Origin of the sequence: Bacillus sp. 3255, from assembly GCF_031456485.1 — a bacterium.
GTDB lineage: Bacteria > Bacillota > Bacilli > Paenibacillales > NBRC-103111 > Paenibacillus_E.
Map to the genome: position 1 here is coordinate 1 of NZ_JAVDUS010000034.1, position 55379 is coordinate 55379.

Annotated in this window: 71 protein-coding genes, 1 rRNA gene and 1 other annotated feature (1 of these 73 running past the window's edge); of the genes, 71 read left to right on the plus strand and 1 reads right to left on the minus strand. The window is 47.8% G+C overall.

Annotated elements, in window-relative coordinates; all coding sequences use genetic code 11:
• The 8 genes from rrf to pssA form a co-directional block, all read left to right on the plus strand.
• Window positions 1–85: ribosomal RNA gene (rrf, locus tag J2X61_RS36610) — 5S ribosomal RNA — on the plus strand; the annotation flags it as partial.
• Window positions 86–361: 276 nt separating this feature from the next.
• The gene (locus tag J2X61_RS34715) at window positions 362–823 is read left to right on the plus strand and encodes a CtsR family transcriptional regulator (RefSeq protein WP_274473317.1); all 462 of its coding nucleotides are present in this window, start codon (window positions 362–364) and stop codon (window positions 821–823) included.
• A gap of 13 nt (window positions 824–836) precedes the next feature.
• Window positions 837–1349 carry a protein-arginine kinase activator protein McsA gene (gene mcsA, locus J2X61_RS34720; protein ID WP_274473315.1) on the plus strand — a complete coding sequence of 171 codons (513 nt, stop codon included), beginning with the start codon at window positions 837–839 and terminating at the stop codon, window positions 1347–1349.
• A gap of 66 nt (window positions 1350–1415) precedes the next feature.
• Window positions 1416–2435: a protein-arginine kinase McsB gene (mcsB, locus tag J2X61_RS34725; protein WP_379241305.1), complete on the plus strand. Its 1020-nt coding sequence runs from the start codon at window positions 1416–1418 to the stop codon at window positions 2433–2435.
• 60 nt (window positions 2436–2495) lie between these two features.
• On the plus strand, window positions 2496–4937 hold the full coding sequence (gene clpC, locus J2X61_RS34730) for an ATP-dependent protease ATP-binding subunit ClpC (RefSeq protein ID WP_274473311.1): 2442 nt from the start codon (window positions 2496–2498) through the stop codon (window positions 4935–4937).
• Window positions 4938–5092: 155 nt separating this feature from the next.
• Window positions 5093–6460 carry a DNA repair protein RadA gene (gene radA / locus J2X61_RS34735; protein WP_274473309.1) on the plus strand — a complete coding sequence of 456 codons (1368 nt, stop codon included), beginning with the start codon at window positions 5093–5095 and terminating at the stop codon, window positions 6458–6460.
• Between the two features lie 40 nt (window positions 6461–6500).
• Window positions 6501–7580 (plus strand): DNA integrity scanning diadenylate cyclase DisA, encoded by a 1080-nt coding sequence (gene disA / locus J2X61_RS34740; RefSeq protein WP_274473308.1) that lies wholly within the window; start codon window positions 6501–6503, stop codon window positions 7578–7580.
• A gap of 85 nt (window positions 7581–7665) precedes the next feature.
• On the plus strand, window positions 7666–8415 hold the full coding sequence (gene pssA / locus J2X61_RS34745) for a CDP-diacylglycerol--serine O-phosphatidyltransferase (RefSeq protein ID WP_274473307.1): 750 nt from the start codon (window positions 7666–7668) through the stop codon (window positions 8413–8415).
• A 93-nt stretch (window positions 8416–8508) separates the two neighbouring features.
• Here the strand turns inward: pssA and J2X61_RS34750 are convergent, their stop codons facing one another.
• Complete coding sequence (locus J2X61_RS34750; RefSeq protein WP_274473319.1) at window positions 8509–8904, minus strand: DUF1573 domain-containing protein; 396 nt, start codon at window positions 8902–8904, stop codon at window positions 8509–8511.
• A gap of 157 nt (window positions 8905–9061) precedes the next feature.
• Between J2X61_RS34750 and J2X61_RS34755 the strand changes: the two genes are divergently transcribed.
• The 63 genes from J2X61_RS34755 to J2X61_RS35065 form a co-directional block, all read left to right on the plus strand.
• The gene (locus tag J2X61_RS34755) at window positions 9062–10129 is read left to right on the plus strand and encodes a PIN/TRAM domain-containing protein (protein ID WP_274473306.1); all 1068 of its coding nucleotides are present in this window, start codon (window positions 9062–9064) and stop codon (window positions 10127–10129) included.
• A 183-nt stretch (window positions 10130–10312) separates the two neighbouring features.
• Window positions 10313–11017, plus strand: coding sequence for a 2-C-methyl-D-erythritol 4-phosphate cytidylyltransferase (gene ispD, locus J2X61_RS34760; protein ID WP_274473305.1), 705 nt, complete (start codon window positions 10313–10315; stop codon window positions 11015–11017).
• Window positions 11014–11499 carry a 2-C-methyl-D-erythritol 2,4-cyclodiphosphate synthase gene (gene ispF / locus J2X61_RS34765; RefSeq protein ID WP_274473304.1) on the plus strand — a complete coding sequence of 162 codons (486 nt, stop codon included), beginning with the start codon at window positions 11014–11016 and terminating at the stop codon, window positions 11497–11499. Before ispD ends, ispF begins: the two co-directional genes overlap by 4 nt.
• Before the next feature lie 29 nt (window positions 11500–11528).
• Complete coding sequence (gltX, locus tag J2X61_RS34770; RefSeq protein ID WP_274473303.1) at window positions 11529–12983, plus strand: glutamate--tRNA ligase; 1455 nt, start codon at window positions 11529–11531, stop codon at window positions 12981–12983.
• Window positions 12984–13326: 343 nt separating this feature from the next.
• The gene (gene cysE / locus J2X61_RS34775; RefSeq protein ID WP_274473301.1) at window positions 13327–13998 is read left to right on the plus strand and encodes a serine O-acetyltransferase; all 672 of its coding nucleotides are present in this window, start codon (window positions 13327–13329) and stop codon (window positions 13996–13998) included.
• Window positions 13979–15379, plus strand: coding sequence for a cysteine--tRNA ligase (gene cysS, locus J2X61_RS34780; RefSeq protein ID WP_310194949.1), 1401 nt, complete (start codon window positions 13979–13981; stop codon window positions 15377–15379). Before cysE ends, cysS begins: the two co-directional genes overlap by 20 nt.
• On the plus strand, window positions 15376–15819 hold the full coding sequence (locus tag J2X61_RS34785) for a Mini-ribonuclease 3 (RefSeq protein ID WP_274473299.1): 444 nt from the start codon (window positions 15376–15378) through the stop codon (window positions 15817–15819). The genes cysS and J2X61_RS34785 overlap by 4 nt, the downstream gene beginning before the upstream one ends.
• A gap of 42 nt (window positions 15820–15861) precedes the next feature.
• Window positions 15862–16602: a 23S rRNA (guanosine(2251)-2'-O)-methyltransferase RlmB gene (gene rlmB, locus J2X61_RS34790; RefSeq protein ID WP_274473298.1), complete on the plus strand. Its 741-nt coding sequence runs from the start codon at window positions 15862–15864 to the stop codon at window positions 16600–16602.
• 5 nt (window positions 16603–16607) lie between these two features.
• The gene (locus tag J2X61_RS34795) at window positions 16608–17120 is read left to right on the plus strand and encodes an NYN domain-containing protein (protein WP_274473297.1); all 513 of its coding nucleotides are present in this window, start codon (window positions 16608–16610) and stop codon (window positions 17118–17120) included.
• A 147-nt stretch (window positions 17121–17267) separates the two neighbouring features.
• On the plus strand, window positions 17268–17885 hold the full coding sequence (gene sigH, locus J2X61_RS34800) for an RNA polymerase sporulation sigma factor SigH (RefSeq protein ID WP_157326769.1): 618 nt from the start codon (window positions 17268–17270) through the stop codon (window positions 17883–17885).
• A gap of 231 nt (window positions 17886–18116) precedes the next feature.
• On the plus strand, window positions 18117–18266 hold the full coding sequence (gene rpmG / locus J2X61_RS34805) for a 50S ribosomal protein L33 (protein ID WP_079418041.1): 150 nt from the start codon (window positions 18117–18119) through the stop codon (window positions 18264–18266).
• 19 nt (window positions 18267–18285) lie between these two features.
• Complete coding sequence (gene secE, locus J2X61_RS34810; protein WP_274473295.1) at window positions 18286–18498, plus strand: preprotein translocase subunit SecE; 213 nt, start codon at window positions 18286–18288, stop codon at window positions 18496–18498.
• Window positions 18499–18524: 26 nt separating this feature from the next.
• Window positions 18525–19058, plus strand: a complete 534-nt coding sequence (gene nusG / locus J2X61_RS34815; protein WP_126144113.1) for a transcription termination/antitermination protein NusG — start codon at window positions 18525–18527, stop codon at window positions 19056–19058.
• Between the two features lie 90 nt (window positions 19059–19148).
• On the plus strand, window positions 19149–19574 hold the full coding sequence (gene rplK, locus J2X61_RS34820; RefSeq protein ID WP_167067725.1) for a 50S ribosomal protein L11: 426 nt from the start codon (window positions 19149–19151) through the stop codon (window positions 19572–19574).
• Between the two features lie 117 nt (window positions 19575–19691).
• A complete protein-coding gene (gene rplA / locus J2X61_RS34825) occupies window positions 19692–20384 on the plus strand; it encodes a 50S ribosomal protein L1 (protein WP_274473294.1) in 693 nt (230 codons plus the stop codon).
• 54 nt (window positions 20385–20438) lie between these two features.
• Window positions 20439–20593 (plus strand) — a sequence feature (ribosomal protein L10 leader region).
• A gap of 66 nt (window positions 20594–20659) precedes the next feature.
• On the plus strand, window positions 20660–21169 hold the full coding sequence (gene rplJ / locus J2X61_RS34830) for a 50S ribosomal protein L10 (protein ID WP_274473293.1): 510 nt from the start codon (window positions 20660–20662) through the stop codon (window positions 21167–21169).
• Window positions 21170–21220: 51 nt separating this feature from the next.
• Window positions 21221–21586: a 50S ribosomal protein L7/L12 gene (gene rplL / locus J2X61_RS34835; RefSeq protein WP_274473292.1), complete on the plus strand. Its 366-nt coding sequence runs from the start codon at window positions 21221–21223 to the stop codon at window positions 21584–21586.
• A 137-nt stretch (window positions 21587–21723) separates the two neighbouring features.
• Window positions 21724–22320 (plus strand): class I SAM-dependent methyltransferase, encoded by a 597-nt coding sequence (locus J2X61_RS34840; RefSeq protein WP_274473291.1) that lies wholly within the window; start codon window positions 21724–21726, stop codon window positions 22318–22320.
• Window positions 22321–22696: 376 nt separating this feature from the next.
• Window positions 22697–26236: a DNA-directed RNA polymerase subunit beta gene (gene rpoB, locus J2X61_RS34845; RefSeq protein ID WP_274473289.1), complete on the plus strand. Its 3540-nt coding sequence runs from the start codon at window positions 22697–22699 to the stop codon at window positions 26234–26236.
• A 68-nt stretch (window positions 26237–26304) separates the two neighbouring features.
• A complete protein-coding gene (rpoC, locus tag J2X61_RS34850; protein ID WP_310195000.1) occupies window positions 26305–29925 on the plus strand; it encodes a DNA-directed RNA polymerase subunit beta' in 3621 nt (1206 codons plus the stop codon).
• Between the two features lie 177 nt (window positions 29926–30102).
• Window positions 30103–30354: a ribosomal L7Ae/L30e/S12e/Gadd45 family protein gene (locus J2X61_RS34855; protein WP_274473288.1), complete on the plus strand. Its 252-nt coding sequence runs from the start codon at window positions 30103–30105 to the stop codon at window positions 30352–30354.
• A gap of 161 nt (window positions 30355–30515) precedes the next feature.
• Entirely contained in the window at window positions 30516–30935 is a 420-nt protein-coding gene (gene rpsL, locus J2X61_RS34860; protein ID WP_126144104.1) for a 30S ribosomal protein S12, read from the plus strand.
• 44 nt (window positions 30936–30979) lie between these two features.
• The gene (rpsG, locus tag J2X61_RS34865; protein WP_274473286.1) at window positions 30980–31450 is read left to right on the plus strand and encodes a 30S ribosomal protein S7; all 471 of its coding nucleotides are present in this window, start codon (window positions 30980–30982) and stop codon (window positions 31448–31450) included.
• Window positions 31451–31488: 38 nt separating this feature from the next.
• On the plus strand, window positions 31489–33564 hold the full coding sequence (fusA, locus tag J2X61_RS34870; protein ID WP_274473285.1) for an elongation factor G: 2076 nt from the start codon (window positions 31489–31491) through the stop codon (window positions 33562–33564).
• Between the two features lie 39 nt (window positions 33565–33603).
• Window positions 33604–34794 carry an elongation factor Tu gene (gene tuf, locus J2X61_RS34875; protein ID WP_274473284.1) on the plus strand — a complete coding sequence of 397 codons (1191 nt, stop codon included), beginning with the start codon at window positions 33604–33606 and terminating at the stop codon, window positions 34792–34794.
• A 239-nt stretch (window positions 34795–35033) separates the two neighbouring features.
• Window positions 35034–35342, plus strand: coding sequence for a 30S ribosomal protein S10 (gene rpsJ / locus J2X61_RS34880; RefSeq protein WP_028557496.1), 309 nt, complete (start codon window positions 35034–35036; stop codon window positions 35340–35342).
• A 46-nt stretch (window positions 35343–35388) separates the two neighbouring features.
• Entirely contained in the window at window positions 35389–36012 is a 624-nt protein-coding gene (gene rplC, locus J2X61_RS34885) for a 50S ribosomal protein L3 (protein WP_274473283.1), read from the plus strand.
• 17 nt (window positions 36013–36029) lie between these two features.
• Window positions 36030–36656 carry a 50S ribosomal protein L4 gene (gene rplD, locus J2X61_RS34890; protein ID WP_274473282.1) on the plus strand — a complete coding sequence of 209 codons (627 nt, stop codon included), beginning with the start codon at window positions 36030–36032 and terminating at the stop codon, window positions 36654–36656.
• Window positions 36653–36943 carry a 50S ribosomal protein L23 gene (gene rplW / locus J2X61_RS34895; RefSeq protein ID WP_274473281.1) on the plus strand — a complete coding sequence of 97 codons (291 nt, stop codon included), beginning with the start codon at window positions 36653–36655 and terminating at the stop codon, window positions 36941–36943. Before rplD ends, rplW begins: the two co-directional genes overlap by 4 nt.
• A gap of 29 nt (window positions 36944–36972) precedes the next feature.
• Window positions 36973–37803 carry a 50S ribosomal protein L2 gene (gene rplB / locus J2X61_RS34900; protein ID WP_274473279.1) on the plus strand — a complete coding sequence of 277 codons (831 nt, stop codon included), beginning with the start codon at window positions 36973–36975 and terminating at the stop codon, window positions 37801–37803.
• A 48-nt stretch (window positions 37804–37851) separates the two neighbouring features.
• Window positions 37852–38130, plus strand: a complete 279-nt coding sequence (gene rpsS / locus J2X61_RS34905; protein ID WP_274473278.1) for a 30S ribosomal protein S19 — start codon at window positions 37852–37854, stop codon at window positions 38128–38130.
• Window positions 38131–38161: 31 nt separating this feature from the next.
• Entirely contained in the window at window positions 38162–38494 is a 333-nt protein-coding gene (gene rplV / locus J2X61_RS34910; RefSeq protein WP_028557490.1) for a 50S ribosomal protein L22, read from the plus strand.
• Window positions 38495–38507: 13 nt separating this feature from the next.
• Window positions 38508–39170 carry a 30S ribosomal protein S3 gene (rpsC, locus tag J2X61_RS34915; protein ID WP_274473277.1) on the plus strand — a complete coding sequence of 221 codons (663 nt, stop codon included), beginning with the start codon at window positions 38508–38510 and terminating at the stop codon, window positions 39168–39170.
• A gap of 3 nt (window positions 39171–39173) precedes the next feature.
• Window positions 39174–39608 (plus strand): 50S ribosomal protein L16, encoded by a 435-nt coding sequence (rplP, locus tag J2X61_RS34920; protein ID WP_127457537.1) that lies wholly within the window; start codon window positions 39174–39176, stop codon window positions 39606–39608.
• Window positions 39598–39795 carry a 50S ribosomal protein L29 gene (gene rpmC / locus J2X61_RS34925; protein WP_028557487.1) on the plus strand — a complete coding sequence of 66 codons (198 nt, stop codon included), beginning with the start codon at window positions 39598–39600 and terminating at the stop codon, window positions 39793–39795. The genes rplP and rpmC overlap by 11 nt, the downstream gene beginning before the upstream one ends.
• Window positions 39796–39822: 27 nt before the next feature.
• Complete coding sequence (rpsQ, locus tag J2X61_RS34930) at window positions 39823–40086, plus strand: 30S ribosomal protein S17 (RefSeq protein WP_274473275.1); 264 nt, start codon at window positions 39823–39825, stop codon at window positions 40084–40086.
• Window positions 40087–40121: 35 nt separating this feature from the next.
• The gene (gene rplN, locus J2X61_RS34935; RefSeq protein WP_028557485.1) at window positions 40122–40490 is read left to right on the plus strand and encodes a 50S ribosomal protein L14; all 369 of its coding nucleotides are present in this window, start codon (window positions 40122–40124) and stop codon (window positions 40488–40490) included.
• 51 nt (window positions 40491–40541) lie between these two features.
• Window positions 40542–40895: a 50S ribosomal protein L24 gene (gene rplX, locus J2X61_RS34940; protein ID WP_274473273.1), complete on the plus strand. Its 354-nt coding sequence runs from the start codon at window positions 40542–40544 to the stop codon at window positions 40893–40895.
• Window positions 40896–40927: 32 nt separating this feature from the next.
• A complete protein-coding gene (gene rplE / locus J2X61_RS34945; protein ID WP_274473272.1) occupies window positions 40928–41470 on the plus strand; it encodes a 50S ribosomal protein L5 in 543 nt (180 codons plus the stop codon).
• A gap of 36 nt (window positions 41471–41506) precedes the next feature.
• Window positions 41507–41692: a type Z 30S ribosomal protein S14 gene (locus J2X61_RS34950; protein WP_029196455.1), complete on the plus strand. Its 186-nt coding sequence runs from the start codon at window positions 41507–41509 to the stop codon at window positions 41690–41692.
• 33 nt (window positions 41693–41725) lie between these two features.
• Window positions 41726–42124, plus strand: coding sequence for a 30S ribosomal protein S8 (rpsH, locus tag J2X61_RS34955; protein WP_029196454.1), 399 nt, complete (start codon window positions 41726–41728; stop codon window positions 42122–42124).
• Window positions 42125–42153: 29 nt separating this feature from the next.
• Window positions 42154–42696 carry a 50S ribosomal protein L6 gene (rplF, locus tag J2X61_RS34960; RefSeq protein WP_274473269.1) on the plus strand — a complete coding sequence of 181 codons (543 nt, stop codon included), beginning with the start codon at window positions 42154–42156 and terminating at the stop codon, window positions 42694–42696.
• Between the two features lie 74 nt (window positions 42697–42770).
• Window positions 42771–43139: a 50S ribosomal protein L18 gene (gene rplR / locus J2X61_RS34965; protein WP_274473268.1), complete on the plus strand. Its 369-nt coding sequence runs from the start codon at window positions 42771–42773 to the stop codon at window positions 43137–43139.
• A 28-nt stretch (window positions 43140–43167) separates the two neighbouring features.
• Window positions 43168–43665 carry a 30S ribosomal protein S5 gene (gene rpsE, locus J2X61_RS34970; protein ID WP_029196451.1) on the plus strand — a complete coding sequence of 166 codons (498 nt, stop codon included), beginning with the start codon at window positions 43168–43170 and terminating at the stop codon, window positions 43663–43665.
• An 11-nt stretch (window positions 43666–43676) separates the two neighbouring features.
• A complete protein-coding gene (gene rpmD, locus J2X61_RS34975) occupies window positions 43677–43865 on the plus strand; it encodes a 50S ribosomal protein L30 (RefSeq protein WP_274473266.1) in 189 nt (62 codons plus the stop codon).
• Between the two features lie 36 nt (window positions 43866–43901).
• Complete coding sequence (gene rplO, locus J2X61_RS34980; protein WP_274473264.1) at window positions 43902–44342, plus strand: 50S ribosomal protein L15; 441 nt, start codon at window positions 43902–43904, stop codon at window positions 44340–44342.
• Window positions 44342–45646, plus strand: coding sequence for a preprotein translocase subunit SecY (secY, locus tag J2X61_RS34985; protein WP_310194968.1), 1305 nt, complete (start codon window positions 44342–44344; stop codon window positions 45644–45646). The genes rplO and secY overlap by 1 nt, the downstream gene beginning before the upstream one ends.
• Window positions 45647–45731: 85 nt before the next feature.
• Entirely contained in the window at window positions 45732–46382 is a 651-nt protein-coding gene (locus tag J2X61_RS34990) for an adenylate kinase (RefSeq protein ID WP_274473262.1), read from the plus strand.
• Entirely contained in the window at window positions 46382–47134 is a 753-nt protein-coding gene (gene map, locus J2X61_RS34995; RefSeq protein ID WP_274473260.1) for a type I methionyl aminopeptidase, read from the plus strand. The genes J2X61_RS34990 and map overlap by 1 nt, the downstream gene beginning before the upstream one ends.
• A gap of 10 nt (window positions 47135–47144) precedes the next feature.
• Window positions 47145–47450 carry a KOW domain-containing RNA-binding protein gene (locus J2X61_RS35000; protein WP_274473258.1) on the plus strand — a complete coding sequence of 102 codons (306 nt, stop codon included), beginning with the start codon at window positions 47145–47147 and terminating at the stop codon, window positions 47448–47450.
• A gap of 2 nt (window positions 47451–47452) precedes the next feature.
• Entirely contained in the window at window positions 47453–47671 is a 219-nt protein-coding gene (gene infA, locus J2X61_RS35005) for a translation initiation factor IF-1 (RefSeq protein ID WP_009676800.1), read from the plus strand.
• A 107-nt stretch (window positions 47672–47778) separates the two neighbouring features.
• Window positions 47779–47892 (plus strand): 50S ribosomal protein L36, encoded by a 114-nt coding sequence (gene rpmJ, locus J2X61_RS35010; RefSeq protein WP_029196444.1) that lies wholly within the window; start codon window positions 47779–47781, stop codon window positions 47890–47892.
• 18 nt (window positions 47893–47910) lie between these two features.
• Complete coding sequence (rpsM, locus tag J2X61_RS35015; RefSeq protein ID WP_274473257.1) at window positions 47911–48279, plus strand: 30S ribosomal protein S13; 369 nt, start codon at window positions 47911–47913, stop codon at window positions 48277–48279.
• Window positions 48280–48297: 18 nt separating this feature from the next.
• The gene (rpsK, locus tag J2X61_RS35020) at window positions 48298–48693 is read left to right on the plus strand and encodes a 30S ribosomal protein S11 (protein WP_028557470.1); all 396 of its coding nucleotides are present in this window, start codon (window positions 48298–48300) and stop codon (window positions 48691–48693) included.
• A gap of 126 nt (window positions 48694–48819) precedes the next feature.
• Window positions 48820–49764, plus strand: coding sequence for a DNA-directed RNA polymerase subunit alpha (locus tag J2X61_RS35025; RefSeq protein ID WP_310194976.1), 945 nt, complete (start codon window positions 48820–48822; stop codon window positions 49762–49764).
• Window positions 49765–49787: 23 nt separating this feature from the next.
• Window positions 49788–50153, plus strand: a complete 366-nt coding sequence (rplQ, locus tag J2X61_RS35030; RefSeq protein ID WP_163953683.1) for a 50S ribosomal protein L17 — start codon at window positions 49788–49790, stop codon at window positions 50151–50153.
• 89 nt (window positions 50154–50242) lie between these two features.
• Window positions 50243–51025, plus strand: a complete 783-nt coding sequence (gene truA, locus J2X61_RS35035) for a tRNA pseudouridine(38-40) synthase TruA (RefSeq protein ID WP_274473255.1) — start codon at window positions 50243–50245, stop codon at window positions 51023–51025.
• Between the two features lie 170 nt (window positions 51026–51195).
• Window positions 51196–51633, plus strand: coding sequence for a 50S ribosomal protein L13 (rplM, locus tag J2X61_RS35040; protein ID WP_274473253.1), 438 nt, complete (start codon window positions 51196–51198; stop codon window positions 51631–51633).
• 18 nt (window positions 51634–51651) lie between these two features.
• A complete protein-coding gene (gene rpsI / locus J2X61_RS35045) occupies window positions 51652–52044 on the plus strand; it encodes a 30S ribosomal protein S9 (RefSeq protein ID WP_090826682.1) in 393 nt (130 codons plus the stop codon).
• A gap of 273 nt (window positions 52045–52317) precedes the next feature.
• Window positions 52318–53010 (plus strand): phosphoadenylyl-sulfate reductase, encoded by a 693-nt coding sequence (locus J2X61_RS35050; RefSeq protein ID WP_310194983.1) that lies wholly within the window; start codon window positions 52318–52320, stop codon window positions 53008–53010.
• A 24-nt stretch (window positions 53011–53034) separates the two neighbouring features.
• Window positions 53035–54207, plus strand: coding sequence for a sulfate adenylyltransferase (sat, locus tag J2X61_RS35055; protein WP_274473250.1), 1173 nt, complete (start codon window positions 53035–53037; stop codon window positions 54205–54207).
• A gap of 81 nt (window positions 54208–54288) precedes the next feature.
• A complete protein-coding gene (gene cwlD / locus J2X61_RS35060) occupies window positions 54289–55050 on the plus strand; it encodes an N-acetylmuramoyl-L-alanine amidase CwlD (RefSeq protein ID WP_274473249.1) in 762 nt (253 codons plus the stop codon).
• A 57-nt stretch (window positions 55051–55107) separates the two neighbouring features.
• Window positions 55108–55379 carry the 5' portion of an Mrp/NBP35 family ATP-binding protein gene (locus J2X61_RS35065; RefSeq protein WP_310194987.1) on the plus strand. It continues 826 nt past the right edge of the window, so the window shows 272 of its 1098 coding nt (coding positions 1–272); it begins with the start codon at window positions 55108–55110; the stop codon falls past the right edge of the window.

Consider the following 55379-nt stretch of genomic DNA (forward strand, 5'->3'; position numbering starts at 1 on the left):
TCCCATCTCGAACACGACCGTTAAGCCCTCCAGCGTCGATGGTACTTGAACCGCAGGGTTCTGGGAGAGTAGAACGTTGCCAAGCACGAGAGAAAACCTTTCTGAGAGAAATCTCAGGGAGGTTTTTTTGTTTTTGCACGGGCGCCCCAAAAAAAGGAACACCCCCTGACGTTAAGCAGGGGTTTTTCTGTAAATACTGAAAGTAGACTGTGAAATGGTCAGATTTATTAGGGCTCGGCAATGTTTGGAGTCAGTACTTGTCAAAAAGAAAGGAAATGATTATAATCTAGTTAAGGTCAAAGAAAGTCAAAGTCAATCAAAGTCAATCAATTTACTTCTAGCAGTCTGGGAGGATGAATTGATGCGTAACGTATCAGAAATAATTGAGCAATATTTAAAGCACGTCCTGCAGCAAAGCTCGGAGGGAGCCATCGAGATCCAGCGCAACGATCTTGCCGACCAATTCCAATGCGTGCCTTCGCAGATCAATTATGTGATCAGTACAAGGTTCACGCTGGAGAAGGGCTATCTGGTGGAGAGTAAGCGCGGCGGCGGCGGGTACATTCGTATCCAGAAGATTGAGCTTAAGAGCCATGGATCGATTCTCGATCATATTTTCCGCACGATCCATACCCATATCGATCAAGTGGCTTCGGAAGGGCTCATTTACCAGCTGCAGGAGGGCCAATATATTTCAACCCGAGAAGCCAACCTGATTCGGGCAGCGATATCGAGAGATGTGTTGACCTTCAAGCTCCCGCTGCGCGATGAAATTCGGGCCAAGATTCTCAAAGCGATGCTGATATCCTTGCTTAGCAGATGAGGAGGCATAGAAAATGATTTGTCAGGAATGCGGGAAGCGCCCGGCGACTCTTCATTTTACGAAGATTGTGAATGGCGATAAGAACGAGTTCCACATTTGTGAGAACTGTGCCCGTGAGAAGGGCGAGATGATCCCGGGGACCTCCGGCGGATTCTCAATTCATAATCTGTTGTCGGGGTTGCTTGATTTCGAACCGTCGTCCATGTCCGCCGCGAAAACGCAAGCGGTCCGTTGTGAGAATTGTGGACTTACGTACTCGCAGTTTAGCAAGCTAGGCCGGTTCGGCTGCGGGTCCTGCTATCAAAGCTTTTCCGAGAAGTTAGATCCTCTCTTCAAGAGAGTGCATGGCAACACCGTCCATGTGGGCAAAATCCCCAAACGAAGCGGCGGCATCATTCAGAGCAAGCGAGAAATCGAGACGCTGAAGAAGGATATGATGGCCTGCATTGAAGCGGAGGAATTCGAGCAAGCGGCGAAGATCAGGGATCAAATTCGCGACATTGAGAAGAAAATCGCGGGCATGTGATTATGTAAGGAAGGTGTGAATCCAGTGACACTACAGCGGTTTACAGGAGATGCATTAAGCGAGTGGATGAAGGGCGACGGACCGGAATCGGATATCGTGATCAGCAGCCGGATCCGTATCGCACGCAACCTTAGAGACTACCCTTATCCCATGCTGGCTACCAATCAACAATCACAAGAGGTGCTAGATCAGCTATCCGGCGTGCTTGAGAACGACGAATTGGAGACGATCAGCAACTTTTCGCTAATTCCGCTGTCGGACCTGAATGAGCTTGAGCGAATGGTGCTTGTTGAGAAGCATTTAATCAGTCCTAATTTAGCTAACGAATCCCGTAACGGTGCCGTTATTTTAAGCGAAAATGAATCCATCTCCATCATGATCAACGAGGAAGATCATCTTCGCATACAATGCTTATGCCCAGGCTTTCAGATCAAGGAAGTTTGGGACTTGGCGAACCAGATTGACGATATTTTTGAAACTCAATTGGATTACGGCTATGATGAGAAGAAGGGCTACTTAACCAGCTGCCCAACGAACGTCGGAACCGGTATCCGGGCTTCGGTTATGATGCATTTGCCGGCTTTGGTGCTGACCCAACAAATCAATCGAATTTTATCCGCTGTTACACAAGTTGGATTAACGGTTAGAGGATTATATGGGGAAGGCAGCGAAGCATTAGGTAATCTGTTCCAAATATCGAATCAGATTACTTTGGGCCAATCCGAAGACGAGATTATTGAGAATTTGCACAGTGTCGCAAGACAAATTATTGAGCATGAGCGTGCCGCCAGGCATAAGCTGATGCAAGAGTCTCGAATGCGTATCATTGACCGGGTGAACCGCTCGCTTGGCATTCTGTCCTATGCGGGAATCATGGATTCGAAGGAAGCCGCGCAGCGCCTGTCCGATGTGCGACTCGGCATTGATCTTGGTATTATCAACAATGTCTCACCGAATGTGTTGAATGAACTGCTGGTGATGACGCAGCCGGGCTTCCTGCAGCAATATGCAGGGGAGAAGCTGAACGCAGACGAACGCGATATGCGCAGAGCCGAGCTGATTCGAGAGAAGTTCGGCAGGATCTAAACGAAGGAAGATTCATCCTTTAGGTTTACCATAGATATACTACTTTTGGAGGTGTTCTCTATGATGTTTGGCAGATTTACGGAACGTGCGCAGAAGGTGCTTTCTTTGGCTCAAGAGGAAGCGGTCCGCTTAGGACATAACAATATTGGGACTGAGCATATTTTGCTGGGACTGATTCGTGAAGGGGAAGGTATTGCTGCTAAAGCACTCGTTGCCTTAGGATTAGGTCTTGAGAAAATTCAAGACGAAGTCGAATCTCTAATCGGCAGAGGACAAGAACAGCCTACCAACATTGCGTATACGCCTAGAGCCAAAAAGGTTATCGAGCTTTCCATGGATGAAGCAAGGAAATTAGGCCACACTTATGTGGGGACTGAACATATTCTGCTAGGGCTCATTCGCGAAGGCGAAGGCGTAGCGGCTAGGGTATTGAACAACCTGGGCGTTTCGCTGAACAAAGCCCGTCAGCAAGTGCTTCAATTGCTGGGCAGCAGCGAGACCGTGTCCCCAAGTCACGGGACCAGCCAGAATGTGAACACGCCTACACTTGACGGTTTGGCGAGAGATCTGACCGCCTATGCCAAGGAAGGCCATCTGGACCCGGTAATCGGGCGCAGTAAAGAAATCGAGCGCGTGATCCAGGTGCTCAGCCGCAGAACGAAGAACAATCCGGTGCTCATCGGTGAGCCTGGGGTCGGTAAAACGGCGATTGCCGAAGGCCTTGCCCAGAAGATTATCAACAATGAAATTCCAGAAACGTTGAAGGACAAAAGGGTCATGACCCTCGACATGGGATCCGTTGTCGCAGGCACCAAATACCGCGGTGAATTCGAAGACCGCCTCAAAAAAATTATGGACGAAATTCGTCAAGCCGGGAACATCGTGCTCTTCATTGACGAGCTGCACACGCTGATCGGCGCAGGCGGGGCGGAAGGCGCGATCGATGCCTCCAACATCCTGAAGCCGGCTTTGGCCAGAGGCGAGCTGCAGTGCATCGGGGCGACAACGCTTGACGAGTACCGCAAATATATCGAGAAGGATGCCGCATTGGAGCGCCGCTTCCAGCCGATTACGGTGGATCAGCCGTCTCCGGAGGAAGCGATCCAAATTCTCTATGGACTTCGCGATCGTTACGAAGCGCATCACCGCGTGAAAATTACAGACTTGGCCATTCAAGAGGCCGTTAAACTGTCCGACCGTTATATTACGGATCGTTTCCTGCCGGATAAAGCGATCGACTTGATCGATGAGGCCAGCTCCAAAGTAAGACTTCGTTCTTACACCATACCGCCTTCATTGAAGCAGCTGGAGAATAAGCTGGAGGATATCCGCAAGGAGAAGGATGCCGCGGTACAAAGCCAGGAATTCGAGAAAGCGGCTGGACTTCGCGATACTGAGCAGAAGCTTCGTGAAGAGCTGGATACAACGAAGAACGATTGGAAAGAGAAACAAGGACGTCTGGATACGGAAGTAACGCCGGACGATATCGCTCAGATCGTAGCGAGCTGGACCGGTATCCCGGTTAGCAAGCTGGCTGAAGAAGAGACGGAGCGTCTGCTCAAGATGGAGGATATTCTTCATGAGCGCGTGATCGGACAAGAGGAAGCGGTGAAAGCCGTCAGCCGTGCGATCCGCCGCGCCAGAGCAGGCCTCAAAGATCCGAAGCGTCCGATGGGCTCCTTCATTTTCTTAGGACCTACAGGTGTCGGTAAAACGGAGCTGGCGCGCGCCTTGGCTGAATCCCTATTCGGCGATGACAATGCGGTAGTCCGGATCGACATGTCGGAGTACATGGAGAAGCACTCGACGTCCCGACTTGTCGGAGCGCCTCCAGGATATGTGGGCTACGAGGAAGGCGGTCAACTGACAGAGAAAGTTCGCCGCAAACCTTACTCCGTTGTACTGCTCGATGAGATCGAGAAAGCACATCCGGAAGTATTCAATATCCTGCTGCAAGTGCTGGAAGATGGACGTCTGACGGATTCCAAAGGACGTACGGTCGATTTCCGCAACACGCTGATCATCATGACCTCCAACGTCGGTGCGGAAACGATTAAGAAGAACTCTTCCCTTGGCTTTACAGCTGCCATTGACGCCGGCAAAGACTACTCCAACATGAGAGACAAAGTGATGGGCGAGCTGAAGAAAAGCTTCCGTCCTGAGTTCCTCAACCGGATCGACGAAATTATCGTCTTCCACTCCTTGGATGAGAAACACATCGGCGAAATCGTTAGCTTGATGGCGGATGATCTTCGCAAACGTCTGAAAGAGCAAGATGTTGATTTCTTGCTGACGGATAAAGCAAAATCGTTCTTGGCCAAAGAAGGATATGATCCAACTTATGGCGCACGTCCGCTTCGCAGAGCGATTCAGAAGCATATCGAGGACCGCTTGTCCGAGGAGCTGCTCAAAGGCAATATTGCCAAAGGCGATTCCTTAACCATTGACGAGCAAGACGGTGAACTGGTCGTCCAACGGGGCGAAGGGGTAGCCGCGAAATAAAGCAAGCAAAGAAGCATTTTGCTGCATCCACGATGGGTGCGGCAAAATGCTTTTTATTTGCAGATGACCTTTCATGGACATCATAAAAATGGTAAACTTTATTGGTAAGGATAGCCAAATATTGAATTGTAAGATGTTAAGGAGTCATTTACGCCATGAGTAAACAGAAAACCAAATTTTGCTGTCAAGAATGTGGCTATGAATCGCCGAAATGGATGGGCAAATGCCCCGGCTGTCAATCTTGGAACACGATGGTGGAAGAAATCGAAACGGTTGTGCGCACGAAGGGCATGAATTCTTCTGCCCCGCGAACGAAAGAAAAACCGACCCCCATCATACATATAGAAAGTAGTCCGGAGCCCAGGGTTGTAACCCGCAATAAGGAATTAAACCGCGTCTTGGGCGGAGGCATCGTGCCCGGATCTTTGATCCTCGTGGGCGGAGATCCGGGAATCGGGAAGTCGACCTTGCTGCTTCAAACCTCACATGAACTTACGCAAGCAGAGCAGAAAGTGCTTTATATATCGGGGGAAGAATCTGTCAAACAGACGAAGCTGCGTGCGGATCGTTTGAACGCCGCTTCGCCGCTGCTGTACGTGCTCTGCGAAACGAATCTGGAGCTGATCGAAGAAGCCATTCAAGAGATTGAACCGGATTTTCTGGTGATCGACTCGATCCAGACGGTCTATCACCCTGCGATCACTTCAGCGCCGGGGACCGTTTCGCAAGTTCGGGAATGCACGGGTCATTTTATGAGAATAGCTAAGGGGAAAGGTATTGCAACGGTCCTTGTCGGCCATGTGACCAAGGAAGGTGCCATTGCGGGACCGCGAATGTTGGAGCACATGGTGGATTGCGTGCTTTATTTCGAGGGGGAGCGCCACCATTCGTACCGGGTGCTTCGCGCCGTCAAGAATCGATTCGGTTCGACGAACGAAATCGGGATTTTCGAAATGCAGGAATCGGGCCTCGTGGAAGTTAGCAATCCCTCTGAATTATTCCTATCTGAGAGACCTCTCGGCGTTGCCGGTTCAACCGTCGTAGCTAGTATGGAGGGCACGCGTCCGGTTCTGGTAGAAATCCAGGCCCTCGTCTCTTCGACGAACTTTCCTTCGCCCAGAAGGATGGCGACCGGTGTCGATCATAACCGCCTTTCCCTGATTATTGCCGTTCTTGAGAAGCGTATGGGCATGTTTTTGCAAAATCAAGATGCCTATCTGAACGTGGCCGGCGGTGTCAAGCTTGACGAACCGGCTGTCGATTTGGCCATCGCGATCAGTATCGCTTCCAGCTTCCGGGATCAAGCGACCCAGCCGTTCGATGTGGTGTTCGGTGAAATCGGCTTGACCGGCGAAGTCCGCGGCGTGTCCCGGATCGACCAACGTGTGAAAGAAGCGGAGAAGCTGGGGTTCCGCAGAGTCATTATGCCGGAGAAAAGTTTGAAGGGGTGGACCCATCCGCCCGGTATGGAGATTATCGGAGTGAATACAGTGTCCGAAGCATTGAAAGCGGCATTGGGCTAGCTCGTGAATCATTCAACCTGCAAGCCTTCAGGAGGAAACTATGAGTAAAGATGAGATCAAGCGTGACGTGATGAGCCAATTGCTCCAGATGGTGGCACCTGGTACATCGTTCCGTGACGGATTGGAGAATGTCCTGCGCGCCAAAACGGGCGGACTGATCGTCGTAGGTTACAGTGCGGAAGTGAGGGAGATCGTCGATGGCGGGTTTTCGATCGATTGCGAATTTTCCCCCAACTATTTATATGAGCTTGCCAAAATGGACGGAGCGATTATTCTCAGCGAGGATATCAAGCGAATTCTATATGCGAACACGCAATTAATCCCGGACTCCTCCATCTCCTCCTCAGAGACCGGTATCCGTCATCGGACCGCTGAGCGGGTGGCGAAGCAGACGAATAAGCTCGTTGTATCCATTTCGCAGAGGCGCAACGTAATTACTCTGTACCAAGGCAATTTGCGCTATGCGCTCAAAGATATCGGCGTCATCTTGACCAAAGCGAATCAAGCCATCCAAACGCTGGAGCGTTACAAGGTGGTGTTGGATCAGTCGCTGACGAATTTGAGCGCATCGGAGTTCGAAGAGTTAGTCACGCTGCACGATGTGACCAACGTAATTGCCCGTTTCGAGATGGTGCTGCGCATTAAGGCCGAAATCAACCGATATATTAATGAGCTTGGGAATGAAGGCCGGTTGATCAGCATGCAATTAGAAGAACTTGTCGGGAATGCGGAACTTGAAGCGCGTTTGCTCGTAAAAGATTATGTAAGAGAATTATCCGAGGATCGCGTCAAAGACATGCAAGCAGGCTTGAAGCGTCTTTCTTCGGATGAGCTGCTTGAACCGCACCAAATTATTCGATTGCTCGGCTACCCGCATTCCAATTCGATCGTAGAAGAGCCGGTTTCCCCTCGCGGGTTCCGGATTCTTGGGAAGATACCGCGGCTTCCCTCGATCATTATTGCGAATCTGGTGGAGAAATTCGGCTACCTGCCTCACATGATGATGGCGACGATTGAGGAATTGGATGAAGTTGACGGCATCGGAGAGGTAAGGGCCCGCGCCATTAAGGAAGGCCTCAAAAGAATTCAAGAACAAGTGTTCATTGACAGACATATTTAAAGTAGATACAATCATAAAGTATCATTGTTGAGGTTTTATAAAGTCAAGTTTAGGGCATAGTAAATCCAGAGGTGGACAAAAAAATATGTTAACGAAATCAATTCCCAGTCTTTTTACAGTAGGGAACTTATTCCTCGGTGTTCTGTCGATTATTCTCGCTTTCAGCGGTGAGCACGGCGTTGCAGCAGTGCTGGTCATTGTCGCTATGTTGCTCGATGGACTTGACGGTCGTGTAGCCCGCGCGTTGAATGCACAGAGTGAATTTGGTAAAGAGCTAGACTCGCTGTCCGATGTTATTTCTTTCGGTGTGGCGCCTGCCTTTATCATGTATGTTGTAGCGTTCAACGATCCGCATGTGATCAGTCCGGCATTCGCTTGGATCGTCACCGCAATCTTCCCAATCTGTGGAGCGCTTCGGTTGGCTCGCTTTAATGTCGTTGCCGGTACGCCTGGCTATTTCATCGGATTGCCGATTCCGGCTGCAGGCGGTGTGCTGTGTACATTGGCATTGTTTGTGAATGAAATTAACGTGTATGTTCTGTTGGTAAGTACAATTCTATTGTCTTATTTGATGGTAAGTACAGTGAAATATCCGAACTTCAAGAAAGCCGGCATTCCGAAAGCAGCGATCTGGATCACGCCTGTGATTGTGGCCGTTGCCGTACTCATCGCGATCAAGTGGCCGGAGTCAATCTCCAAAATGATCTTCGTACCGCTTCTGCTGTACGCGCTGTACGGCCTAAAAAAAAACGTTGATGGCTTCTTCATCCGAATCCGCAGAAAGAACAAAAGACGCGGCGTAGAGGATCCGAACTCCGTTAAATCCGACGTTTAATCTCCATACCGCAAAAATAAAAAGCATTTATTTTCTCTCTGGATGAGCAGAAGAAAATAAATGCTTTTTTGCTGTTCATGTGCATTGTCTTGATCATGACATGTTGAAAAGGCCCAAGGTTGAGCATTTCTTGGATTCGTTCTCTACGACTTGCTCCAAATTGACGCCGAGAATGTTGCTCAGTGCAGACATATAGAACAGATTCCTGCCCAATTCACTGCTCACGACCTCGATGCATTGCTCACATAAGTGACCGGTTACATGAGTGCCGAGTACGTTCTTCGCTTCGTTCAGAGTCATCTCTGGATGATACTCTTGCTTAGCTGCGTTAACCTGAATACATCCGCATTCTGTAATGGACTTCACCACGGAACGGTTGGCAGCTGCGCCTGACTGTTGGAACTTGGATAAGACGTCAAGCAGACTTCGGTGACGGAGCAACAATTCGGAAACCTGATCTTGAAACTGCTTTAAAGTCAAGGAGCTCATTCCATCCACCTCGGGTGTGTTGGTAACTTCCAATTTCATTATAATGGAAGGCCCTTAATATTTCAATTTTCCGAGAGCAGAAGTGATTAATAAGGGATAAATTGGAACATAATTGTAAGGAGGCTGTTATTAATAAGTTGATGTAGGAGGTGAATCTATGATGAGAAAATGGGTGCAATTCATTTTAGCCGTCATGGGTGGTAGTTTAGGATATGGATGGAGCGAGTCAATCGTACGAACGACAGGTTTCATGAGCGATTCAGGCAAGATCATAGTTTTGAATAGTATGTGCGCTGGGGTCATGTTCTTTCTTTCATTGTGGGTTGCCGGTAAGGGAATGAAGCTCCTGATCCAAGGAGAAAAGAATGTGGCGGACATTCCTGCGTCCGATTTGCTCTCAGGCACGTTAGGGCTCGTCATCGGACTTCTCGTATCCGTTATGGTGTTCCCTGTGCTGCAGCAGGCGACGTGGGCGGGTCCCTTTTTACCTTTCGTCGTATCGGCGGTTCTAGCCGTCATGGGATTCCGTATCGGTTACAGCAAGAGGGAGGAGCTAGTCCAGATTATGGCCAAGAGCCGGTCGGCTGCTCCGGAGAAAGGGACGCACAGGCCTTACGAGGAACATAAGATTCTCGATACCAGCGTCATTATTGACGGTCGTATTGCGGATATTTGCAAAACGGGATTTATCGAAGGAACGCTCGTGATACCGGAGTTCGTGTTGGAAGAGCTGCAGCATATTGCGGATTCGTCGGACTTGCTGAAGCGCAACCGGGGCCGGCGAGGGCTCGATATTTTGAATAAAATCCAGAAGGAACTTGAAGTGAAAGTGCTGATCTACGAAGGCGATTTCGAAGAAATATCGGAAGTCGACAGCAAGCTGGTACGATTGGCTAAGGTGCTTCAGGGCAAAGTCATCACAAATGATTTCAACTTGAATAAAGTATGCGAGCTGCAGGGTGTTTCGGTGCTCAACATTAATGACCTTGCGAATGCCGTGAAGCCTGTGGTCCTGCCTGGTGAAGAAATTATCGTTCAAGTCATTAAAGACGGCAAGGAGCATGGACAAGGCGTAGCCTACCTGGATGACGGGACGATGATCGTCGTGGAAGGCGGCCGTGAATTCATCGGGATGACGCTTGAAGTGATGGTGACCAGCGTTCTACAGACATCGGCGGGGCGGATGATTTTCGCGAAACCGAAACTATTGGAAAAAGCGCAGTAAAACCAGTATGATGGGAGATGTAACATAGCTCTTACCAGTTGCTTGGAAAGTATAAGTTTTATACTTTTGCTTTGCATCAACCATGACAAACCCTTTCGTCCTATATGGACGACGGAGTCGTTCATCCATGGGTCTATGCTTACGTAGAAAGCTTTCGAACGAAAGCGCTTAGTCGGAGGGCTTATGGGGAAGCTGGGAGTCATCATCGTAGCTGCGGGCAAAGGCTCGCGCATGGGAACGGCGGAAAGCAAACAATATTTACAGCTGGGACAGAAGCCGATTCTGGTACATACGTTGCAATTATTTCAAAACATACATGAAGTGAATGAAATCATTTTGGTTGTGGGTGGAAATGACGTAGAGCGCTGTGCAGGTTATGTACAAGCCTACGGTCTTTCCAAGGTCACTCATGTGCTGGCAGGCGGCGCGGAGCGTCAAGACTCTGTTCGGCAAGGCCTAGCGGCTTTGGCCAAGGACACGGATTGGGTGCTCGTGCATGACGGAGTGCGGCCTTTCGTTAAGAGGGAACATGTGTTCGAATGTCTGGCGAAGGCGCAGGAACAGGATGCAGCTGTGCTGGCTGTCCCTGTGAAGGATACGATCAAAGTCGTAGATACCGACAAAAGAATTCAATCAACACCGGATAGACGAAGCTTGTGGGCCATCCAAACCCCGCAGGCTTTTCGGCTTTCCCTTCTGCGGGAGGCGCATGAACGGGCGCTTCAGGAGGGCTTCATGGGTACCGATGATGCGATGCTGGTGGAGCGGATAGGAACAACGGTGTATGTCGTCGAAGGAGACTATTACAATATCAAGATCACAACACCGGAAGATTTGCCATGGGCGGAATGGATTTTACAACACGTTAGGGGAGAGAGACAATCATGATTCGCGTAGGTCAAGGATTTGATGTGCATCAATTGGTGGAAGGACGCAAGTGTATTATCGGAGGCGTAACGATTCCTTATGAGAAAGGGCTGCTCGGGCATTCCGATGCCGATGTGCTCCTGCATGCGATCAGCGACGCGATCCTGGGCGCACTGGGCTTGGGAGATATCGGCAAGCATTTCCCGGACACGGCCGCCGAGTTCAAGGATGCGGACAGCCTGGTACTGCTCAAGCATGTATGGCAGCTGGCGAAGGACCGAGGCTACCGTCTGGGCAATGCGGATTCCACGATCATTGCCCAGAAGCCTAAGATGGCGCCGTATATTCCGCAAATGGCCGAGATTATCGCGGAGGCGCTCGATGCGCAGGTGGATCAAATCAATGTGAAAGCGACAACGACGGAGCAATTGGGCTTCACAGGCCGCGGCGAAGGTATTGCTGCTCAATCGGTTGTTTGTTTAATTCGAGATGTGCTAGAATAGCAGGTATTATTGGGAGAAGGGGTACAGTCATGAACCAACCATTACGTGTGCGTTATGCACCTAGTCCTACGGGACATTTGCATATTGGCGGTGCTCGTACGGCACTGTTCGATTACTTGCTGGCCCGCCGCCATGGCGGAGCTTTCGTTGTGCGTTTCGAGGATACCGATCAGACTCGTCATAAGGAATCGGGGATCGAGGACCAGTTGAATGGTCTGAGATGGCTTGGCTTGGAGTGGGATGAGAGTGTAGACATCGGGGGCCCATACGCACCATACCGTCAGATGGAGAGATTGGATATTTACAAGACCTATCTGGATCAATTGCTGCAGAGCGGGCATGCTTACCCGTGCTATTGTTCGGAAGCCGACCTGGAGCAGGAGCGGGCCGAACAGGAGGCGCGCGGCGAGATGGGCGGATATTCCGGGAAATGCCGCCATTTGACAGCGGAGCAGCGTGCTGCTTTTGAATCGGAAGGCCGCAAGCCTTCGACGCGCTTCCTTGTGCCGGCAGACCGTGTAATTGCTTTTGAAGACAAGGTGCGCGAGCATGTGGAATTCGATTCCAATGGCATAGGCGATTTCATTATCGCTCGTCCGGACGGGATTCCGACGTATAACTTCGCTGTTATCGTGGACGATCATACCATGAAGATCAACCTGGTGATCCGCGGGGAGGAGCATCTGTCCAACACGCCTAGACAAATCCTTATGTATGAGGCTCTGGGCATGCCGGTTCCGGAATTTGCTCACTTGGCGTTGATTCTGAATCAAGACCGGAAGAAAATGAGCAAACGGGATGAGTCCATCATCCAGTTCATCGAACAGTACCGGGAGTTAGGTTACCTGCCGGAGGCCGTCGTCAATTTCATTGCGCTGCTCGGTTGGTCGCCGGGCGGTGAAGAAGAGATGTTCACCAAGGAAGAGTTAATCGCTCAGTTTGACCTCGATCGCGTGTCGAAGAGTCCGGCTGTGTTCGATATGGACAAATTGAATTGGATGAACAATGCCTACTTGAAAAAGGCTCCGCTCTCCCGCGTAGTCGACCTGTGTGTGCCGCATTTGCAGAAAGCCGGCTATATTCCGAACCAGCTGGATGAAGCGGGCCAAGAGTGGGTAACGGCGCTGGTCGGCCTGAATCAGGAAAGAATGCGTTTCGCCGCAGAAATTGTCGAATTGTCGAGCATCTTCTTCAAAGAAGAGCTGGTGATCGACGAGGAGGCTGCCGCCGTTCTGAAGGAAGAGCATGTGCCGGTAGTGTTGTCCAGCTTCTTGACGCAAGTGGAGGGGGCCGAGGCTTTCACGGTGGAAGCGATCCCTGCCTTGCTGAAGCAAGTGCAGAAGGATACGGGCTTCAAAGGGAAGCAGCTGTTCATGTCCATTCGTTCTGCACTCACAGGACAGGTGCACGGACCGGATTTGAATGTATCTTTGTACCTGCTGGGCAAAGAAAAAGTCGCTTCGCGTCTAAGGAACTTATTGTAATAGACAGTGCTTTTCGTTATACTTAATCCAATAACGATTGCAATGATCAGGAGAGTACGCTTATTTAGGGTTTTTCAGAGAGGATAATCGGAGCCGCGAGGCTTGCGGCTGTGAGTTATCCATTCCCTATAAACGGAAATGCACCTGGGAGCTGCTACGCCGAATACTCGGAAGACGAGTAAAGTAGGCGCAGCCGGATTACCCACGTTACGGGGACTTGAGTTGGGAGACTTCCGAGTCACCAAGCAGAGTGGAACCGCGATGAATAACGCCTCTGCAGCCATTGGGCTGCGGGGGCTTTTTTTATACACAGAATCTGATTTAAGGCGAAGAAGGTGAGAGCATGTGGCAAACGATCAAATCTGATATTTCTGCCGTATTCGATAACGACCCGGCTGCACGCAGCTGGTTTGAGGTTGTGTTTACGTACTCCGGTCTTCACGCCATCTGGGCGCATCGGATCGGGCATTGGTTCTATAAGCGGAAGATGTTTACCCTCGCCCGTATCGTCTCCCAATGGAGCCGTTTCATGACGGGCATTGAGATTCATCCCGGAGCCACAATCGGCAAGCGGTTGTTTATTGACCATGGGATGGGCGTAGTGATCGGGGAAACGTGCGAAATCGGCGATGACGTCATTTTGTATCAAGGGGTTACTCTCGGGGGAACAGGCAAGGAGAAAGGTAAGAGACATCCGACTATTGGCAATAATGTTGTTATCGGTTCAGGCGCCAAGATCTTAGGCTCCTTCCTTGTCGGCGAGAATTCGCGTATCGGTTCCAATGCCGTGGTCATTCACGAGGTTCCGTCCAACAGTACGGTCGTAACGATGCCTGCCAAGCTTGTGAAGCGGGACGGGGTGCGCGTCAATCGTTTGGATCACGGCAACTTGCCGGATCCCATTATTGATATATTCCAAGAAATGCAGCAGCAAATTAACGAGCTCAAAAAGCAGCTTGAACAAGAACGGGTCAGAAATGGAGGAGCGAGAGAACATGACGCTCAGAGTGTATAACACACTAACACGCAAGAAGGAAGAATTCGTCCCGATTGAAGCGGGCAAAGTGAAAATGTATGTATGCGGCCCGACTGTATATAACTATATTCATATCGGAAACGGGAGGCCTGTGATCTTCTTCGATGTCGTGCGGCGCTTCCTGGAATCGCAGAAGTATGAGGTTACTTATATTACGAACTTCACGGACGTTGACGATAAAATGATCCGCAAAGCCGAGGAGCTGGGCGTTACGGTGCCGGAGCTGGCGGAAACGTTCATCGCCGCTTTCTTGGAGGATATTAAGGCGCTGGGTGTGCATGAGGCTACTTTGAATCCGCGTGTTACGGAAAATATGCCGGAAATTATCGAGTTCATCGCCGCTCTTGTGGAGAAAGGCTACGCTTATGAGGCGCGCGGCGACGTGTATTACCGCACGACCAAGTTCGCCGAATACGGCAAGCTGTCGCATCAGAATCTGGAGGAGCTTCAATACGGCATTCGGATTGAGGTGGACGACCGGAAGGAGAACCCGCAGGACTTCGTACTGTGGAAAGCGGCGAAGCCCGGGGAAATTTATTGGGATAGCCCCTGGGGCCAGGGCCGTCCGGGCTGGCATATCGAGTGCTCCGCGATGGTGCGCAAATATTTGGGCGAAACGATCGATATTCATGGCGGCGGCCAAGATTTGACATTCCCGCACCATGAGTGCGAGATCGCTCAGACGGAAGCGGTAACGGGTCATCCGATGGCCAATTATTGGCTGCACAATGCGTTCTTGAACATTGACAATGAGAAGATGTCCAAGTCGCTGGGCAACGGCATATTAATTCGCGACCTCGTGCAGCAGTTGAAGCCGGAGGTATTCCGCTTCTTCATGCTGTCCGCTCATTACCGCAACCCGCTTAACTTCAGCGATGAAAGCTTGAAGCAGGCGGCGAACGCGCTGGAGCGCATCCAGAATGCGAATGACAACTTGAAGCATCGGCTGGCTACAGCCTCCGCATCCGGCGAAGCGGATGCAGCGCTGGTTGCGCGCGTTGCGGCCATTGCGAATCAATTCGTCGAGAAGATGAACGACGACTTCAACACGCCGGATGCGATTACGGCCGTATTTGATTTGGTGTCGGAAGCGAATCTATATCTCCAACAGGAGCGGGTTCATACCGCGGCGCTTCAGCTGCTGCTGGATCAGCTGCAGGCGTTCGACCAAACGTTGGGGATTTTGTCGAAACAAACCGACGAATTGCTGGATGAAGAGATCGAGCAATTGATCGTGGAGCGCACGGAAGCGAGGAAGTCGAAGAACTGGGCGCGCGCGGACGAAATTCGTGATCTGCTCACGGAGAAAGGGATATTCCTTGAGGACACGCCGCAAGGAATTCGTTGGCGCCGCAAATGAGCGAAACCTTGAACGATGCAGCGAATTTGTTCGTTTACCCGCCTGCCGTAAGCCCGCATCTGCTGAATCCGATTGTGCTGGCCTATATCGGGGATGCGGTTTACGAGGTATACATTCGGCAGTATGTGATCTCCAGCGGGAATCATAAGCCGAACCATCTTCATAGGGCATCGACCGGTTATGTTTCGGCCAAGGCGCAAGCCAAGCTGCTTGATGCGTTGATGCCGATGCTGACGGAAGAAGAGACGGATATGGTGAAGCGCGGGCGCAACGCCAAATCAGGAACGACGGCGAAGAACGCGGATGTGCTGGAATACCGGCACAGCACCGCGTTTGAGTGCTTAATCGGATATTTGTACTATAAGCAATCTTATAGCCGCTTGAAGGAAATATTGGATTTTGCGCTTGCCTATAAGGCTGGTGCCAAGTCCGAAGCGTAGATGTAAGTTTTGTCAGCAGCGGAATTTTTAGGAGGAAAAAGGATGGAAGAAGAATATATTGGCGGGAAGCACTCCGTCATGGAGGCCATTCGCGCCGGCCGGACGATCAACAAAATCTGGATAGCTGAGAATGCGCAGAAGCAGTTTGCCGGCCCAATCGTGGCGGAAGCCAAAAATTTGGGTATTTTGGTGCAATTTACGGACAAGCGCAAGCTTGACCAAATGGTGGAAGGGCTTCAGCACCAAGGGGTTATCGCCCAAGTAGCGGCCTATGCTTATGTGGAAGTCGAAGAAATTATTGCCAAGGCGAAATCGCTGGGACAGGATCCGTTTATCCTGATTCTGGACGAGATCGAAGACCCTCATAATTTGGGTTCGATTCTACGGACGGCGGATTGTACGGGAGTTCATGGGGTCATCATTCCGAAGAGGCGTTCGGTCGGTCTGACGGCAACGGTTTCCAAAACCTCCGCAGGCGCCGTGGAATACGTTCCTGTTGCCCGTGTAACGAATATCGCGCAAACGATCGAACAGCTGAAAGAGCAAGGGGTATGGGTTGCAGGAACGGATGTTACCGCAGCTCAAGATGTGTATAAAGCTAATTTCAACATGCCGATTGCGCTTGTAATCGGTAATGAGGGCAAAGGCGTGGGCAGGCTGATCAAAGAGAAGTGCGACTTCCTGGTGAAGCTGCCTATGGCGGGACACGTGAATTCCTTGAACGCTTCCGTCGCCGCGGGGGTTCTCATGTATGAAGTGGTTCGGCAACGTCATCAGAGCTAAGGCCGATGGAAGAATTCCTGATCGTAGACGGCTATAATATCATTGGCGCATGGCCGGAGCTGAATAAGCTGAAGGATACGGATTTGGAAGGTGCTCGAGACAAGCTCATTCATATGCTGGCCGAATATCAGTCTTACTCCGGGATGAAGGTCTATCTCGTATTTGATGCTTATATGGTTCCTGGACTCGGGAAAAAATATGTTCAAAGCAAGCTGAACGTGCTTTACACCAAGGAGAAGGAAACCGCAGACGAACGGATCGAGCGGCTGGTAACGAATCTGATGGGAAGGCGCAGACAAATCTATGTCGCTACTTCCGATATGATCGAACAGCATGTCATCTTCGGCAAGGGGGCTCTCCGGCTGCCGGCCGGTGAATTGCTCGTTAAGATCAAGCAAAATCGCAAAGAGGTTAGAGAACGCATTAAACCCGAGGTTTCTACGAAGCGCAATCCGTTCGAGGGGAAGCTTAGCGGAGAGCTCAAGGCGCAGTTCGAACGATGGCGAAGAGGGGAGTAAGTCCATCCAAATGCTAGAAATGGTGGGCTTCCCCGTTGACGGTGTGAGATTTCATCATGTATACTTAACCTAAACTTTTAATGTGAATCTGGGTAGTCCTGCAGGCCGGAGGGATTGTTGGTGAGTGTCGACCTCAAAGAACTGAGAATGTACGATTATGACCTCAAGCCAGATGAAGACATTGTCGAGGCAGTCCGAGAAGGCAGTAGCGAAGCTTTGGAATACCTTATCAATAAATATAAGAATTTTGTGCGTGCCAAAGCACGTTCTTATTTTTTGATAGGTGCAGACCGAGAAGATATTGTGCAGGAAGGCATGATAGGTTTATATAAATCTATCCGCGACTTCCGAGGAGACAAGCTTGCTTCATTCAAAGCCTTTGCTGAGCTGTGCATTACTCGACAGATCATCACGGCGATTAAGACGGCAACGCGTCAGAAGCACATACCTCTTAATTCCTACGTATCATTGGACAAGCCTATCTATGATGAAGATTCTGATCGAACGCTGCTTGACGTCATTAGCGGTTCCAGGGTCACTGATCCTGAGGAGCTTGTGATCAATCAAGAGGAATTTACAGGTCTTGAAGATAAAATGGGAGAAATATTGAGCGACTTGGAACGTAGGGTTCTTATGCTCTATTTGGACGGCAGATCCTACCAAGAGATTGCGGTGGATTTGGATCGCCATGTTAAGTCGATTGATAATGCTCTTCAACGTGTCAAACGCAAGCTGGAACGCTATTTGGAAGTTAGAGATTTGTAGAATGTCCCGCGGTTTCTGGGTTCCTACCAGGCGCCGCGGGTGTTTTGTTTGTAAGAGGTTTAACAACGCAGCGAGCCGTCAATACTGGTGATACTCTCGCAATTGTGAGACAGCGCCTTGACACTCCGTTGCGGGTTGTGATAAAGTATTTCAGGTAGCCCTAAAAGTCGCTTTCTTTTTGACGCGCTTCGAAGGGCTTTAATTAGAACGTGTCTGTAGGAGGTGTACATCATGCGGGTCATCATCACATTAGCGTGCACAAATTGCAAACAAAGAAACTATGCATCCACTAAAAATAAGCGCAACAATCCCGACCGTATTGAGTTGAAGAAATATTGCAAATTTTGCAATGAACATACTGCTCATCGCGAGACTAGGTAGTTCTTTGGAGGTGTAGTTTGTGGGGTTCTTGGCTAGAATGAGACAAAGCTTCGGATCCACTTTTTCCTTCTTCACCGACAGCTGGTCAGAACTCAAAAAGGTCAAGTGGCCAAGCCGCAAAGAGATGATCACCTATACGCTTGTCGTATTGGGAACGGTAGCTTTTGTCGCTGTTTATTTTTTTGTGTTGGATCTTGGAATTTCTGAGTTGCTGCGCCTTGTTTTTAAATAAAAACAGGACTATAGGTGAATTTATTCATGGAAAAAAGATGGTACGTCGTACATACCTATTCAGGGTATGAAAACAAAGTGAAAGCCAACCTGGAGAAACGTGTTGAATCCATGGAGATGACGGATAAGATCTTCCGCGTGCTCGTGCCGATGGAAGAGGAACTGGTGAACAAGGATGGCAAGAAGAAAGTTGTCATGCGCAAAGTTTACCCGGGCTACGTTCTCGTCGAAATGATTCAAACGGATGACTCTTGGTATGTCGTTCGAAACACGCCAGGAGTTACCGGATTCGTAGGATCTACGGGATCCGGCTCTAAACCGACTGCATTGTTACCTGAGGAAGTTGAATCTATTTTGAAGCATATGGGGATGGAAGAGCCGAAGGCGAAGATCGACTTCGAACTCAAAGAAACCGTACGCGTCAAGGTGGGACCTTTCGCAAACTTTGTCGGCTCTGTTGAAGAAATTGTGGCGGACAAGGGTAAACTTAAGGTGCATGTCAACATGTTTGGTAGGGAAACCCCGCTTGAGCTCGATTTCGACCAAGTGGAAAAGCTATAGAACTAAGACAACCAAGGGTTTCTACCAGGTCTATTCCTCGGGATAGACCTTCGTTAGTGGGATCTATATTATACACAGGAGGTGTCTATCATGGCAAAAAAGGTAATTAAAGTGGTTAAGCTTCAAGTTCAAGCTGCGAAAGCAAATCCAGCACCACCGATCGGTCCAGCTCTGGGTCAAGCAGGTGTGAACATTATGGCTTTCTGTAAAGAGTTCAATGCTCGTACTGCTGATCAAGTAGGCCTGATTATTCCGGTTGAAATCACAGTTTTCGAGGATCGCTCCTTTACATTCATCACCAAAACGCCTCCGGCTGCAGTTCTTCTTCGCGTCGTTGCTGGTATCGAAAAAGGATCCGGCGAACCTAACAAAAAGAAAGTTGCAACTGTGAAACGTGCAAAAGTTCGTGAAATCGCTGAGCAAAAAATGCCTGACCTGAATGCTGCATCCGTTGAGGCTGCAATGCGTATGGTTGAAGGTACTGCTCGCAGCATGGGAATCGTCATCGAAGATTAATTCCGCAAGGAATGCGACTGTTTAAGCCACGGGCTTATGAAGAGGTTTTCCGCGAAAACTTCAAGGTCGCTCGGTGGGAGGATTATCCGCTAATACCACTAAGGAGGATTATAGATTATGCCTAAACACGGTAAAAAATACCGCGAGGTAGCTCAGCTTGTTAACGCTGAAACCTTGTACGATCCGTCAGAAGCAATCGAGCTTGTTAAGAAGACAGCTCCTGCTAAATTCGATGAAACTGTAGATGTTGCAGTTCGTCTGGGTGTAGACCCAAGAAAACAAGACCAGGCTGTTCGTGGTGTCGTTGTACTTCCACACGGTACTGGTAAAACAAAACGCGTGCTTGTATTTGCCAAAGGCGAGAAAGCGAAAGAAGCTGAAGCGGCTGGTGCAGATTTTGTTGGTGATGCAGACATGATCAACAAAATTCAACAAGGTTGGTTCGAATTCGACGTTTGCGTAGCTACTCCAGACATGATGAGCGAAGTTGGTAAACTGGGTCGTATCCTCGGGGGTAAAGGTTTGATGCCAAACCCTAAAGCAGGAACAGTTACTTTCGACGTTACCAAAGCTGTTCAGGAGATCAAAGCTGGTAAAATCGAGTACCGTCTTGATAAAGCAGGTCAAATCCATGCTCCACTTGGTAAAGTATCTTTCGATGCTGACAAGTTGAACGAGAACTTCAAAGCATTGGTTGATGCGCTTGTTAGAGCGAAACCGGCAGCTGCTAAAGGTGTATACCTGAAAAACATTGCTGTATCCTCGACAATGGGACCAAGTGTTCGCGTGAACGTAAACTCCTTCAGATAAGTAATAGCTTCCAGTTGACTTCGGTTACTGGTCGTGATACTCTATCAAAGGTCCTAAAAATGAATATGCAAACCGTAGACAGTAGGTGCCACGAGCTTAATTTCCTACCGAGGTGTTATGATATATATAGCGATTTCTTTGAAACGTCAGGGAAAAAGTGAACAAATCATGCCTTCGTAGCGTCTACGAAGGCATTTCTTATTGTATATAAGGAATGCTGATGCTCCTACTGTTTGCGAACTTGAAACATAAATGCATAAGAAGTGAGGTGTACTATGGCAAACGCGAAAATCCTTGCAGAGAAACAACAAGCGGTAGCTGAAGTAACTGAGAAGTTTAAAGCTAGCACTTGTACAATCGTAGCAGATTACCGTGGTTTGAACGTAGCTCAAGTAACTCAGCTGCGTAAGAGCTTACGTGAAGCTGGCATCGAATTTACAGTTCTTAAGAACTCCTTGGCAAGACGCGCTACTGCTCAAGCTGAGCTGACTGAATTGGATGAGTACTTAACTGGTCCTACAGCTATTGCTTTCAGCAAAGACGACTTGATCTCTCCTGCGAAAATCTTGACTGAATTTGCTAAAAAGAATGATCAGTTGAGCGTGAAAGCTGGCGTGGTCGAAGGCCGCGTAGTTGGATACGATCAAATCAAGGCACTTGCTGAGCTTCCATCCAGAGATGGTCTTCTCTCCATGTTGCTTAGCGTTCTTCAAGCTCCTGTTCGTAACTTTGCACTTGCTGTTAAAGCAGTTGCTGAGAAAAAAGAAGCTGAAGGTCAAGCTTAATTTTGTTTTACAAAAACAACTAAATTTATTAATGATAACGGAGGTTTAACCATGAGCACAAATGCAACGATCCTAGAAGCAATCAAAGGCATGACAATCTTGGAATTGAACGACCTGGTTAAAGCAATTGAAGAAGAGTTTGGCGTAACAGCAGCTGCTCCAGTAGCAGTTGGCGGTGGCGCAGCAGCAGCAGTTGAAGAAGCTCAAACTGAGTTTGATGTTATCTTGACTAACGCTGGTGCTTCCAAAATCAACGTAATCAAAGTAGTTCGCGAAATCACAGGTCTTGGCCTGAAAGAAGCGAAAGACTTGGTTGACGGCGCTCCAAAACCAATCAAAGAAAAAGTTAGCTCCGAAGAAGCAGAAGCTGTTAAAGCTAAGCTTACTGAAGCTGGCGCAACTGTTGAAGTTAAGTAATTTCTTCTGTAGGAAACCTCTTGAAGCTTGCCTTCAAGAGGTTTTTTTAACCTAAGTTTTTGCCCTTAGGAAAGCCTTAGGAACGCTCTTGAGTTATAGATTTTCCTATAGGTAAAAAAAGAGGAGGGAATCTTAGCGTGTCAGAGCATTATTATACGCAGCGTCCAACGGCGAAGCGCGATATTCAGGCAGCCCAAGAAGTACTGCGTGGCAAGACGTATACATTCCTGACGGATGCCGGCGTTTTCTCCAAAAAAGGCGTGGATTATGGCAGCAAGCTTCTGATCGAAACGATGCAGCTGAAGGAAGATGCCCGGGTGCTGGATGTCGGGTGCGGGTACGGGCCGATTGGTTTAAGTGCTGCGGCGATATGTCCGAAGGGGCATGTGACAATGGTCGACATTAATGAACGGGCTGTTGAGCTCAGCGCGGAAAACGCGCGGCGCAACGGCATCTCCAATGTGTCGATTCTGCAGAGCGATCTCCTGGAGCAGGTGAAGGACCAGCGCTTCGACGCTGTGTTGACGAATCCGCCGATCCGTGCCGGTAAGGAAGTCGTACATCGTATATTCACGGATGCTTACGATTGTCTAGTGGAAGGCGGCTCGATCTGGGTCGTCATTCAGAAGAAGCAGGGAGCGCCTTCGGCGATGAAGAAGCTGGAGTCGATCTATAGCGAGGTCCTCGAAGTTTCCAAGGATAAAGGTTACAAGATTCTTAAAGCTACGAAGTGAAGTTTTGTCTCCTGAAGGCGAGCCATGTAACGGACAGTCGTGGAAATTTATTTGACTTGACTTTTCACATGTGGTATTATTAAAAAATGTCAGTATTAAGATGGGACACATGTCTTTAGTTAACAAAAATGTCAAGTCTTTTTTTCCTCCAGAATGAATAAAATTTGAACTTGTAACGTATAATGTTTGAATTTTAGGAAATTCTAACAGGATGGGAAGAAATATTTGGAAGTATTACTGATTACAGGGAAAAATCTTCATCCATATAGTCACTCGATTCGGACGGGCTCCAATACGGAGGCGTCCTGAGTGTACGTCGGTCGAGGTTTTTCTTCTTCTTTTTATTTATTGAGTAGAGTTGAGGGGTGAATGAAAGTTGGCGGGACATCTTGTTCAATTTGGACGACGTAAACGCAGGACTTATGCACGAATTAATGAGGTGCTGGGCATTCCAAACCTGATTGAAATCCAGCAAAAATCGTATGAGTGGTTTTTGGAAGAGGGATTACGCGAGATGTTTCAAGATATCTCCCCGATTCAGGATTTTACAGGTAACCTGGTACTGGAGTTTATTGACTATAGCTTAGGCGATCCTAAGTATTCGGTTGATGAATCCAAGGAACGCGACGTAACTTACGCGGCTCCGTTAAGAGTCAAAGTCCGTTTGATTAATAAGGAAACCGGTGAGGTCAAGGAACAAGAAGTGTTCATGGGGGATTTCCCTATCATGACCGACACGGGGACGTTCATTATTAACGGTGCGGAGCGTGTAATCGTCTCCCAGCTCGTTCGTTCCCCTAGCGTTTATTATAGCACGAAAGTGGATAAAAACGGCAAAAAAACTTACACCGCAACGGTCATTCCGAACCGCGGTGCGTGGTTGGAGCTTGAGACGGACGCGAAGGATATTATTTACGTTCGTATCGATCGCACACGTAAAATCCCGGTAACGGTATTGCTGCGTTCCCTAGGCTTTGGGACGGATGCAGAGATTCTGGATTTGCTCGGCGATAACGAATATATTCGCAATACGCTCGACAAAGATAACACGGACTCTACGGAGAAAGCGTTGATCGAGATTTACGAACGTCTTCGTCCGGGTGAGCCGCCTACGCTGGATAATGCGCGAAGCTTGATCGTCGCTCGTTTCTTTGATCCGAAGCGTTATGATTTGGCTAACGTAGGCCGTTACAAAATCAACAAGAAATTACACATCAAAAATAGATTGTTCAATCAGCGTTTGGCTGAAACTTTGGTCGATACCGAGACGGGCGAGATCATCGCGGAAGCTGGACAGCTGCTTGATCGCCGTGTGCTGGATGAGATTCTACCTTTCATCGAGAAAGGCGCAGGCTACAAAGAGTTCTCTATTCCAAAAGGTGTAACTGGCGCGGATACGATCCCTGTTCAGTGCATTAACGTGTATTCGCCGACGGAAGAGGGCAAGGTCGTGAAAGTCATCTCCAACGGCACGATTGACAAGAGCGTTAAGAACATCACGCCGGCCGATATCATTTCGTCCATCAACTATTTCATTAACTTGCTGCACGGCATCGGGAATACGGATGATATCGACCACTTGGGTAACCGTAGACTTCGTTCTGTAGGCGAGCTGCTGCAAAACCAATTCCGTATAGGTTTGTCCCGTATGGAACGCGTCGTACGTGAGCGTATGTCCATTCAAGATGCGAACGTTATTACGCCGCAAGCTTTGATCAACATTCGTCCGGTTATCGCATCTATCAAAGAGTTCTTCGGAAGCTCCCAGCTTTCTCAGTTCATGGACCAAACGAATCCGCTTGCCGAGCTGACGCATAAGAGACGTCTCTCCGCACTTGGACCGGGCGGTTTGACGAGAGAGCGCGCGGGGATGGAAGTTCGTGACGTGCATCACTCTCACTATGGCCGTATGTGTCCTATTGAGACTCCGGAGGGTCCGAACATTGGTTTGATTAACTCCTTGTCTACGTTTGCCCGTATCAATGAGTATGGCTTCATCGAGGCTCCATACCGTTGGGTAGACCCTAAGACAGGTGTCGTTACAGACCAAATCGCGTACCTGACAGCGGACGAAGAGGATAACTACGTTATCGCGCAAGCGAACGCGCAGTTGACCGAGGACAACAAGTTCGTCGATTCAGCGATTATCGTTCGTTACAAGGACGATAACTTAACGCTGCCGGTTGAGCGTGTCGACTACATGGACGTTTCCCCGAAACAGGTTGTTTCCGTTGCGACGGCATTGATTCCGTTCCTTGAGAACGATGACTCCAACCGCGCGTTGATGGGATCGAACATGCAGCGTCAAGCGGTTCCGCTTCTTATCCCTAAAGCCCCTCTCGTTGGTACAGGGATGGAGCATAAGGTCGCTAAAGACTCGGGAGTATGTATTGTCTCCAAATTCGATGGAATTATTGAGAAAGCTGCTGCTAACGAAATTTGGCTGCGCCGCCAGGAAATGGTGGACGGTAAGCTGGTCAGCGGCAATATCGTCAAATATAAGCTTCACAAGTTTATGCGTTCCAACCAAGGTACTTGCATCAACCAACGTCCGATCGTGAAGAAGGGGCAGCTTATTAAAGCCGGCGACATTCTGGCGGACGGACCATCGACCGAACAAGGCGAATTGGCGCTTGGGCGCAACGTTGTCGTAGCCTTCATGACTTGGGAAGGGTACAACTACGAGGATGCGATCCTGCTCAGCCAAAAGCTGGTCAAAGAAGATGTGTACACATCGATTCACATTGAGGAATACGAGTCCGAAGCGCGTGATACGAAGCTTGGACCTGAAGAAATTACGCGCGACATCCCGAACGTCGGGGAAGATGCGCTGAAAAATCTTGACGAGCGCGGCATTATCCGTGTCGGTGCCGAAATCGGCGCAGGCGACATTCTCGTAGGTAAAGTAACGCCAAAAGGTGTGACTGAGCTTACGGCGGAAGAAAGATTGCTGCACGCGATCTTCGGTGAGAAGGCTCGTGAAGTGCGCGATACATCGCTTCGCGTGCCGCATGGTACGGACGGTATCGTCGTAGATGTGAAAGTATTTACGCGTGAGAACGGCGATGAGCTGCCTCCTGGCGTGAATCAACTGGTTCGTGTTTATATCGCACAGAAACGGAAAATTTCCGAAGGCGATAAAATGGCGGGACGTCACGGAAACAAAGGGGTTGTCGCGCGTATTCTTCCTGAAGAAGATATGCCTTTCCTTCCGGACGGTACGCCGGTTGAAGTCGTGTTGAACCCTCTAGGGGTTCCATCGCGGATGAACATCGGGCAGGTGCTTGAGGTTCACTTGGGTATGGCATCCAAATACTTGGGTATTCATGCAGCTACGCCGGTATTCGACGGAGCGCGCGAGTATGACGTATTCGATGCGATGGAAGAAGCCGGCATGCAGCGTAACGGCAAAACGATTCTGTACGATGGCCGTACAGGCGAACCGTTTGAGCGTGAAGTAACGGTCGGCGTGATGTACATGATCAAATTGGCGCACATGGTTGACGACAAAATCCATGCCCGTTCCACAGGTCCTTACTCACTTGTTACTCAGCAGCCGCTGGGTGGTAAGGCGCAGTTCGGCGGACAGCGTTTCGGGGAGATGGAGGTATGGGCGCTTGAAGCATACGGTGCTGCCTATACGCTGCAAGAGATCCTCACTGTCAAATCCGATGATGTCGTGGGCCGTGTGAAAACGTATGAGTCCATCGTCAAAGGCGAGAATGTTCCAGAACCGGGCGTTCCGGAATCGTTCAAAGTTTTGATCAAAGAGCTTCAAAGTTTGGGTATGGATGTCAAAATCCTGTCCGGCGACGAAGAGGAGATCGAAATGAAAGAGGCTGACGATGACGACGAAGTCACCAGCGACAAACTTAACCTTAATCTCGAGGGCTCTGAGCTTGGAGTCAACGAATAATAGATCGCCACAATAGATCGAGAACGATTCACTGCACTGTGGTATAAATTCTAAAAGGAGGGTTGCTCCTGATGGACGTTAACAACTTCGAGTTTATGAAAATCGGTCTGGCGTCACCCGATAAAATTCGCTCTTGGTCCCGTGGGGAAGTAAAAAAGCCGGAAACCATTAACTACAGAACTTTAAAGCCTGAGAAAGAAGGTCTTTTCTGTGAAAAGATCTTCGGACCTACCAAAGATTGGGAATGTCATTGCGGTAAATACAAACGCGTCCGTTACAAGGGCGTCGTTTGTGACCGCTGTGGCGTGGAAGTAACCCGCCAGAAAGTACGCCGTGAGCGTATGGGGCACATTGAGCTTGCTGCTCCTGTATCGCACATCTGGTACTTCAAAGGGATTCCAAGCCGCATGGGGCTTGCGTTGGATATGTCTCCAAGATCCTTGGAAGAGATCATCTACTTCGCTTCCTATGTTGTAACGGATCCAGGGGATACGCCTCTTGAGAAGAAACAACTGCTTTCGGAGAAAGAATACCGCAGCTACCGCGAGAAGTACGGCTATGCGTTCCAAGCCGGTATGGGTGCGGAAGCTGTTAAGAAGCTTCTCATCGATATCGATATCGAGCGTGAAGTCGATACGCTGAAGGAAGAACTCAAAACGGCGCAAGGTCAGCGCCGTAACCGTGCGATCAAGCGTTTGGAAGTTATGGAAGCATTCCGTAACTCCAAGAACTTGCCGGGTTGGATGATTCTCGACGTGCTTCCGGTTATCCCGCCGGAGCTTCGTCCGATGGTACAGCTTGACGGGGGCCGCTTCGCGACTTCCGACTTGAACGATTTGTACCGCCGCGTGATCAACCGTAACAACCGTCTCAAAAGATTGCTCGACCTCGGTGCGCCGGACATCATCGTTCAGAACGAGAAGCGTATGCTGCAGGAAGCCGTCGACGCATTGATCGATAACGGCCGCCGCGGCCGTCCGGTAACGGGTCCTGGTAACCGTCCGCTGAAATCCCTCAGCCATATGCTGAAAGGGAAGCAGGGACGTTTCCGTCAAAACTTGCTCGGTAAACGTGTTGACTACTCCGGTCGTTCCGTTATCGTAGTAGGACCGAACCTGAAGATGTACCAATGTGGTCTTCCGAAGGAAATGGCACTTGAACTGTTCAAGCCTTTCGTTATGAAAGAGCTTGTGAATAAAGGATTGGCTCATAACATCAAGAGCGCGAAGCGTAAAGTTGAACGCGTAAGTCCGGATGTATGGGATGTACTGGAAGAAGTCATTAAGGAGCATCCGGTTCTGCTGAACCGTGCCCCCACATTGCACAGACTCGGGATTCAGGCGTTCGAGCCGATTCTCGTGGAAGGCCGCGCCATCAAGCTGCATCCGCTCGTATGTACAGCGTACAACGCTGACTTCGACGGTGACCAAATGGCCGTGCACGTACCGTTGTCTTCCGAAGCTCAAGCTGAAGCTCGTTTGCTGATGCTGGCGGCAGGCAACATTCTGAATCCGAAGGACGGCAAGCCGGTTGTTACACCTTCACAGGATATGGTTCTGGGAAGCTTCTATTTGACAACCGACAACAAATACGCCAAAGGTGCAGGCGCAATTCTAAGAACTGTCAATGAGGCTGTTTCCTCCTATCAATCGGGCAAATTGGCGCTGCATGCGCGTGTTGCGATTCCGGCCAGAGCTCTGAACAAAACGAGCTTCACGGAGAAACAACAAAATGCAATGCTGATTACGACAGTTGGTAAAATCATTATGAATGAGATCTATCCAGCGGATTTCCCATTCATCAATGAGCCTACCAAAACGAACTTGCTGAACGGTATTCCGGACTCACACTTTGTATTCGACAAAGGTGCGGACCTGAGATCCATTATGGCAGAACGTCCTGAGAACAAAGCGGTAGGTAAGGAGTACCTGGGTTCGATTATCGCCGAGTGCTTCCGCAAATACCACACGACGCAGACGTCGATGATCCTTGATAAAATCAAAGAGCTCGGCTTCACGTATTCCACTAGAGCGGGTATTACCGTTGCTGTCTCCGACGTTGTGGTTCCTAGTGAAAAAGAAGGAATCCTCAAAGAGTGCGAAGAGAAAGTTCGCGTAGTCACGAATCAATACCGCCGCGGTTTGATTACGGATGAAGAGCGTTATGACCGCGTCATTGCGATCTGGAGTAAAGCGAAGGATGAAATCACGGATATCCTGATGAAATCCCTCGATAAATACAACTCCATCTCCATGATGGTGGAATCCAAAGCACGGGGTAACAAATCGCAGATTACTCAGCTTGGCGGTATGCGTGGTTTGATGGCGAATCCATCCGGTAAAATTATGGAGTTGCCGATTAAATCCAACTTCCGTGAAGGCTTAACAATCTTGGAGTACTTTATTTCTACACACGGTGCGCGTAAAGGTCTTGCCGATACGGCGCTTCGTACAGCCGACTCCGGTTACTTGACTCGTCGTCTCGTTGACGTTGCCCAAGACGTTATCGTTCGTGAGGACGATTGCGGTACGGACAAAGGCTTCATGGTCAGCAAAATTCAAGACGGTAAAGAGGTTATTGAAGACCTGTATGACCGTATTGAAGGACGTTATGCGTTCGAAACGGTACGTCATCCGCAAACCGGCGAAGTTATCGTTCAGCGCAACGAATTGATCGAATCCGATATCGCGGACGCGATTATTGATTCCGGCATCGAAAGATTGCAAATTCGTTCCGTTCTTAGCTGCCGTACGAACCACGGCGTATGTAAGAAATGTTACGGTCGTAACTTGGCGACTGGCCAATTCGTTGAGATCGGTGAGGCTGTAGGTATTATTGCCGCCCAATCCATCGGTGAGCCGGGAACTCAGTTGACGATGCGTACGTTCCATACCGGTGGTGTTGCCGGAGACGATATTACGCAAGGTTTGCCGCGTATTCAAGAGCTTTTCGAAGCGCGTAATCCGAAAGGTCAAGCGATCATTTCCGAAATTGACGGTATCGTCAAAGAAATCCGTGAAGCGAAGGACCGTCGTGAAATCGAAGTCCAAGGTGAAGCGGAGTCCAAGGTCTATGCGGTTCCATTCGGATCCCGTGTACGTGTATCCTTGAACCAGCAGGTAGAGGCCGGAGATGAGCTGACGGACGGATCCATCGATCCGAAAGAAATGCTGCGCATCAAAGGTATCCGCGGCGTGCAGAACTACATTCTGCAAGAGGTTCAACGCGTTTACCGTAACCAAGGGGTAGAAATTAACGATAAGCATATCGAAGTTATGGTTCGTCAAATGTTGCGGAAAATCCGCATCGTAGACGCCGGAGATACAACGCTGTTGCCAGGCTCTTTCGTAGATATTCACGAATACGAAGCAGCCAACAAAGTTGCGTTGTTCGCAGGTAATGAGCCGGCCGTAGCAAGACCGATCTTGCTTGGTATTACGAAGGCGTCTCTGGAGACGGATTCCTTCTTGTCCGCGGCGTCTTTCCAAGAGACAACGCGTGTCTTGACGGATGCAGCGATCAAAGGCAAGGTTGACCAGCTGTTAGGTCTGAAGGAGAACGTTATTATCGGTAAACTCATTCCTGCAGGTACGGGAATGCCGCGTTACCGGAACATCCGCATTACGGATCCGAACGAAGTGCTCGTGCAAGATGAGGATTTGGAGAAAGAAACCGTTGCGGTTGAATAATAGCTGTATAATCCGGGAGGGACGGCCATATGGCTGTCTCTTTCGGTTTAACATGCAGCATTACAATTTTTTAATAAAGTGATTCGAAGATCGTCCTTGACACGGCAATACCAAAATGCTAATATATCGTAGTGTGCCTAAGTTGATATTCTTTCCTTTCAATAGAGGGGGTGCCTTATGTCTTATGATAAAGTCAAACAGGCGAAGAATATAAGTGTAGGGACGAAGAAAGTAACTAAGATAGTCGAGCAAGATAAGGCTGTTGAAGTGTTTGTTTCCAAAGATGCAGATCCGCGATTGACGATAAAGCTGGTTGCTCTCTGCGAGCAGAAGAGTATACCTGTAACCTACGTAGATTCTATGAAGATGCTGGGTAAAGCGTGTGGTATTGAAGTTGGAGCTGCGGTAGCAGCTGTTGTAAATGAATAAACGCTTAAGATGTTTTTGTTAGTGGGATGGTGTACATAAAGTTGTTGAAACTTTTGCAGCGCCCTAGGCAAAGACTTTCTCTTTGCTCATTTATGACTCGCCTGGATCTGTGGGCTTGCAAGAAGCACAATATGTTATGACTGTAGGGAGGAGGTAACGAAATGCCAACTATTAACCAACTAGTACGTAAAGGTCGCCAAGCTAAGGTGGATAAATCCAAATCACCTGCTTTGCAAAAAGGGTTCAACGCTTTGAAAAGAGAGGCAACGGATTTGAGCGCTCCTCAAAAACGTGGTGTTTGCACGCGTGTAGGCACAATGACTCCTAAGAAGCCGAACTCTGCACTTCGTAAATATGCTCGTGTTCGCTTGACGAACCGTATTGAGGTGACTGCCTATATTCCAGGTATCGGTCACAACCTGCAAGAGCATAGCGTTGTTATGATCCGTGGCGGACGGGTAAAAGACCTTCCAGGGGTACGTTATCACATCGTTCGCGGCGCGCTTGATACTTCCGGTGTTAACAACCGTAAGCAAGCTCGTTCCAAATACGGTACTAAACGTCCGAAAGTTAAAAAGTAAGCAACAACAATCAGGGATGATTCTTAGAAGAAAGGGGGATAACTATGCCTCGTAAAGGTCCAGTTACTCGCAGAGACGTATTGCCAGATCCGATTTATAATAGCAAACTTGTTACTCGTCTTATCAATCGTATTATGATCGATGGAAAAAGAGGGGTGGCACAGTCCATTCTATATAACGCTTTTAACCTAGTGCAAGATCGCACAGGTAAAGAGCCGATGGAAGTGTTCGAGCAAGCTATCAAAAACATCATGCCAGTTCTTGAGGTTAAAGCTCGCCGTGTTGGTGGTGCTAACTATCAAGTGCCGATCGAAGTTAAACCAGAGCGTCGTACTACTCTTGGTTTGCGTTGGTTGGTCAACTACTCCCGTCTTCGCGGTGAGAAGACGATGGAAGAAAGATTGGCAAACGAAATTATCGATGCTAGCAATAGCACAGGTGCTTCCGTTAAGAAACGTGAAGATACACACAAGATGGCTGAAGCAAACAAAGCGTTCGCTCACTATCGTTGGTAGAATTTTGATTCACATACTGAAAGGAGAAAAAACGACCTATGGCTAGAGAGTTCTCCTTAGCAAACACGCGTAATATCGGGATCATGGCTCATATCGATGCTGGTAAAACGACAACTACAGAGCGTATCTTGTACTACACTGGTAAAGTTCACAAAATCGGAGAAGTGCACGAAGGTGCGGCTACGATGGACTGGATGGAGCAGGAGCAAGAGCGCGGAATCACGATTACTTCCGCCGCTACAACTGCGCAATGGAACGGTCACCGCATCAATATTATCGATACCCCGGGGCACGTTGACTTTACCGTTGAGGTAGAGCGTTCCCTACGCGTGTTGGACGGAGCAGTAGGTGTATTTAGCGCGAAAGAGGGCGTTGAACCTCAATCCGAAACAGTTTGGAGACAAGCTGATAAATACCACGTCCCACGTATCGCTTATGTTAACAAAATGGATATCATCGGTGCAGACTTCCTGCAAGTTGTTCAATCCATGCGTGATAAGCTTGGTGCAAATGCAGTCGCTATTCAACTTCCAATTGGTGCTGAGAGTGATTTCAAAGGTATCATTGACCTAGTTGAAGAAGTTGCATACATGTACAAAGACGATCTTGGCAAGGACATCGAGAAAGTCGAAATTCCTGCTGAGTTCAAAGATAAAGTAGCAGAACTTCGTTTGGAGCTTGTCGAGAAAGTTGCTGAGCTTGATGAAGAGCTTACAATGAAATATCTCGAAGGCGAAGAACTGACAGTGGCAGAAATCAAAGCAGCGCTTCGTAAGGGTGTTGTAGAGGTTAAAATCTTCCCTGTTATCGCAGGTTCCTCCTACCGTAACAAAGGTGTTCAATTGATGTTGGATGCGGTTATCGACTACCTGCCGGCTCCAATTGACGTTCCTGATATCAAAGGTGTACTTGAAGATGGTACCGAAGTGACTCGTAAGTCCGCTGACGATCAACCGTTCTCGGCGCTTGCGTTCAAAATCATGACGGATCCTTTCGTTGGTCGCCTAACATTCTTCCGCGTATACTCTGGTGTTCTGAACTCCGGTTCCTATGTCGTTAATGCGACAAAAGGTAAGCGTGAGCGCGTTGGTCGTATTCTGCAAATGCATGCGAACAGCCGTCAAGAAATCAGCATCGTATACTCCGGTGATATCGCGGCTGCCGTTGGTCTGAAAGATACAACGACAGGAGATACACTTTGTGACGAGAAGAACCCAGTAATCCTTGAGTCCATGAACTTCCCTGAACCGGTTATCCAGCTTGCTGTTGAGCCGAAGACGAAAGCGGACCAAGACAAAATGGGTATCGCGTTGCAAAAACTATCTGAAGAAGATCCTACTTTCCGTGCTTCTACGGATGAAGAAACTGGACAAACGATCATCGCAGGTATGGGTGAGCTTCACCTTGAGATCCTCGTTGACCGTATGCTACGTGAATTCAAAGTAGAAACCAACGTAGGTAAACCGCAAGTTGCTTACCGTGAAACATTCCGTGCTGCTGCTAAAGTTGAAGGTAAATTCGTTCGCCAATCCGGTGGCCGTGGTCAATACGGACATTGTTGGGTTGAGTTCGAGCCTCAAGAAGCAGGCGCTGGATTTGTATTCGAAAGCAAAATCGTGGGTGGTTCGATTCCTCGTGAATACATCGCTCCGATCCAAGCGGGTATTGAAGAGTCTATGAAGAACGGGGTTCTTGCCGGATTCCCTCTAGTAGACATCAAAGCTACAGTTGTCGATGGTTCCTACCACGATGTTGACTCCAACGAAATGGCGTTCAAAATCGCAGGTTCCATGGCGCTTAAAGCTGCCAAAGACAAATGTAAGCCGGTTCTTCTTGAGCCAATCATGAAGGTTGAAGTTACTGTACCAGAAGAGTACATGGGCGATGTTATGGGTGACCTTAACTCCCGTCGTGGACGTATCGAAGGTATGGATAACCGTCATGGTGCGCAAATCATCCGTGCTAAGGTGCCTTTGTCCGAAATGTTTGGATACTCCACAACACTTCGTTCGAGAACTCAAGGCCGTGGTGTGTACTCCATGGAACTTTCCCATTATGAAGAAGTACCTAAGTCCATTGCAGAAGAAATTATTGCAAAAGGCAAAGGCGCTTAATATAAAACTAATAGTCACTCTAAGGAGGAATCGTTTAAAATGGCAAAGGCTAAATTTGAACGTAATAAACCGCATGTTAACATCGGTACTATCGGTCACGTTGACCATGGTAAAACAACTCTAACAGCTGCTATCACAACTGTATTGTCCAAAAGATACGGTGGAGCTGCAGTAGCATTCGACCAAATCGATAAAGCACCAGAAGAGCGCGAGCGCGGTATCACAATCTCCACAGCTCACGTTGAGTACGAAACACCTAACCGTCACTACGCACACGTTGACTGCCCAGGTCACGCCGACTATGTTAAAAACATGATCACTGGTGCTGCTCAAATGGACGGAGCGATCCTGGTTGTTTCCGCAGCTGACGGTCCTATGCCACAAACTCGTGAGCACATCCTTCTGTCCCGCCAAGTAGGCGTACCTTACATCGTTGTATTCTTGAACAAATGCGACATGGTTGAAGACGAAGAGTTGCTTGAACTGGTTGAGATGGAAGTTCGCGACCTTCTTAACGAGTATGAGTTCCCAGGCGATGACACTCCAATCATCCGCGGCGCAGCTCGTGAAGCTCTTCAAAACCCAGACGGTCCTTGGGCTGACAAAATCGTTGAGTTGTTCGAGCAAGTTGACACTTACATCCCAACTCCTGAGCGTCAAACTGACAAGCCTTTCCTTATGCCTGTCGAGGACGTATTCTCCATCACAGGTCGTGGTACAGTTGCTACAGGCCGTGTAGAGCGTGGTACTGTTAAAGTACAAGACGAGGTTGAAATCGTTGGTATCGCGGAAGAAACTCGTAAATGCGTTGTAACAGGCGTAGAGATGTTCCGTAAATTGCTTGACTCCGCTCAAGCTGGAGACAACATCGGTGCCCTTCTTCGTGGTGTAGACCGCAAAGACATCGAGCGTGGACAAGTTCTTGCAAAAGTAGGTTCCGTGAAACCTCACACTGAGTTTTCCGCACAAATCTACGTTTTGACAAAAGAAGAGGGTGGCCGTCACAAGCCTTTCTTCACTGGCTACCGTCCACAATTCTATTTCCGTACAACTGACGTAACAGGTATCATCAACCTGCCAGAAGGTACTGAAATGGTTATGCCAGGCGACAACATCACAGTTTCCGTTCAACTGATCTCCCCAATCGCGATCGAAGAAGGAACACGCTTCGCGATTCGTGAAGGCGGACGTACTGTTGGTGCGGGCGCGGTTGCTACAATCTCCAAGTAATTCCTTTATAATAGAAGAAACACTCATCGCCAACGCGGTGAGTGTTTTTTTATGCAAATGCCTAAAATTTCGCTTGCATTTCATTTTTATTTTTTATATAATATTAAACGTTGGTCTGTGACGTTGCGATGATGTGAAAGGTTGCCGACACACCCGGACCCTTTGCCATGGGGAAGGCGTTGGAGAATTTTCGCGGAGTATGTCCGATACTAAATTGGGCGATAGAAGGAGGGACTTATATGGCAAAGCAAAAAATTCGTATCCGTTTGAAAGCTTATGATCACAGAATCATTGATCAATCAGCTGAGAAAATCGTGGAAACTGCCAAGCGTTCCGGTGCAGGTGTATCCGGTCCGATTCCGCTTCCGACAGAGAAGCAAATCATCACGATTCTTCGTGCGGTACACAAGTACAAGGATTCGCGTGAGCAATTCGAAATGCGTACGCATAAGCGTCTTATCGATATTGTGAATCCAACACCACAAACAGTTGATGCTTTGATGCGTCTAGACTTGCCGTCTGGCGTTGACATCGAGATCAAACTGTAAAACAATTATAGAATCGAACGTTTAGGAAGGAAAAGAGGTGTCAACGATGAAAGGTATCTTAGGGAAAAAACTAGGAATGACACAGTTGTTTACTCCGGATGGTAACGTAGTTCCGGTAACTGTCATTCAAGCGGGACCATGTGTGGTTCTTCAGAAGAAAGATGTGGATAACGACGGATATGAGTCGATCCAAATCGGTTTTGATGATGTGAAAGCAAGCAGAATCATTAAACCAGAGCTTGGCCATGCCAAAAAAGCAGGGGCAACGCCTAAGCGCTACGTTAAAGAAATTCGCGGTGTTCAGTTGGGTGACTACGAAGTTGGCCAAGAGCTGAAAGCAGATCTGTTCGCAGAGGGCGAATTCGTTGATGTAACGGGTACTTCCAAAGGTAAAGGGTTCCAAGGTAACATCAAAAGACATAACCAATCCCGCGGACCAATGGCTCACGGCTCCCGTTATCACAGAGGACCAGGTTCCATGGGTTCCATTCAAGCAAACCGTGTTCCTAAAGGTAAAAACCTGCCAGGACAAATGGGTAATGAAACAGTAACTTTGCAAAACCTGCAAATCATTAAAGTAGATGCTGAGCGTAACGTATTGCTAGTAAAAGGTTCCATTCCTGGTCCTACAAACAGCTATGTTAGCGTTAAGTCTGCTGTTAAAAAGTAAGAAAGGAGGAAGACAGAATGCCAAAAGTAGCTTTATATAATGTAACAGGTGCTCAGGTAGGAGAAGTTGAACTGTCTGACGTTGTTTTCGGAATTGAGCCTCACGTTCACGCGATTCACGAAGCTGTTCTATTGCAACAAGCAGCTGTGCGTCAAGGAACTCACAAGACCAAAGGTCGTTCGGAAGTTCGCGGCGGTGGTCGTAAACCTTGGAAACAAAAAGGAACTGGCCGCGCTCGTCAAGGTAGTATCCGCGCTCCACAATGGAAAGGCGGCGGTACGGTTTTCGGACCAACTCCTCGCAGCTATGGTTTCAAATTACCTAGAAAAGTTCGTCGCTTAGCGATCAAATCCGCTTTGTCTTCGAAAGTTCTGGATAACAACTTGATCGTTTTGGATCAGCTTCAATTGAACGCTCCAAAAACGAAAGAATTCGTAGCCATCTTGAACAACCTGAAAGTTGATCGCAAGGTATTGGTTGTAGGCGTAGAGAACGACTCCAACGTTGCTTTGTCCGCTCGTAACATCCCAGGTGTGAAATTTGTTGCTGCTAATGGCGTGAATGTTCGTGATGTCATGCTGTATGACAAACTGATCATTACGCAAGATGCTGTACAGAAAGTTGAGGAGGTGCTTGCACAATGAAAAATCCACGCGACATTATCAAGCGCCCGATCATCACTGAGCGTACAAGCGACCTAATGGCTAACAAAAAGTATGTTTTCGAAGTGGATCTTCGCGCTAACAAAACAGAAATCAAACAAGCCATCGAAGCTATTTTCAAAGTGAAAGTTACAAATGTAAACACACTTAGAATGCCAGCTAAGCCAAAACGTTACGGCCGTCACCAAGGCTACACTTCCATCTGGAAGAAAGCTATCGTGTCCCTGAGCGCAGACAGCAAAGAATTGGAATTCTTTGAAACGGTATAAATCATTCTTGAAGTAAGGAGGGAATCCGAGTGCCAATTAAAAAATATAAACCAACCTCTCCAGCAAGACGTGCGATGTCGGTTTCTACATTCGAAGAAATCACAACATCGACGCCGGAGAAATCTTTGCTTGCACCTTTGAGCAAAACAGCTGGACGTAACAACCAAGGTAAAATTACGGTTCGTCACCACGGCGGTGGCCACAAGCGTAAGTACCGGATTATCGATTTCAAACGTACTAAAGATGGAATACCAGGACGCGTTGCTACAATCGAGTACGATCCTAACCGTTCCGCTAACATTGCGTTGATTCACTATGCTGACGGTGAGAAAAGATACATCATCGCTCCAAAAGGTCTTAAAGTGGACGATCGTATCGTTTCCGGTCCGGATGCAGACATCAAAATTGGTAATGCTCTTCCACTAGAGAACATTCCAGTTGGTACAGTTATCCACAACATCGAGTTGAAACCAGGTAAAGGTGCGCAGCTAGTGCGTGCTGCCGGTACGGAAGCTCAACTTCTTGGTAAAGAAGAAACTTATGTAACAATTCGCCTTTCCTCTGGTGAAGTTCGTAAAGTTCTTAAAGTTTGCCGCGCAACAGTAGGTTCTGTTGGTAACGAAGATCACGAACTCGTGAAAATCGGTAAAGCAGGACGTAATCGTTGGAAAGGCAATCGTCCTCAAGTTCGTGGGGTTGTTATGAACCCGAATGATCACCCACACGGTGGTGGTGAAGGACGCGCACCAATCGGACGTAAATCACCTATGTCTCCATGGGGTAAACCGACGCTTGGTTTCAAAACTCGTAAAAAAGGTAAAGCTTCCGATAAATACATTGTACGCCGTCGTACGAAGTAATCACGGATATATGAATTCTCTTGAGGTTCAAGGAAGGGAGGAACACCCATGGGTCGCAGCTTAAAGAAAGGTCCATTTATCGATGGATACTTACTGAAAAAAGTAGAAGACTTGAACGCATCCAGCAAAAAGCTGGTGATCAAAACTTGGTCCCGTCGTTCTACGATTTACCCGCAATTCGTTGGTCACACTTTCGGAGTGTACGATGGAAGAAAACACGTGCCTGTATACGTAACAGAAGATATGGTTGGACATAAGCTTGGTGAATTTGCTCCAACACGTACTTACAAAGGTCACGATGACGATAAGAAAACCGGTAAACGTTAATTTCATTTTTTAACCGAGAGGAGGTACTACCATGCAAGCTAAAGCAATATTGAACCACGCTCGGATTGCTCCTCGTAAAGCAAAGCTAGTTGTTGACTTGATTCGGGGAAAAGCGGTAGGTGAAGCGATCGCGATTCTGCGTCATACGCCTAAAGCAGCTTCTCCAATCCTGGAGAAACTTCTGAACTCCGCAATTGCCAATGCAGAGCATAACTATTCATTAGATCCTAACAAGCTAGTGGTTTCTGAGACGTTCGTTAACCAAGGACCTACTATGAAACGGTTCCAACAACGTGCAATGGGCCGCGCTAGCGCGATCAAAAAACGTACCAGCCACATTACAATCGTGGTATCTGAGAAATAAGGAGGGATAACGTGTGGGTCAGAAAGTCAACCCGGTAGGCCTAAGAATTGGTATTATTCGTGATTGGGAGTCCAAATGGTTCGCAGAGAAAGATTTCGGAACTCTGCTGCTTGAAGACGTCAAAATCCGCGAATACTTAAAAAATAAACTTAAAGATTCTGCAGTTTCCCACATCGACATCGAGCGCGCGGCTAACCGTGTGAACGTAACGATTCATACTGCAAAACCAGGAATGGTTATTGGTAAAGGCGGAGCGGAAGTTGAAGTTATTCGCAACTACATCGCTGGCATGTCCAATAAAAAGGTTCACATCAACATTTCTGAAATCAAAACACCAGACCTCGATGCTATCCTGGTAGCTGAGTCCATCGCTCTTCAATTGGAACGTCGTGTTTCCTTCCGTCGTGCGATGAAACAAGCTATGCAAAGAACAATGAGATCCGGAGCAAAAGGTATTAAAGTAGCAACTAGCGGACGTCTTGGCGGCGCTGAGATCGCTCGTACGGAAGGATATAGCGAAGGTACTGTTCCACTTCATACGCTTCGTGCGGATATCGACTACGGTACTGCTGAGGCACACACTACTTACGGACGTATTGGTGTAAAAGTATGGATTTATCGTGGAGAAGTACTTCCGACAGCTAAGAAAAAGGCTCAGCCGGAAGGAGGAAATTAAATCATGTTAGTACCTAAACGTGTAAAACACCGCAAAGAACACCGCGGTAGCATGAAAGGTCGCGCTAAAGGTGGAACGGAAGTAACTTTTGGCGAATATGGTCTGCAAGCAGTTGAACCGGCTTGGGTAACCAACCGTCAAATCGAAGCAGCACGTATTGCCATGACACGTTACATCAAACGTGGCGGTAAAGTGTGGATTAAAATTTTCCCAGCTAAACCAATTACGCAAAAGCCGCTTGAAGTTCGTATGGGTAGCGGTAAAGGTAACGTGGAGAAATGGGTTTCCGTAGTAAAACCGGGCAAAGTATTGTTTGAATTGGCTGGTGTAAGCGAAGAAGTCGCTCGCGAAGCGATGCGTCTTGCTGCTCACAAGCTTCCAATCAAAACGAAGTTCGTGAAAAGAGAAGAAGTAGGCGGTGAAGCAAATGAAGGGTAGTGAATTCCGGAACTTAACCACTGCTGAAATCGAGCAAAAAGTGAATGGGTTCAAAGAAGAACTCTTTAACCTCCGTTTTCAACTAGCTACTGGTCAATTGGACAATCCGACTCAAATTCGTGATTTGCGTAAAGAGATCGCTCGTGCCAAGACTATTTTGCGTGAAAGAGAATTGGGGATTGGCTAACCAAATCTAGAAGGGAGGATTCCTTACATGGCTGAACGCAACGATCGTAAAACTCAGATCGGTAAGGTTGTCAGCGATAAAATGGATAAAACCATTGTTGTTGCTGTTGAAACTTACAAAAAACATGATCTCTACCACAAGAGAATCAAATATACGAAGAAATTCAAAGCTCACGATGAGAACAACCAAGCAAAAATTGGTGACACTGTGAAAATCGCTGAGACTAGACCATTGTCCAAAGATAAATCTTGGAGACTGGTTGAAATTCTTGAAGTAGCAGTTGTTATCTAACAATCTAGACACGAATCCCGAAAGGAGGGAATACGATGATTCAACCATTTACTCGTTTGGCTGTCGCTGACAACTCCGGTGCAAAGCAATTGATGTGTATCCGCGTTTTGGGTGGTACTGGTCGTCGCGTTGGTCACATTGGTGATCTTATCGTATGTTCAGTAAAAGAAGCAACACCAGGTGGCGTTGTCAAAAAAGGTGACGTTGTAAAAGCTGTTATCGTCCGTACGAAGAGCGGTGCTCGCCGTAAAGACGGTTCATATATCTCATTCGATGAGAACGCGGCTGTTATCGTGAAAGAAGATAAAAGCCCACGCGGTACACGTATCTTTGGACCAGTAGCGCGCGAACTTCGTGACAGAGACTTCATGAAGATCGTTTCCTTGGCTCCAGAAGTTATCTAAGAACAGTTACGATGTGTTTCCTAACGGAAGCATCAGGAGGTGTAGAAGCTAATGCCAAGAACAAAAAAGAGATTAGAATCTCATAACAATAAACTGCACGTGAAAAAAGACGATACGGTTTTTGTAATCACTGGTAAAGACAAAGGTAAGAAGGGCCGTGTAATCGCTGCTTACCCTCGTGAGAACCGTGTATTGGTTGAAGGTGTAAACATGGTGAAGAAACATGCGAAGCCATCCCAACAAAACCCACAAGGCGGTATCTTGACTCAAGAAGCTGCAATCCACGTTTCCAACGTGATGCTGATTGATCCTAAGAGCGGCAAACCTACTCGCGTAGGATACAAAGTATTGGATAACGGAACGAAAGTTCGCGTCGCGAAAAAATCCGGAGAAGTTATCGACTAATACAACAAGCATGGAAAGGAGGCAACTGACTCATGGCAGTAAGAATGAAAGATCGTTATTTGAACGAAATTACTCCAGCGTTGATTCAAAAGTTTAACTACTCAACAGTTATGCAGGTTCCTAAAATCGAGAAAGTCGTTATCAACATGGGTGTTGGTGAGGCTGTATCGAACTCCAAGGTACTTGACACTGCAGTAGAAGATCTTCAAAAGATCGCTGGTCAAAAACCGGTAGTAACAAAATCCAAAAAATCCATCGCGGGCTTCAAACTTCGTGAGAACATGCCGATCGGTGTGAAAGTAACACTTCGCGGCGAGCGCATGTATCATTTCTTGGATAAGCTCTTCAACGTTGCACTTCCACGTGTACGTGACTTCCGTGGTATTTCCAACAAGGCTTTCGATGGCCGTGGAAACTACACGCTTGGTCTGAAAGAACAACTCATTTTCCCAGAAATTGAGTATGATAAAGTAGATAAAGTTCGTGGTATGGATATTGTTATCGTAACAACGGCTAAGTCCGACGAAGAAGCTCGCGAGCTTTTAACACAACTCGGAGCGCCTTTCGTAAAATAGGTTCCAGGTCGTACCTATCAGGAGGTGTTATATTAAGTGGCAAAAACTTCGATGAAAGTTAAACAACAACGTACCCCGAAGTTTAAAGTGCAAGCATACACGCGTTGTGAGCGCTGCGGACGTCCGCATTCAGTGCTTCGCAAGTTCAAAATTTGTCGGATTTGTTTCCGCGAATTAGCACACAAAGGTCAGATTCCAGGTGTGAAAAAAGCTAGCTGGTAATCACCCTATTTTCGGGAAGGAGGTTTACACAAAATGGTCATGTCAGATCCAATTGCAGATATGCTAACTCGCATTCGTAATGCGAATATCGTACGTCATGAAACAGTTGAAATCCCTGCATCCAAAGTGAAGAGGGAAATCGCTGAAATCCTTAAAAAAGAAGGATTTATCCGTGATGCTGAGTACGTTGAAGATAGCAAACAAGGTATCATCCGTTTGTTCCTGAAATACGGTTCAAACAATGAGCGTGTTATCTCCGGTTTGAAGAGAATCTCCAAACCAGGATTGCGCGTTTACACAAAATCTCAAGAGATCCCTCGTGTTTTGGGCGGACTAGGGATTGCCATCATCTCCACATCCAAGGGAGTTATGACGGATAAAGATGCTCGTCAATCCAAAGCTGGCGGAGAAGTTATCTGCTACGTTTGGTAATACAATTGTAATTGAATGGAGGTGCAAACATGTCTCGTATTGGTCGCAAACCAATCACCATCCCAAGTGGTGTAAATGTAACACTAGATAATACTCTGATCACGGTTAAAGGCCCTAAAGGTACTTTGTCCCGTGAACTTCATAAAGATATCAAAGTAAGTGTTCTGGAGAACGAGATTTCTGTTGAGCGTCCTTCCGATAACAAGCTCCACCGTGCTTTGCATGGTACAACACGCAGTGTTGTTGCCAACATGGTAAGTGGTGTAACGGAAGGCTTCGCGAAATCTTTGGATCTAGTAGGCGTAGGTTACCGTGCTAACAAAAGCGGTGACAAACTGGTTCTCAACGTTGGGTACTCCCATCCGGTTGAAATCACACCTGAGAGCGGTATTGAGTTCGAAGTTCCTTCGAACACAAAAATCATCGTTAAAGGTATTGATAAAGAGCGAGTTGGCGCTATGGCAGCTAAAGTTCGTTCCGTACGTGAGCCTGAGCCGTATAAAGGTAAAGGTATTAAGTACGAAGGCGAGCGCATCCTTCGTAAAGAAGGTAAAGCTGGTAAGAAGAAATAAGAGCTTTCGTGAGATAGCTTGCTATCAAAGCATAAGCCTCGCATCATAAGATGATGAAAGGAGTGTAAGTATAGATGATTACTAAAGGCGATAAAAACAAAGCACGTCTGAAAAGACATCTTCGCGTTCGTAAGAAAATCGAAGGTACAACTGCTCGCCCACGTTTGAACATTTTCCGTTCTTCCAAACACATGTATGCTCAACTGATCGATGACACTACTGGTGTTACTATTGTTGCAGCATCCACTCAAGATAAAGATCTGAAAAGCGAAATCGGCAACGGCGGTAACGTTGAAGCCGCTCGTAAAGTTGGCGCATTGATCGCTGCTCGCGCGAAAGAGAAAGGTGTAAGCCAAGTGGTATTTGACCGCGGTGGATACCTGTATCATGGACGCGTTCAAGCATTGGCTGACGCAGCTCGTGAAGCTGGATTAGAATTCTAGGAAATAGATATATAAGGAGGTAAAAGACTTGCGTGTAGATCCTAATACTTTAGAGCTAACAGAAAAAGTTGTTAACATTAACCGCGTAGCTAAAGTAGTAAAAGGCGGACGTCGTTTCAGCTTCAGCGCACTTGTTGTCGTAGGCGACGGCAATGGCTGGGTTGGCGCAGGAATCGGTAAAGCATCCGAGGTTCCTGATGCAATCCGCAAAGGTATTGAAGATGCGAAAAAGAACTTGATTCATGTTCCAATCGTAGGCACTTCGATTCCTCACCTTGTAACTGGTAAGTTCGGCGCAGGACGCGTCCTCTTGAAACCAGCTTCTCAAGGTACTGGAGTTATCGCAGGCGGACCAGTTCGTGCAGTACTTGAACTTGCTGGTATCGGCGATATCTTGACAAAATCCCTGGGTTCATCGAACTCTATGAACATGGTTAACGCAACGCTTGAAGGCCTAAGCCGCCTGAAAAAAGCGGAAGAAGTTGCAAAACTTCGTGGCAAAACCGTTCAAGAGCTATTAGGTTAGGAGGGGTAAACATGGCGAAACAATTAGCAATTACCCTAAAACGCAGCCTGATCGGCCGTCCTGAAACGCAACGCATTACTGTGAAAACTCTTGGTCTGCGCAAGCTGCACCAAACGGTTCTTCACCAAGATAACGCGGCTATCAGAGGTATGGTTAATCAAGTGAGTCACTTGGTAGAAGTTAAAGAAGTAGAAGCATAAGAGTACAATATTAAGATCTAGAGGAGGTGTGCAACGATGAAGTTACATGAGCTAAGTTCTGCTACTGGCGCTCGTAAAACCGCAAAGCGTGTTGGACGTGGTACAAGTAGCGGTATGGGTAAAACATCGACTCGCGGACACAAAGGTCAAAACGCACGTTCCGGTGGAGGCGTTCGTCCTGGATTCGAGGGTGGACAAAACCCGTTATACCGTCGTTTACCTAAACGTGGATTCACGAACCGTTTCCGTACGGAGTACGCGATCGTGAACCTTGAGGATTTGAACAACTTCGCAGCTGGTACTGAGGTTACTCCAGAAGCTTTGATGGAGGCTGGTATTGTAAAAGCTCCTAAAGATGGTATCAAAATTTTAGGAAACGGTGAAATCACAGTAAAATTAACCGTTAAAGCGAACAAGTTCTCTCAATCTGCGATTGAGAAAATCCAAGCTGCCGGCGGTCAAACCGAGGTGATTTAATGTTCAGTACCATAGCCAACATCTTCAAGGTAGAGGATTTGCGCAGAAGGATTGTTTTTACACTCCTCTTGTTGATCGTCTACCGCTTAGGTGCGTTCATTCCAGTACCTAACATTAATACGGATGTTCTTAAGCTTCAAGACCAAGCGAATCAGAGCGATGTCTTTGGTTTGCTTAACACGTTTTCCGGCGGTGCGCTCTTCCAGTTCTCCATCTTCGCGATGGGGATTATGCCTTACATCACGGCTTCGATCATCGTACAGCTTTTGTCCATGGACGTAGTGCCGCGCTTTGCGCAATGGGCTAAAGAGGGAGACGTTGGTCGTAAGAAGATGACGCAAGTTACTCGCTACGGCACGATCGTTCTCGGCATTATCCAAGCTTTCGGATTATCGATCGGGTTTAACCGCCTATACAGCGGACTCGTTATTGATCCAGGGGTTACGACTTTTGCTTTGATTGCTATCGTATTGACAGCTGGTACTGCGTTCTTGATGTGGCTAGGTGAGCAAATCACGGAATTTGGAATCGGCAACGGTATTTCCATTATCATCTTTGCAGGTATCGTCGCGGCGATTCCTACAAGCATACAGCAAATCTACAAATCACTGTTTGCGACCGAAGGAGCATTGTTCCTGAATATCGTAAAACTGATCATTATTGCTATCGTTGTTGTGCTGATTATTGCGGGCGTCATTTTCGTACAGCAAGGGGTTCGTAAGATCCCTGTACAATATGCCAAACGAGTAGTTGGTCGTAAAATGTACGGTGGCCAAACGACGCACATTCCGCTTAAAGTGAATGCTGCCGGTGTAATCCCAGTTATCTTTGCACTATCGTTATTGATGTTTCCTCCTACCATTGCATCTTATTGGAGAGGAAATGTCGTGGCAGAATGGATCATCAACAATTTAAGCATTAACCAATCTGCACCGCTAGCGATCGTCCTATATGTACTGTTGATTATTGGTTTCACATACTTCTACACCTTCGTACAGATTAATCCAGTTCAAATGGCAGATCAGATGAAGAAAAACGGTGGCTACATACCGGGGATTCGTCCTGGTAAAACAACTTCTGTTTATCTGACTCGCGTAATGACTAGAATTACTCTTTCTGGAGCTCTGTTTCTCTCAGCAATCTCGATTCTCCCAATGCTTTTTGGAGGTCTTGCAGGCTTGCCAAGTTCGGTTCGGATTGGTGGTACATCTTTACTTATCGTAGTAGGCGTTGGTCTTGAAACGATGAAGCAAATCGAGAGCCAATTGATTAAACGGCATTACAAAGGGTTTATCAATAAATAGCATATAGGTTCTGATGGGGCTAGTTAGGCGACATCGGCACCTATTGTGCTGCTCGTAACGCCGAGTGCGATGGGAGGTTATAAAGTTGAACGTAATTTTTATGGGGCCTCCTGGTGCAGGCAAAGGTACGCAAGCTGAGAAGATCGTAAGTGAATTTCAAATTCCTCATATTTCGACTGGAGATGCTTTCCGCTTGGCGATGAGCCAAGGTACACCGCTTGGTGTGGAAGCCAAAGGTTATGTTGATAAGGGGCTTCTGGTTCCTGATGAAATCACGAACGGTATTGTAAGAGAGCGACTTGCTCAACCGGACTGCGATAAAGGTTTTCTGCTTGACGGGTTCCCGAGAACCGTTGCTCAAGCGGATGCTTTAGCTGAAATTGTAGATTCCTTAGGCAAAAAGATTGAGTTGGTTATCAATCTTTCCGTTGATCGTAGTTTCTTGCTTGCACGACTGACCGGCCGAAGAATTTGTAAATCCTGTGGCGCTACGTATCATGTAATCTTCAACCCACCTCAGCAAGAAGGCGTATGCGATAAATGTTCCGGTGAGTTGTACCAACGATCTGATGATACGGAAGAGAAAGTCGGAACGCGTTTGGATGAATACATCAACAAAACCGCTCCGCTGCTGGATTACTACCAAAAGAGGGAATTATTGCGTGAGGTTAACGGAGAACAAGACATTCATGCGGTAACCGAACAAATTAGCTCACTGCTACGAGGTCTAGCGTAATGATCATTTGTAAGTCCGAGGTTGAACTAGACCTAATGCGAGAAGCTGGTCGGATCGTAGCCGAAACGCACCGCTTGCTGGCAAGGGCCATTCGTCCGAACATTACAACGAAAGAACTTGATCAGATCGCGGAGGAATACATTCGCAGTCAGGGAGCGATTCCATCTTTTAAAGGCTATAACGGTTTTCCTGGAAGCATATGTGCTTCAGTCAACGAAGAATTAGTTCATGGTATTCCTGGTCCAAGAAAGCTGGTTGAGGGCGATATTATCTCGATCGATATCGGCGCTCAGTATAAAGGTTATCATGGAGATTCTGCATGGACTTATCCTGTCGGTGAAATTTCAGAGACGGCCAAACGTTTGTTAGCCGTAACTGAACAATCACTGTATCGAGGCATAGCAGAAGCTAAACCGGATGCTAGACTCTACACGTTGTCGCATGCAATCCAAACTTGTATTGAAGACGCAGGCTTCTCCGTCGTGATAGAGTATGTCGGTCACGGTATCGGTAAGGATCTTCACGAAGAACCGCAAATTCCGAATTACGGTGTACCTGATAAAGGCCCTCGTCTCAAACCAGGCATGGTCCTAGCCATTGAACCCATGGTGGTCGTTGGCGAAAGATTCGTCCAAACGCTCGAAGACGATTGGACTGTCGTTACCGCGGATAAGTCGATATGCGCTCATTTTGAACATACGGTTGCCATTACGGCAGCAGGTTACGAAATATTAACTCTGCCTAGATCGTAGGTGATGTAGAGTGAATAAGCTGACGCCGCAGGTCGGTCAAATCGTAAAGGTGCTTCGCGGCAGAGACCCCGGTGAATATGCGGTAGTGGTCGGCATTGCCGATCATCGCTTCGTCTGGCTTGCAGACGGCGTTCACCGCAAATTCGATCAGCCGAAGAAGAAGAACCTGAATCATCTTCAAATACAAGACACGATTAGTAGTGAAGTGGAGTCAAGCATTAGGGAAACAGGTCGTGTAACTAACGGTAAGCTGCGTCATGCAATTGCCAAATTCGTTGAACTTATGCAAGATGAAGCACAAGAGAAAGGAGAATGACTGTGGCCAAAGAAGATGTAATTGAAGTAGAAGGTACAGTGATTGAACCTCTTCCGAATGCAATGTTTAAGGTTGAATTGGAAAATGGTCATAAAATCCTAGCCCATGTATCAGGTAAAATCAGAATGCACTTTATCCGCATTTTGCCTGGAGACAAGGTTACCGTAGAATTATCGCCTTACGATTTAACGAGAGGCCGTATAACCTACCGTTTTAAATAAATGATCGGCTTACATGTAAGTTACTCTCTCAAGGCGTATGCTTACGAAGCAAGTTTTCTATTAGAAAACGCAACATGGTTGCTTACGATGATAAGGAGGGCTTAGAAATGAAAGTTAGACCATCGGTAAAACCGATTTGCGAGAAATGCAAAGTTATTCGTCGTAAAGGTAACATTATGGTTATCTGCGAAAATCCAAAGCACAAACAAAAACAAGGTTAAAAGGAGGTGCATCTGTAGATGGCACGTTTAGCTGGGGTTGACTTACCTCGTGACAAACGAGTTGTAATCGCGTTGACTTACATCTTCGGTATCGGCACGACTACTGCTCAGAAAATCATCGCTACAACAGGTATTGACGGTAACACTCGCGTTCGCGATCTGACTGAAGACGAAGTGAGCAAAATCCGTGATGTAATCGACAAAACTCTTAAAGTAGAAGGCGATCTTCGCCGTGAGATTTCCCTGAACATCAAACGTCTGATCGAAATCGGATCCTACCGTGGTCTTCGTCACCGCCGTGGTCTTCCTGTTCGTGGACAACGTACTAAAACGAATGCTCGTACACGTAAAGGTCCTCGTCGTACAGTAGCTAATAAGAAGAAATAATAAAGGGGGTTAGAGCTAATGGCAAAACCTAAAAAAGTAGTCCGTACGAAACGTCGTGACCGTAAAAATATTGAGTCCGGAGTTGCACACATCCGTTCAACATTTAACAATACGATCGTAACGATCACGGATCCGCATGGCAACGCAATTTCCTGGGCATCTTCAGGAAACCTTGGATTCAAAGGTTCCCGTAAAAGTACTCCTTTTGCGGCACAAATGGCAGCTGAAAAAGCAGCAAAAGCAGCTATGGAGCATGGCTTGAAAACTGTTGAAGTTATGGTTAAAGGCCCAGGAGCTGGCCGCGAAGCAGCAATCCGCTCTTTGCAAGCAGCAGGTCTTGAAGTAAACCTGATTAAAGACGTGACTCCGGTTCCTCACAATGGCTGCCGTCCTCCAAAACGTCGTCGCGTATAATTCAGGATTACTTTGTAGTATAATTATCCTAAAATCGTGAATAATGGTTTGAAGGATAGGCATACTATTGAATTTTGAAGCGAAGTATCCAGAGGGAAACGACGTATTGAATGGAGGGTACATTTCATGATCGAAATCGAAAAGCCAATAATAGAAACCGTAGCATTAAGTGAAGACGGCTCTTATGGTAGATTCATTATTGAGCCGTTGGAGCGTGGCTATGGTACAACCTTAGGTAACTCACTACGTCGTATCTTACTGTCCTCTTTACCCGGGGCTGCAGTAACCTCTGTCCAAATCGATGGCGTTTTGCATGAGTTTTCAACGATTCCTGGCGTGCTTGAGGATGTAACGGAAATTATCCTTAATCTCAAAGGACTTTCGTTGAAAATTCACTCCGATGAGGAGAAAGTGCTTGAAATTGATGCTGAAGGAGAAGGTATGATTACTGCGGCTGATATCCGCGGTGATAGCGATGTGGAGATTCTTAACCCGGATCTGCATATTGCGACCTTGTCTCCGGACGCACGTCTTCACATGAGGATTCATGCGGGCAGAGGACGCGGTTATGTCCAATCGGACAAAAATAAGCATGAAGAGCAACCAATTGGTGTGATTCCAATTGATTCGATCTACACGCCTATTACCCGAGTGAACTACAGTATCGAGAATACTCGCGTCGGCCAAGTGACGAACTATGATAAGTTGACCCTCGAAGTGTGGACCGATGGAAGTATTCGACCAGAAGAAGCCGTAAGCTTGGGAGCCAAAATCTTAACAGAGCACCTGAACTTGTTCGTCGGACTGACGGATGAAGCGAAAGATGCTGAGATTATGGTGGAGAAAGAAGAAGATAAGAAAGAGAAAGTTCTGGAGATGACAATCGAAGAGCTGGATCTATCCGTTCGTTCTTACAACTGCCTCAAGCGTGCAGGGATTAACACCGTACAAGAGCTTATTACCAAAACAGAAGAAGACATGATGAAAGTTCGGAACTTAGGTCGCAAATCGCTTGAAGAAGTTCAAGAGAAGCTCGAAGAGCTTGGTTTGGGTCTTCGTACCGAGGAATAATCTGTCAGAAGGAGGTTAATTCAATGAACTACAGGAAGTTGAACCGCGATTCCAGTAATCGTAAAGCGTTATTCCGTGATCTGGTTACAGATTTGTTCATACATGAACGCATTCAAACTACAGAAGCAAAAGCAAAAGAAATTCGTTCCATCGCTGAGAAGTTAATCACTCTTGCGAAACGCGGAGACCTTCATGCACGCCGTCAGGTTGCTGCTTTTGTTCGTAGAGAAGCTGCAAACGAGAACCAAGATGCGATTCAAAAGCTGTTCTCCGAATTGGCTACTCGTTACTCCGAGCGTCCAGGTGGATACACACGTATCCTTAAACTGGGACCACGCCGCGGTGACGCAGCACCAATGGTTTACCTAGAGCTAGTAGATCGCGCATAAAGACGGATGGGAAAGGGTGGACGGAATCACTGATTCTGCTGAAGCCCTTTTTTTGCAGTCTTTTGCTTGACCCTAGAAAGGGATGACTCATGGAAGCGGAAGATCAACCATGGAGAAATCTGCGTTTTACCATAAGCTATGATGGAACGGCTTATTCCGGATTTCAGATACAACCGACTTCCGATACGATTCAACAACGATTGGAAGAGGCGGTTTATCTGTTGACCGGCGAGCGCGTGAAGGTTGCCTCCTCGGGCCGTACGGACGCAGGCGTACATGCGAAAGCGCAAGTGATCAATTTTACCACGCAATCCAAGATCCCAGTGGAACGGTGGTGTTTAGCTCTCAATGCTAGACTACCCAAGGACATCGTCGCCCATACGGCCGAGGAAGTCCATCCATCCTTTCATTCCCGCAAAGCCGCGAAACGTAAGACATACTGCTACACGATTCGCTCGGCGCGCTTCCCTGATGTCTTTCACCGGAATTATGAATACCATCACCCTACGCATTTGGATGTGGAAGCCATGAGAGAGGCGCTCCCTTGCTTGCTAGGAGAGCATGATTTTACTTCGTTTTGCACGGTGAGAACGGATAAGGAAGTGAAGGTAAGGACACTCTACGAGGCTCGTATGGTGCTGGAGACGGATGAGCTTGGCGGAGAGGGTAAAGTGGAACGGATTCGCCTCATTTTTACCGGGAATGGGTTCCTGTATAACATGGTCAGGATCATCGTAGGCACGTTGATTCAGATTGGTGAAGGCAAACGTCCTAGCAGCGATATGCAGCGCATTCTGGAGGCTCTAGACCGGTCGCAGGCCGGCCCTACGGCGGAAGCAATGGGCTTAATGCTTTGGAGAGTCGAGTACTAACAAAGCGTAAAACATCGCTTGCTTCTTTACCTGGTTTCGTGTAAAATATAACTTGGCGTTTCGTGATCGGCTATCCCACAGCCCCTGATCCGTAACAGCCACAACCATCCATCGCAAATGTAAATTAACAATTATAATCAACGTATTGAGATATATTAGGAGGATTAAGCATGCGCACCACATATATGGCTAAGCCTAATGAAGTTGAGCGTAAATGGTACATCGTTGACGCTGCTGGCCAAACTCTTGGCCGTCTTGCAAGTGAAGTTGCAAGCATTATCCGCGGTAAGCACAAACCAGCATTTACTCCACATGTAGACACTGGTGATTTCGTTATCGTAATCAACGCTTCCCAAATTCACCTTACTGGTAAGAAAATGCAAAACAAAAAATACTACAGCCACTCCTTGTATCAAGGTGGTCTGAAAGTAACTTCCGCTCAGGACTTGCTGAACAGCAAACCTGATCGTATGATCGAATTCGCCGTACATGGCATGCTTCCTAAGAACCGTCTTGGCGACAGCTTGAAAACTAAGCTGAAAGTCTACGGTGGAGCAGAGCACCCGCACCAAGCACAACAACCTGAAGTATGGAATCTTCGCGGTTAATATAAGGAGGAACGTTTCGTGGCACAAGTTCAATATTATGGAACGGGTCGTCGTAAGCATTCGGTAGCGCGCGTGCGCCTAGTACCGGGTGAAGGACGCATCATCATCAATAAACGTGATCTGGATGAGTATTTCGGTCTTGAGACTTTGAAACTCATCGTTAAACAACCTTTGGCATTGACTGAAACTGTTGGCAAATACGATGTTCTTGTACTTGCTAACGGCGGCGGAATCAGCGGACAAGCTGGAGCAATCCGTCACGGGATCTCCCGTGCATTGCTGAAAGCTGATCCTGAGTACCGTGGATCCCTGAAAAAAGCAGGCTTCCTGACTCGTGATTCCCGTATGAAAGAGCGTAAAAAGTACGGCTTGAAAGCTGCTCGTCGCGCTCCACAATTCTCCAAACGTTAAGATCTTGCGCTTCTTGCGCATGTACAGGAAACCTTCCCGGCTCGTGCTGGGAAGGTTTTTCTTTTTTATTACGGGAATCCGTTAATTTCTTTTCATTTGTTGAAAAGTATTCTCATATAGTTAATATCGAGTGCTATTTGAGTGCCAAAATCCTCTTTCTTCGAAGAAGTTAATACCAAAATGGCAAAAAGTCATTGACAGAAAGAGGAACTCCGTTATAATAAAATATAAATCATACAATAACACTCGGAATTATAGATGGAGGGCACTGACATGAATCTTTTTGAAAAAGAAGCATTTGTTTCAAAAGCTGCTGAAGAGTTCGAAAACCAATCCCCTGAAGCGGTCTTGAAACTAGCCGTCGAGACATTTCCTAATCTGACGCTAGCCTGCAGCTTCGGTGCAGAAGATGTTGTGCTTGTCGATATGCTGCAGAAAATCAACCCCAACGTCGATATCTTCTACCTGGATACGAATGTTCACTTCCCTGAGACGTATGAAACTAGAGACCGTCTAGAACAGCATTACGGCACCAAATTCGTGCAAGTGCTGCCCAAATTGACGCTGGAAGAGCAGGCGGCGCAATTCGGTGACGAGCTTTGGAAAACGGATGCGAACCAGTGCTGCAACATTCGGAAAGTGGATCCTTTGACAGATATCCTCAGAAATTATGACGCATGGATTACGGGAATTCGCCGCGATCAAGCGCCAACTCGCGCTAATGCCAAAAAAGTGGAGTATGACGTCAAATTCGGTCTGATCAAGTTCAATCCGTTGGCTGGCTGGACATCCGAAGATGTCTGGAATTACATCCGTGAGAACGATGTAATCTATAATCCGCTGCATGACCGTAACTACCCAAGTATCGGCTGCTCTCACTGCACACGCCAAGTTGCTGAGGGTGAGGACCCGCGCGCAGGACGTTGGGCAAATTCGGAGAAAACAGAATGCGGACTTCATAAATAAGACCAATCATGGAGGTCGACGTAAATGACAACGATCAAACCTCATGGCGGCGAATTAGTAAATCGCCAGGTTCCGGCTGAGCAAAGAGAAGTGCTGCTTCAACACGCAGCATCCCTGAAGCAAATTCGTGTGAACTCTTGGACAATTTCCGACTTGGTTTTGATTGGTGTGGGCGCGTTCTCGCCTTTGACAGGCTTTATGGATGAAGCTGACTATAACTCCGTTGTAGAAACAATGCGCCTAGCGGATGGTACGGTATGGAGCATACCGATTACACTTTCCATTGCGCCTGAAGTGGCTGCAACGATCACAGTTGGTGAAGAAGTCGCTCTTGTTGGCGAAGAAGATGGCGTCCTATACGCTCTTCTGAACACGACAAGCATTTACGAAGTAGACCTAATGAATGAAGCTGTGAAAGTTTTCAAAACGGGCGATGCCGCTCATCCGGGCGTTGAGAAATTGTTCTCACGCTCTTCTACGAATATCGGAGGACCGATTCGGCTGTTGAATCGTCCGAAACGGAAGAAGTTTGAGGAGTTTTACTATGACCCGGCAGAGACACGCCGTATTTTTGCCGACAAAGGCTGGAAAACCGTCGTAGGATTCCAGACCCGTAACCCGGTTCATCGCGCGCACGAATATATTCAGAAATCAGCCATGGAGATCGTCGATGCCCTGTTCCTTAATCCGCTTGTAGGAGAAACGAAATCCGACGATATCTCGGCTGACGTACGCATGAGAAGTTACCTGGTGCTCCTGGATAACTACTATCCGAAGGATCGCACGTTCTTAGGGGTATATCCGGCTGCGATGCGTTATGCAGGCCCCCGAGAAGCGATACTGCACGCGATCGTACGCAGAAACTATGGCTGTACCCACTTCATCGTTGGACGCGACCACGCGGGCGTAGGCGATTATTACGGGACGTATGAAGCGCAGCAAATTTTCAGCCATTTTACACCGGAAGAGATGGGCATTACGCCCTTGTTCTTCGAACACAGCTTCTTCTGCACGACATGCGGCAACATGGCATCGAGCAAAACGTGCCCGCACGACAAGTCCGCACATTTGCACCTATCCGGTACGAAGGTTCGTGGTCTGCTCAGGGCCGGCCAATGCCCGCCGCCGGAGTTTACCCGTCCGGAAGTGGCGCAAGTGCTGATAGAAGGGCTTAGAGAGCCGGGATATCAAGCATAAGCCTTGTAAGTCAGGTATATTTGTCCACCTTGTCCCATATAGATGTTACAGAGTCTATGGGGAACAGAGGTGGATTTTTTTATGCGCAAAAGGAAGAAAAGATTGGTCGTTTGGCTGACTTTTCACAGCAGTCTTAAGCTCGCCCTTTCCGTTATGCTGGTCGCTCTTGTCGTCTTCATCTACGCTTATGAGCTGCCGGCAACGAAAACATGGTCGGATTGGCAGCTGCCGCTCTCTGGTAAGACGATTGCGCTTGATGCCGGTCATGGCGGTCCTGACGGCGGTGCCTCCAGTCGGGAAGGCGTGATTGAGAAAGATATTAACTTGGCGATCACTCTGCAGCTGAGGGATTATTTGCAGCAGGCAGGTGCGATTGTTGTCATGACGAGAGAAACGGATACAGACCTGGCGGAGCCGGGGACGAAAGGGTACAGCAAACGAAAGACGGAAGACCTGCATAATCGAGCTGATCTCATTGATGAGAAGAATGCGGATATGTTCCTAAGCGTCCATTTGAACAGTATCCCTTCTCCGAGATGGAAAGGCGCACAAACGTTCTACTACCTGAATAATCCGAACAATTCCAATTTAGCTACGCTGATTCAAGAGGAATTAAAGAAAAACCTGGAGAACACCGACCGCGTCGCGAAACCGGCAGACAGAACGGTCTATCTGCTCAAAACGCTAAAGATGCCAAGCGCGCTGATCGAGGTGGGCTTCCTATCAAATCCGGAAGAAGCTAGACTATTGGCCGATGAGAAGTATCAGAGGAAGGTCGCGGCGTCCATTTATCAGGGTGTGCTGCGATTTTATAGCGGGGAGAAAGTGGGTTCTGAATCATAATGTGATATAATAAAGGCCACTAATGGTTTTACAATGACTGAATAAAGGTGAGTGGCTATGATAAATAAAGATCAGTTGTTAGAAGCTCTGAAGCCTCTGTTAGAGCCGCGGTACAACAAAAGCGTCGTTGAGCTTAATTTGGTGCGCGATATTCTCATCAAAGAGGAAAGCGTCTCGTTAAGCCTGATTGTTGCGGCGGAAGACCAAGCTTATAAAGAGTCATCCGGTTCCTTCATTCGGCAAGCTCTGGAGAAGCTGGGGGTCCCACAGGTTCATATCCGCTATCGGTTAATGACGGATTATGAACGTAACCAGATCGAAGAGGCTTT

Excerpts from the sequence above, each read along its gene's own strand:
- sigH (WP_157326769.1), top strand. The coding sequence starts at position 17,268 with ATGTACGATTATGACCTCAAGCCAGATGAAGACATTGTCGAGGCAGTC.
- rplA (WP_274473294.1), top strand. The coding sequence starts at position 19,692 with ATGCCTAAACACGGTAAAAAATACCGCGAGGTAGCTCAGCTTGTTAAC.
- J2X61_RS35025 (WP_310194976.1), top strand. The coding sequence starts at position 48,820 with ATGATCGAAATCGAAAAGCCAATAATAGAAACCGTAGCATTAAGTGAA.
- rpsS (WP_274473278.1), top strand. The coding sequence starts at position 37,852 with ATGGGTCGCAGCTTAAAGAAAGGTCCATTTATCGATGGATACTTACTG.
- J2X61_RS34795 (WP_274473297.1), top strand. The coding sequence starts at position 16,608 with ATGGAAGAATTCCTGATCGTAGACGGCTATAATATCATTGGCGCATGG.
- cwlD (WP_274473249.1), top strand. The coding sequence starts at position 54,289 with ATGCGCAAAAGGAAGAAAAGATTGGTCGTTTGGCTGACTTTTCACAGC.
- rplK (WP_167067725.1), top strand. The coding sequence starts at position 19,149 with ATGGCAAAAAAGGTAATTAAAGTGGTTAAGCTTCAAGTTCAAGCTGCG.
- J2X61_RS34855 (WP_274473288.1), top strand. The coding sequence starts at position 30,103 with ATGTCTTATGATAAAGTCAAACAGGCGAAGAATATAAGTGTAGGGACG.
- ispF (WP_274473304.1), top strand. The coding sequence starts at position 11,014 with ATGATTCGCGTAGGTCAAGGATTTGATGTGCATCAATTGGTGGAAGGA.
- rpmG (WP_079418041.1), top strand. The coding sequence starts at position 18,117 with ATGCGGGTCATCATCACATTAGCGTGCACAAATTGCAAACAAAGAAAC.
- rpmD (WP_274473266.1), top strand. The coding sequence starts at position 43,677 with ATGGCGAAACAATTAGCAATTACCCTAAAACGCAGCCTGATCGGCCGT.
- rpsQ (WP_274473275.1), top strand. The coding sequence starts at position 39,823 with ATGGCTGAACGCAACGATCGTAAAACTCAGATCGGTAAGGTTGTCAGC.
- map (WP_274473260.1), top strand. The coding sequence starts at position 46,382 with ATGATCATTTGTAAGTCCGAGGTTGAACTAGACCTAATGCGAGAAGCT.
- secY (WP_310194968.1), top strand. The coding sequence starts at position 44,342 with ATGTTCAGTACCATAGCCAACATCTTCAAGGTAGAGGATTTGCGCAGA.
- J2X61_RS34715 (WP_274473317.1), top strand. The coding sequence starts at position 362 with ATGCGTAACGTATCAGAAATAATTGAGCAATATTTAAAGCACGTCCTG.
- rplF (WP_274473269.1), top strand. The coding sequence starts at position 42,154 with ATGTCTCGTATTGGTCGCAAACCAATCACCATCCCAAGTGGTGTAAAT.
- rlmB (WP_274473298.1), top strand. The coding sequence starts at position 15,862 with ATGGAAGAAGAATATATTGGCGGGAAGCACTCCGTCATGGAGGCCATT.
- disA (WP_274473308.1), top strand. The coding sequence starts at position 6,501 with ATGAGTAAAGATGAGATCAAGCGTGACGTGATGAGCCAATTGCTCCAG.
- rplE (WP_274473272.1), top strand. The coding sequence starts at position 40,928 with ATGGCAGTAAGAATGAAAGATCGTTATTTGAACGAAATTACTCCAGCG.
- truA (WP_274473255.1), top strand. The coding sequence starts at position 50,243 with ATGGAAGCGGAAGATCAACCATGGAGAAATCTGCGTTTTACCATAAGC.
- rplV (WP_028557490.1), top strand. The coding sequence starts at position 38,162 with ATGCAAGCTAAAGCAATATTGAACCACGCTCGGATTGCTCCTCGTAAA.
- sat (WP_274473250.1), top strand. The coding sequence starts at position 53,035 with ATGACAACGATCAAACCTCATGGCGGCGAATTAGTAAATCGCCAGGTT.
- nusG (WP_126144113.1), top strand. The coding sequence starts at position 18,525 with ATGGAAAAAAGATGGTACGTCGTACATACCTATTCAGGGTATGAAAAC.
- J2X61_RS34755 (WP_274473306.1), top strand. The coding sequence starts at position 9,062 with ATGATGAGAAAATGGGTGCAATTCATTTTAGCCGTCATGGGTGGTAGT.
- rpsL (WP_126144104.1), top strand. The coding sequence starts at position 30,516 with ATGCCAACTATTAACCAACTAGTACGTAAAGGTCGCCAAGCTAAGGTG.
- rpsK (WP_028557470.1), top strand. The coding sequence starts at position 48,298 with ATGGCAAAACCTAAAAAAGTAGTCCGTACGAAACGTCGTGACCGTAAA.
- rplX (WP_274473273.1), top strand. The coding sequence starts at position 40,542 with ATGCCAAGAACAAAAAAGAGATTAGAATCTCATAACAATAAACTGCAC.
- rpsG (WP_274473286.1), top strand. The coding sequence starts at position 30,980 with ATGCCTCGTAAAGGTCCAGTTACTCGCAGAGACGTATTGCCAGATCCG.
- clpC (WP_274473311.1), top strand. The coding sequence starts at position 2,496 with ATGATGTTTGGCAGATTTACGGAACGTGCGCAGAAGGTGCTTTCTTTG.
- rplR (WP_274473268.1), top strand. The coding sequence starts at position 42,771 with ATGATTACTAAAGGCGATAAAAACAAAGCACGTCTGAAAAGACATCTT.
- rplJ (WP_274473293.1), top strand. The coding sequence starts at position 20,660 with ATGGCAAACGCGAAAATCCTTGCAGAGAAACAACAAGCGGTAGCTGAA.
- rpsH (WP_029196454.1), top strand. The coding sequence starts at position 41,726 with ATGGTCATGTCAGATCCAATTGCAGATATGCTAACTCGCATTCGTAAT.
- rplD (WP_274473282.1), top strand. The coding sequence starts at position 36,030 with ATGCCAAAAGTAGCTTTATATAATGTAACAGGTGCTCAGGTAGGAGAA.
- mcsA (WP_274473315.1), top strand. The coding sequence starts at position 837 with ATGATTTGTCAGGAATGCGGGAAGCGCCCGGCGACTCTTCATTTTACG.
- J2X61_RS35050 (WP_310194983.1), top strand. The coding sequence starts at position 52,318 with ATGAATCTTTTTGAAAAAGAAGCATTTGTTTCAAAAGCTGCTGAAGAG.
- radA (WP_274473309.1), top strand. The coding sequence starts at position 5,093 with ATGAGTAAACAGAAAACCAAATTTTGCTGTCAAGAATGTGGCTATGAA.
- rplW (WP_274473281.1), top strand. The coding sequence starts at position 36,653 with ATGAAAAATCCACGCGACATTATCAAGCGCCCGATCATCACTGAGCGT.
- rpmJ (WP_029196444.1), top strand. The coding sequence starts at position 47,779 with ATGAAAGTTAGACCATCGGTAAAACCGATTTGCGAGAAATGCAAAGTT.
- J2X61_RS34785 (WP_274473299.1), top strand. The coding sequence starts at position 15,376 with ATGAGCGAAACCTTGAACGATGCAGCGAATTTGTTCGTTTACCCGCCT.
- tuf (WP_274473284.1), top strand. The coding sequence starts at position 33,604 with ATGGCAAAGGCTAAATTTGAACGTAATAAACCGCATGTTAACATCGGT.
- rplM (WP_274473253.1), top strand. The coding sequence starts at position 51,196 with ATGCGCACCACATATATGGCTAAGCCTAATGAAGTTGAGCGTAAATGG.
- rplP (WP_127457537.1), top strand. The coding sequence starts at position 39,174 with ATGTTAGTACCTAAACGTGTAAAACACCGCAAAGAACACCGCGGTAGC.
- pssA (WP_274473307.1), top strand. The coding sequence starts at position 7,666 with ATGTTAACGAAATCAATTCCCAGTCTTTTTACAGTAGGGAACTTATTC.
- rplQ (WP_163953683.1), top strand. The coding sequence starts at position 49,788 with ATGAACTACAGGAAGTTGAACCGCGATTCCAGTAATCGTAAAGCGTTA.
- fusA (WP_274473285.1), top strand. The coding sequence starts at position 31,489 with ATGGCTAGAGAGTTCTCCTTAGCAAACACGCGTAATATCGGGATCATG.
- rpsM (WP_274473257.1), top strand. The coding sequence starts at position 47,911 with ATGGCACGTTTAGCTGGGGTTGACTTACCTCGTGACAAACGAGTTGTA.
- ispD (WP_274473305.1), top strand. The coding sequence starts at position 10,313 with ATGGGGAAGCTGGGAGTCATCATCGTAGCTGCGGGCAAAGGCTCGCGC.
- rplC (WP_274473283.1), top strand. The coding sequence starts at position 35,389 with ATGAAAGGTATCTTAGGGAAAAAACTAGGAATGACACAGTTGTTTACT.
- J2X61_RS34750 (WP_274473319.1), bottom strand. The coding sequence starts at position 8,904 with ATGAGCTCCTTGACTTTAAAGCAGTTTCAAGATCAGGTTTCCGAATTG.
- rplO (WP_274473264.1), top strand. The coding sequence starts at position 43,902 with ATGAAGTTACATGAGCTAAGTTCTGCTACTGGCGCTCGTAAAACCGCA.
- rpsJ (WP_028557496.1), top strand. The coding sequence starts at position 35,034 with ATGGCAAAGCAAAAAATTCGTATCCGTTTGAAAGCTTATGATCACAGA.
- cysE (WP_274473301.1), top strand. The coding sequence starts at position 13,327 with ATGTGGCAAACGATCAAATCTGATATTTCTGCCGTATTCGATAACGAC.
- rpmC (WP_028557487.1), top strand. The coding sequence starts at position 39,598 with ATGAAGGGTAGTGAATTCCGGAACTTAACCACTGCTGAAATCGAGCAA.
- rplN (WP_028557485.1), top strand. The coding sequence starts at position 40,122 with ATGATTCAACCATTTACTCGTTTGGCTGTCGCTGACAACTCCGGTGCA.
- mcsB (WP_379241305.1), top strand. The coding sequence starts at position 1,416 with ATGAAGGGCGACGGACCGGAATCGGATATCGTGATCAGCAGCCGGATC.
- rplL (WP_274473292.1), top strand. The coding sequence starts at position 21,221 with ATGAGCACAAATGCAACGATCCTAGAAGCAATCAAAGGCATGACAATC.
- cysS (WP_310194949.1), top strand. The coding sequence starts at position 13,979 with ATGACGCTCAGAGTGTATAACACACTAACACGCAAGAAGGAAGAATTC.
- gltX (WP_274473303.1), top strand. The coding sequence starts at position 11,529 with ATGAACCAACCATTACGTGTGCGTTATGCACCTAGTCCTACGGGACAT.